Here is a 54,295-nt window from a genome sequence, read left to right on the forward strand (position 1 = left end):
GGCGGACGACTTTTCGCTCTCGCTGCGCACGCTGCATCGTCAGCTCAAGCAGCATACCGGGCTCACGCCGCAGCGTTACCTTAACCGTCTGCGCCTGATCAAAGCGCGTCACCTTTTACGGCATACCGACGAAAGTGTTACAGAAATTGCTTATCGCTGCGGTTTCGGCGACAGTAATCACTTTTCGACGCTATTTCGCCGGGAATTTAGCTGGTCGCCGCGCGATATTCGTCAGGGGAAAGACGCGTTGCTTCAGTAACGCGAGGGCAGTCACCGTTTTCAGGCCGCAAAAAAGCTAATAATGCCCGGTTATTCGCCGTAGAGGTTGTGGTGTGGCCGCTCAGTTAATTCTTCGCAAAGATGATTTTTTTGCCTCCGCGAGTCAGGCCGTCGCGGTGGCTGACCGTTACCCGCAAAATGTCTTTGCCGAGCACACCCATGAGTTCTGCGAGCTAGTGCTGGTGTGGCGCGGCAACGGCCTGCACGTCCTCAACGACCGGCCCTACCGCATCACGCGCGGGGATCTGTTTTACATTCGCGCCGAAGACAAACACGCCTACGCCTCGGTTAACGATCTGGTGTTGCAGAACGTCATCTACTGCCCTGACAGGCTTAAACTGAATGTCGACTGGGCGAGCAACATTCCGGGCATTCTGAATGCCGGAGGCGAACCGCACTGGCGCTTAAGCAGCAGCGGCATGGCTCAGGTGCGCCAGACGATTTCCCAGCTGGAGCAGGAGAGCCAGAAGAGCGACCCGGTGGCAAACCAGATGTCGGAGCTGCTTTTCGCCCAGCTGGTGATGACCCTGAAGCGTCATCGTTACGCCACGGATAATCCCTCCGCCACCACGCAGGAAGCGCTGCTGGATAAGCTGATCGCCCGGCTTGCGGGCAGTCTGAACAAGAGTTTCGTACTGGAAAAATTCTGCGAGCAGGAGCAGTGCAGCGAGCGCGCGCTGCGCCAGCAGTTCCGCACCCAGACGGGGATGACGATAAACCATTACCTGCGCCAGCTGCGCATCTGCCACGCCCAGTATCTGTTACAGCATACGGAGCTGATGGTCAGTGAAGTGGCGATGCGCTGCGGCTTTGAGGACAGTAACTACTTTTCGGTGGTGTTTAACCGTGAGGTGGGGATGACGCCGGTTCAGTGGCGTCATCGCAGTCGAAAAGCAGCGTAATCAGTTCGCCATGCCGAGGCCGACGATATTGGCCGCAATGATAATCACCACGCAGCCCAGGCTCAGTACGCCAACCGGACGACGTCCGGCGTTGTTCCACTCCTTCAGCACCAGCCCAACCAGACCGCCGCACAGCACGTAGAAGCTCATGTGCAGCATCCAGCTTATGTAGTCGTACTGCGGCGGAATGCTGGCGTGGCCCCTGGCGTAGAAGAAGAATTGCAGATACCACATCAGGCCGCCGAGTGCAGAGAGCAGAACGTTGGTAAGGATCAGCGGTTTTGCCAGCGAGAAGTCGGCTTTTAACGACAGGTTCTTCACTTTTGCCAGACGGATAAAGCAGAAGCCGAGGTTTACCAGCGCGCCGCCGCCCATGATCACCACGTAGCTTGGCAGGGCAACATACAGCGGGTCAACGCCCAGCGCCGCAGCGGCGTCGTGCATCGGTTTGGCGGCGTTCATGGCGAACGACATGCCCGCCGAGAAGACCCCGCACATCACCGCCAGCAGCAGCCCTTTCTTCAGGTTGAACTCTTCGGCCCTGATGCCCATCTTGCGTTCTTTTAGCTGGCCTGCGCGGGTGACGATCCCCACGCCGATCACCGCCACCAGCACGCCCAGCAGCGTCATTCGCCCGCCCTGGGTGTTGATCAGCACGTCGAAATGGCCGTTAAGAATGGGCGTCATCAGGGTGCCGACGATCAGCGTAATGCCAATCGCGATGCCGATACCCATCGACATCCCGAGGTAGCGCATGGTCAGGCCGTAGTTGATGTTGCCGATGCCCCACATCGCGCCGAACAGGAATACCGGTAGCAGGGTGGAGGCGTTGAAAGAGGAGAAGTAGCCCCAGAAATCGGGCAGCAGCATGGCGCTGATTGTCCACGGCAAAATCAGCCAGGACACGGTACCGCCAACGGACCACATGGTTTCCCACGACCAGCCTTTCACCTTTTTGAACGGGGCATAGAAACAGGCTGCACTGGCTGCGCCTATTAAATGCCAGAAGATACCCATCGTAATCGCATGATTCATTTTTACGTCCTCATCGTTTTTATAGCCGGAGGCTTCCCCCCGACTTGATGAGTGTAAAAATTAGGCTGTTCAGGAACCTTCAGAAGGTTGCCGCACTTTTGTTTTGAATGGCAATCAGCACGTTAAGCGCGTGAGCAGACTCACAATTCTTTTATTTCTCAAAAACCGAATAACCTTATAAAAACTACGGCATTGATAATCATTTTCAATATCATTTAATTAACTATAATGAACCAACTGCTTACGCGGCATTAACAGCTGTGCCGCCCGACAATAATGGAGAGGATTATGAGTTATACACTGCCATCCCTGCCGTATGCCTACGACGCACTGGAACCGCATTTCGACAAGCAGACGATGGAAATCCATCACACTAAACACCACCAGACCTACGTGAACAACGCGAATGCTGCGCTGGAAAGCCTGCCAGAGTTCGCTAATCTGCCTGTTGAAGAGCTGATCACCAAGCTGGACCAGCTGCCAGCAGACAAGAAAACCGTACTGCGTAACAACGCGGGCGGTCACGCTAACCACAGCCTGTTCTGGAAAGGCCTGAAAACTGGCACCACCCTGCAGGGCGACCTGAAAGCGGCTATCGAGCGCGACTTCGGTTCCGTAGACAACTTCAAAGCGGAATTCGAAAAAGCCGCTGCAACCCGCTTCGGCTCTGGCTGGGCGTGGCTGGTTCTGAAAGGCGACAAGCTGGCAGTGGTTTCTACTGCTAACCAGGACTCCCCGCTGATGGGTGAAGCGATCTCTGGCGCATCCGGTTTCCCAATCCTGGGTCTGGACGTGTGGGAACACGCTTACTACCTGAAGTTCCAGAACCGTCGCCCTGACTACATCAAAGCGTTCTGGGATGTCGTGAACTGGGACGAAGCAGCAGCGCGTTTCGCCGCTAAAAAATAAGGTTGCATTGACGCCTGTGAGAAGCGAGTCTGATGACTCGCTTTTTTTGTATCTGCGTAATGGAGGCAGCGATGCATTACCCGGTGAACGTGTTTACAGGCAAGGTAAGGGAGTACGACGGCAGCCGCCCGAGCGCCATCGCCAAAGTGCAGGTCGACGGTGAGCTTTCGCTGACCGAGCTCGGGCTTGTGGGCGACCAGCAGGCCGAAAAGAAAATCCACGGCGGGCCCGATCGCGCGCTGTGCCACTATCCGCGCGAGCACTATCAGCACTGGAAAACCGAATTTCCTGAGCAGGCGGACCTCTTCGTCGCGCCCGCGTTTGGCGAAAATCTCTCAACGGAAGGGCTGACGGAAAAGAACGTCTTTATTGGCGATATTTACCGCTGGGGCGATGCTCTGATTCAGGTGACGCAGCCACGCTCACCGTGCTTTAAGCTCAACTACCATTTCGGTATTCAGGATATGTCGGCCCAGCTGCAAAACGCGGGCAAAACCGGCTGGCTGTACCGCGTGGTGCTTGCAGGACAAGTATTTGCGGATGCCCCGCTTGAGCTCGCGTCGCGTTTGAGCGACGTGTCCGTTTACGACGCCTGCGCGATTGCCTGGCATATGCCTTTTGACGATGAACAGTATCATCGCCTGCTGTCGGCGGCGGGGTTGTCTACCAGCTGGACGAGAACGATGCAGAAGCGGCGTATAAGCGGGAAGATCGAGAGTAGTTCGCGGAGATTGTGGGGGAAATAGGTTCCGTAGAAAGTAGGCCGGGTAAGGCGAAGCCGCCACCCGGCACATACCGTTACGAACGCTTATACAGCGGTAGCCACAGCGTTAACCGCAGCCCGCCCAGCGGGCTGTCGTCGGCTTTCACCCAGCCGCGGTGCTGCTGCATGGCGGTTTCTACAATCGCCAGCCCCAGCCCCGTGCCGCCGGACTCACGGTCTCGCGCTTCGTCGGTGCGGTAGAACGGACGGAAAATCTGCTCGCGATCTTCCGGGCTGACGCCTGGACCATCGTCATCGACAATGACGGTGATCCCGTCTTTATCCACCGAAAACGCCACTTCAATCTTCGTGTGCGAGTAGCGCAGGGCGTTACGCACGATATTCTCCAGCGCGCTTTCCAGCGCGTTGGGGTTACCGTACAGCGGCCACGGGCCCGGCGGGAAGTTGACGGTGAACGATTTCCCCATCTGCTCCGCTTCGAACGCCGCGTTGTCCAGCACCTCGTGCCACAGGTGATTGGCTTTCACCGTTTCGCTCACCAGCGCGTTTTTCTGCTGGTTGCGCGACATCACCAGCAGATCGTTAATCATGCTGTCCAGACGGTGCGCTTCCGTTTCAATACGCTCCAGCTCTTTGCTTTCCCCGCTGCGGCGACGCAGCAGGGCGGTGCCCAGCTGTAAGCGCGTGAGCGGCGTACGCAGCTCGTGTGAGATGTCCGACAGCAGGCGTTGCTGGGCCGTCATCATCCGATCAAGCGCGCTGACCATCTGGTTAAAACTGGTGCCGGCGGCCAGAAACTCCTGCGGCCCGGATTCCAGCTCCGGATGCTGTCTGAGATTGCCTTGTGCCACTTCGTCCGCCGCATTTTTCAGCTTACGCGCCGGTTTCGCCAGGCTCCACGCCAGCCATAACAGCAGCGGGGAACTGACCAGCATCGTGACGATCAGCAGCAGAAGCGGACGGTCAAACAGCAGGTTGATGAAGTCGGACTGGGAACTGCTCGCAGGGCGAATCAGGTAGAGCTGGTAGTTATCTTCCCCATCCCGTACCGAGAAAGGGCCGACCATCTCTACCCGACCATATTTCTTTTTCTGTGGGTGATCGGCGTTATCCGCCTGGCCAATAAAGTTGCGGATGATCTGCATTTCATTGCGATCGGCGCCAATCACGCGGCCTTCGCTGGTAACCAGCAAAAGACGTTGTCCTGGCGGCGCCCACTTGTCGATAGCGCGAAACAGCCTGCGCCACCACATTAAATCGTTCGGCGGATCGTTTGCCAGCTCCGCTTCCACGTGCTGCTCGATCATCACGCCCTGACGTTGCTCGCTGTCGAGAAGCTCCGTCATCTGGCGTGAGTCGAGTTTTGGCAACATCAAAACGAGCATTAAAACCAGTGCCAGCGTCAGCCAGAAGATGGCGAAGATGCGGGCGGTTAAGCTGCCTATCATGAAGCAGAAACCATCAGATAACCGCGACCACGCAGGGTTTTAAACCATGGGTGACCGTCTTTACGCTCCGGCAGCTTGCGGCGCAGGTTAGAGATGTGCATGTCGATGGCGCGGTCAAACGGCGTGAGGCGTTTGCCCAGCACTTCCTGGCTTAAATGTTCACGCGATACCACCTGGCCAAGATGTTGCGCCAGTAGATACAGCAGGGTGAACTCGGTGCCAGTAAGCTCGAGCGTCTGGCCGTCGAAGCTTGCTTCCTGACGTCCCGGGTTCAGGCTCAGGGAGTCCACTTCCAGCGTTGGCGAGCTGTTGTCGGTATTCTGCTGCTGCTCGCTCCAGTGGGAACGGCGCAGGATCGCGCGAATACGGGCCACCAGTTCACGGTCGTTGAACGGCTTCGGTAAATAGTCATCCGCACCCAGCTCAAGGCCGAGAACGCGGTCAAGCTCGCTGCCGCGGGCGGTCAGCATGATAACGGGGGTCTGGTGTGTCTGGCGAAGCTCTTTCAGCGTATCAATACCGTTTTTCTTTGGCATCATTACGTCGAGCAAAAGTAGATCGATGCTGTCGTCAAGGAGACTCAGCGCCTGCTCGCCATCATGGGCAACCAGGACGTTGAAACCTTCCATGTCGAGCAACTCCTTTAAAAGGGATGTGAGCTCTCGGTCATCGTCAACTAACAGGATTTTATTCATTGTTTAAATACCTCCGAGGCAGAAATTACGACATCAAGGCTATCTAATCCATGACTTTACGTTGTTTTACACCCCCTGACGCATGTTTGCAGCCTGAATCGTAGACTGTCTCTCGTTGAATCGCGACACGAAAGATTTTGGGAGCAAGTGATGCGCAAAGTTACCGCTGCCGTCATGGCCTCAACGCTGGCGTTCAGTGCGTTTAGCCAGGCTGCTGTAGCTATCATCGGCGATAACGGTTCCTCGCAAGAGGGCGCAACGCAGCACAGCAGCCAAAGCCATATGTTTGACGGCATAAGTTTAACCGAACATCAGCGTCAACAGATGCGAGATCTGATGCAGAGGGCACGACACGACCAGCCCCCTGTTAATGTTAGCGAAATGGAGACAATGCATCGCCTTGTCACCGCAGAAAATTTTGATGAAAGCGCTGTTCGCGCTCAGGCCGAAAAAATGGCACAGGAACAGGTTGCCCGCCAGGTAGAAATGGCGAAGGTCCGCAACCAGATGTTCCACCTGCTAACGCCCGAGCAGCAAGCGGTTTTGAATGCCAAACATCAGCAGCGTATGGACCAGCTGCGTGAGGTTGCACGGATGCAGCGAAGCTCAGAAGCGACGTTTTTCAGTAGCAATAGCAGTACCCGTAGTAACCAGTAAACCCTGTTTTCCTTGCCATAGACACCATCCCTGTCTTCCCCCACATGATGTGGGGGTTTTTTTTGCCCCGCATTCTGATTTGTTAACCGTTTATTCATCCTTTGCCTCCCCATGCTTCCGTTATACTAGCGGCATGACATGACAGGAGCGTTTATGAATCAATCCTATGGAAGGCTGGTAAGCCGGGCTGCCATTGCGGCGACCGTCATGGCCTCTGGCCTGCTGCTGATCAAAATCTTTGCCTGGTGGTATACCGGCTCGGTCAGTATTCTGGCGGCGCTGGTGGATTCACTGGTCGATATCGCCGCCTCGCTGACCAATCTTCTGGTGGTGCGCTACTCGCTGCAGCCGGCGGATGAAGAGCACACGTTTGGGCACGGTAAGGCGGAATCGCTCGCGGCGCTGGCGCAAAGTATGTTCATTTCTGGCTCAGCACTGTTCCTGTTTTTGACCGGTATTCAGCATTTGGTTTCACCTTCACCGATGAACAATCCCGGTGTCGGCGTGGTCGTCACGGTAATTGCACTTATAAGCACACTTGTTCTGGTAACGTTCCAGCGCTGGGTCGTTCGCAAAACGCAAAGTCAGGCCGTACGGGCGGATATGCTTCATTATCAATCTGATGTTATGATGAATGGGGCTATTCTTATTGCACTCGGTCTGGCCTGGTATGGCTGGCATCGGGCCGATGCGTTGTTTGCGTTAGGGATTGGTATCTATATTTTATATAGCGCCCTGCGGATGGGGTATGACGCGGTGCAATCACTGCTCGATCGCGCTCTTCCGGACTCAGAACGTAACGAAATTTTTTCTATCGTGACCTCCTGGCCCGGCGTCAGCGGTGCACACGATCTTCGAACGCGGCAGTCAGGGCCGACCCGCTTTATTCAGATTCATATTGAAATGGAAGACAACCTGCCACTGGTACAGGCTCACGTTATTGCTGAGCAGGTCGAGCAGGCGATTTTGCAGCGTTTTCCTGGTTCAGACGTCATCATTCACCAGGATCCCTGCTCGGTTGTACCCGGACATGTTGGGCTTTCGTAATTCGTTGTAAAAAAGTGAGCCAGGCCAGCATTTTGTGTATAAATTACCGCCATTTGGTCTGACCTGAATCAATTCAGCCAGAAGGGATTGATATACTATTTGCAGTATTCGTTGGTCGATAAGTTTCTTCCGGCAACAGATTTCAATTTTGCATTCCTAAGTTCAGAGGTAGTCATGATTAAGAAAATCGGTGTGTTGACAAGCGGCGGTGATGCGCCGGGCATGAACGCGGCAATTCGTGGGGTTGTCCGTGCAGCGCTGACGGAAGGTCTGGAAGTTTTTGGTATCTATGATGGTTACCTGGGTCTGTATGAAGACCGTATGGTTCAGCTCGACCGCTACAGCGTGTCTGACATGATCAACCGTGGCGGTACCTTCCTTGGGTCTGCGCGCTTCCCGGAATTCCGTGACGAACACATCCGTGAAGTGGCTATCGAGAATATGAAAAAGCGTGGTCTGGACGCGCTGGTCGTTATCGGCGGTGACGGCTCGTACATGGGTGCAAAACGTCTGACCGAAATGGGCTTCCCGTGCATCGGCCTGCCGGGCACCATCGACAACGACATCAAAGGCACTGACTACACCATCGGTTACTTCACCGCGCTGGGCACCGTTGTGGAAGCCATTGACCGCCTGCGTGACACCTCTTCTTCTCACCAGCGTATCTCTATCGTTGAAGTGATGGGCCGTTACTGCGGTGACCTGACCCTGGCAGCGGCTATCGCCGGTGGTTGTGAGTTTGTGGTGGTTCCGGAAGTAGAATTCAGCCGCGAAGATCTGGTTGCTGAGATCAAAGCCGGTATCGCGAAAGGTAAGAAACACGCGATTGTGGCTATCACCGAGCACATCTGTGACGTTGACGAGCTGGCGAAGTACATCGAAACCGAAACCAAACGCGAAACCCGCGCGACCGTTCTGGGCCACATCCAGCGCGGCGGTTCCCCTGGCCCGTACGACCGTATTCTGGCGTCCCGCATGGGCGCGTACGCTATCGAGCTGCTGCTGCAGGGCCACGGTGGCCGCTGCGTCGGTATTCAGAACGAACAGCTGGTTCACCATGACATCATCGACGCCATTGAAAACATGAAGCGTCCGTTCAAAGGTGACTGGCTGGACTGCGCGAAAAAACTGTACTGATCCTTCGAGCCCTCTTCTTTCTGAAGAGGGCTTTTATTCCTCCACGTTATAGCCAATCTTTTTTTATTCTTTAATCATCGATTCGCTTTCTGGCACGCTGCATTCATCAAAACACTACACAAGAGAGCTGGGCGATGAATAAATGGGGCGTGGGGTTAACATTATTGCTGGCATCGACCAGCGTGCTGGCAAAGGACATTCAACTTCTCAACGTGTCGTACGACCCGACGCGTGAGCTGTACGATCAATACAACAAAGCCTTCGCGGCGCACTGGAAGCAGGAAACCGGCGATAACGTGGTGGTTCGTCAGTCGCACGGTGGCTCCGGTAAGCAGGCGACATCGGTAATTAACGGTATTGAAGCCGACGTGGTTACCCTGGCGCTGGCCTATGATGTCGACGCTATCGCCGAGCGTGGCCGTATCGACAAAAACTGGATCAAACGCCTGCCGGACAACTCCGCGCCATACACCTCGACCATCGTCTTCCTGGTGCGTAAAGGCAACCCGAAACAGATTAAGGACTGGAACGATCTGATCAAACCGGGCGTTTCTGTGATTACCCCGAACCCGAAAAGCTCCGGCGGGGCACGTTGGAACTACCTGGCGGCCTGGGGCTACGCGCTGCACCACAACAACGGTGACCAGGCTAAAGCACAGGAGTTCGTCAAATCCCTGTACAAAAACGTTGAAGTGCTGGACTCCGGCGCGCGCGGTGCCACTAACACCTTCGTCGAGCGCGGAATTGGCGACGTGCTTATTGCCTGGGAAAACGAAGCCCTGCTGGCGACCCACGAACTGGGTAAAGACAAGTTTGAGATCGTGACTCCGAGCGAATCCATCCTCGCCGAGCCGACCGTTTCCGTGGTCGATAAGGTCGTTGATAAGAAAGGCACCAAAGCGGTGGCGGAAGCCTACCTGAAGTATCTTTACTCGCCGGAAGGCCAGGAAATCGCGGCGAAGAACTTCTATCGTCCACGTGATGCGGCTGTCGCGAAGAAATACGACAGCGAATTCCCGAAACTGAAGCTCTTCACCATTGATGATGTGTTCGGCGGCTGGACGAAAGCGCAGAAAGAGCACTTCTCTAATGGCGGCACCTTCGACCAGATTAGCCAGCGCTAACGGTTAGCAAACGACACGGCGACCCGGTGTGAGAAATCCACCGGGTTTTTTATTTGGTCATCATTTTGCGTTACTCTTTTGCCTCTATTGAAAACAGGGAACGCGTTGTGAAAAAAATTATCTTACTGATCCTGATTGTCATCGCCCTTGCCGCAGGCGGCGTGTACTGGATAAAAGCGGGTAATCCGAATGCGTTGCGCCATATCGTCCTCGACCAGTGTCTGCCTAATCAGCTGCAGCACCGTAACCCGGCACCCTGCGCGCAGGTGAAGCCTGATGCGGGCTATGTGGTATTTAAGGACCGCAACGGGCCGCTGCAGTATCTGCTGATGCCAACGTACCGCATCAACGGCACCGAAAGCCCGCTCCTGACCGAGCCTCATACGCCAAACTTCTTCTGGCTGGCGTGGCAGTCGCGCAGCTTTATGACCCTGAAGCGTGGCTCTGAAGTGCCGGACAGCGCTATTTCGCTGACGATTAACTCACCGACCGGACGCACGCAAAACCATTTCCATATCCATATCTCCTGCCTGCGCCCGGACGTGCGCGAGAAGCTCAACGCGGCGCAGGGGGACATCAGCACCCAGTGGCTACCGTTCCCGGGTGGGCTGGAAGGGCATGAGTACCTCGCACGCCGGGTGACGGAGAATGAACTGGTCCAGCGCAGTCCGTTTATGATGCTGGCGGAAGAGCTGCCGGAGGCGCGCGACCATATGGGACGCTTCGCGCTGGCGATGGCGCAGCAGTCGGATGGTTCGTTTGTTTTGCTGGCGACCGAGCGTAACCTGCTCATGCTTAACCGCGCGTCGGCAGAGGAATTGCAGGATCATCAATGCGCTATCCTGAAGTAACCCCACTATAAATCGCGTTTACTCAGGCTGCCTGTCACCGTAGACTTGCTGAAAAAATCTACAGGAGACAGGTATGTCGCTCTGGTTAACGCATCCTCTGCTGCTGCCCTCGCTGATCGTCGGCGTCACCATCGTGCTGTGGGCGACGTCGCTGTTGCCGGAATTTATCACCGCGCTGCTGTTTTTCACGGCGGCGATGGCCGCCAGAATCGCCCCGCCGGAGGTGATTTTTGGCGGTTTTGCCTCGTCGGCTTTCTGGCTGGTCTTCAGCGGCTTTGTGCTCGGCGTGGCGATCCGTAAAACCGGCCTGGCGGACAGGGCCGCCCGGGCGCTGTCGGCAAAGCTCACTGACTCCTGGATGCTGATGGTGGCGAGCGTGGTATTGCTCAGCTACGCGCTGGCGTTTGTTATGCCGTCAAACATGGGGCGTATTGCGCTGCTGATGCCCATTGTCGCGGCGATGGCGAAACGCGCCGGTATCGCCGACGGCTCCCGCGCCTGGTTCGGCCTTGCGCTGGCAGTCGGCTTCGGTACCTTCCAGCTCTCGGCCACCATTCTGCCCGCCAACGTGCCTAACCTGGTCATGAGCGGCGCGGCGGAAGGCTCGTACGGCATTCACCTGAACTATGTCCCGTATCTGCTGCTGCACACGCCGGTGCTCGGTATTCTCAAAGGCCTGATTCTGATTGGCCTCATCTGCTGGCTGTTCCCCGGCAGCCCGAAACCGGCGAAGGATTTCACGCTGTCTGAACCGATGGGGCGTGACGAAACACGACTCGCCTGGCTGCTGGTGGTGGTGCTGATGATGTGGGTGACGGAGAGCTGGCACGGCGTGGGGCCGGCGTGGACGGGGCTGGCGGCCTCGATTATCGTTATGCTGCCGCGCATTGGTTTTATCACCGGCGAGGAGTTCTCGGCGGGGGTAAATATGCGCACCTGCATTTACGTTGCGGGTATTCTCGGGCTGGCGATCGTCGTGACGCAAACGGGTATCGGAGCGGCCGTAGGCGAGGCGCTGCTGCGCATAATGCCGCTGGATGCGGACAAACCATTCACCAGCTTCCTGGCGCTAACCGGAATTACTACGGCACTCAACTTCATTATGACTGCCAACGGCGTTCCGGCGCTGTACACCACGCTGGCGCAGAGCTTCTCGGACGCGACCGGTTTCCCGCTGCTGTCGGTAATCATGATTCAGGTACTGGGCTATTCCACGCCGCTGCTGCCGTATCAGGCGTCGCCGATTGTGGTGGCGATGGGGCTAGGAAAGGTGCCTGCAAGGGCGGGGATGGTGCTCTGCCTGGCGCTGGCGATTGCGACGTATCTGGTGCTGCTGCCGCTGGATTATCTGTGGTTTAGCGTGTTAGGGCGTTTGTAGCGGCGGGTAAGCGCAAGCGCCACCCGCCACAAAGGCCATTACGCCTGTTTAGCCGCTTCTGCCGCTTTAACGATCACCGCGAAAGCGTCCGCTTTCAGGGATGCACCGCCAACCAGCGCGCCATCAATATCTGGCTGGGTGAACAGCTCAGCAGCGTTGGAGGCGTTTACGGAGCCGCCGTACTGGATGATCACTTGCTCAGCCACTTTCGCGTCGGCTTTCGCAATGTGGTCACGGATGAATTTGTGAACTGCCTGAGCCTGCGCAGGGGTAGCAGATTTGCCGGTACCGATCGCCCAGACTGGCTCGTAAGCGATAACCGCGCCTTCGAACGCTGCCGCGCCCTGCGTTTTCAGCACGGCGTCGATCTGACGTGCACACACTTCTTCGGTTTTGCCCGCTTCGTTTTCCGCTTCGGTTTCACCGATGCACAGAACCGGGATCAGACCCTGCTCTTTCAGCACGGCAAATTTCTTCGCGATGAACTCGTCAGATTCTTTGTGGTAGGTGCGACGCTCGGAGTGGCCGATGATGATGTATTTCGCGCCGATATCTTTCAGCATTTCAGCGGAAGTTTCACCGGTGAACGCGCCAGACAGGTTAACGTCAACGTTCTGCGCGCCCAGCACGATGTGGCTGCCGTCAGCGGCACGTTTAGCCAGATCCAGGTACATATCCGGCGGAGCGATAGCAACCGCGCAGCCGGTCACGCCAGCCAGCTCTTTACGCAGGTTTGCAACCAGTTCGTTTACCATGTGGCGGCTGCCGTTCAGTTTCCAGTTACCCATCACTAAAGGATGTCGCATTTCAATTCTCCACGCTAAATAAGCGAATTAAGGAATATGGCCGCCCTGTCGGGCAGCATGGTCTGTGAATCAGTATAGAGATTTTCCCTCGAAAGGCTTTGCTTTTTGTCATTAATTGGCCCCGCCAAGGGTGTCAGATAGCGCCAGCTTAATCGGTTCAACGGCGAAGGTCAGTCCTTTTTCGCCGTTATCCGCCACTACATAGCGAATCGCGCCTTCGGTTGTGGCGTAGTACCGCTTGTTTTTACCGGCGGTCAGCAGCTTTTGCAGCTTTTGCTGGCTCTGCTTTTTCGTCAGCGCAGGCGTAAACGCCTGCAGCACCGCGCTCATGTAATCAAGCGCCTTCGATTTAGCCGCTTTCTGCTCTGGCCCCTGAATCGGCAGCCAGGTGATTTGCATGCTTTTGATTTTTAACGTACCGCGCTCCAGCGCCGTGGAAGCATACAAATTCTCGTTAATCTTGCTCGCTGCACGGGTCAGTGTAGGGGTATCGCGCGAGCTATCAATGGCGCGAAACTCATCCAGCGGCAGCCCTGGGTTGGCCTGATTGAAAGCTTCGCGAAACTGGCTGATGGACTGATCGAAAGACGGTGCGCCCGCCAGCAAATACGGCGCAGTGGTGGGAGCCGCGGTGTTGGCGGCGTGCAGCGGAAAACCCGCGCCGAGCATCGCTAAACACAGGAAAAGAGAATGTGCCGAATTTTTCATCAACATTGCACCTGGCCGTAAGTGCTCATGATTAAAACGATATCTGGTCGGCTTGTCAAAAGGTCACAACTCCAGGGTAAAATGCGGGCTAAACGATAATAAGGAACCTTACATGACCATACAGCAGTGGCTGTTTTCATTCAAAGGGCGTATTGGACGCCGTGATTTCTGGGTCTGGATGGTGACGTGGGTCGTCGCCATGCTGCTTCTTTTTTTCGTTGCTTATAACGCCTGGCTGAGCACGCAAACGGCGGCATTTGCACTGGTCTGCCTGCTATGGCCAACGGCGGCCGTCGTGGTGAAACGCCTGCACGATCGCGGCCGCTCCGGCGCGTGGGCATTTTTGATCATACTGGCGTGGATGCTGGTGGCAGGGAACTGGGCGATGCTGCCTTCCATCCTGCCGTGGGTCGTGGGCAGGCTGCTGCCGTCGGTCATCTTCGTGATGATGATTGTCGATCTGGGAGCGTTTATCGGCACCCAGAGCGAAAATAAATACGGTAAAGATACCGTCGAGGTGAAATACCGCTGATCACCAGTAGTGTTCGGCGGTCATATGGCCCGGCCGGCGGCGAAGATGTTTCGTCATCTGCCGGGTATCCTTCAGAAGCTGCTGCGTGTCCCGGACCATCTGCGGGTTACCGCACAGCATGACGTGGCTGGTTTCGGCCGTCATCGGTAAACCCACTGCGTCTTCCAGTGCGCCGCTCTCAATTAACGCCGGTACGCGACCGGTAAGCGCTCCTGCTACGGTTTCGCGGCTGACTACCGTCTGAATCTTTAACTTTCCGCCGTACTGCTGTTCCAGCGCCTGCATCTGCGGGAGATAGCTTAAATCTGCGGCATAGCGCGCGGCGTGCACCAGCACGATGTTTTTGAAGCGCTCCAGATCCTTACCGTACTGCAAGATAGAGAGATACGGACCGATGGCCGTGCCGGTTGCTAGCATCCAGAGCGTGTCACAGTCAGGGATCTCTTCGAGCACAAAGAAGCCTGCCGCTTCGCTCACAATCTGCACATCGTCGCCGGGCTGAAGGGCGGCAAGGCGCGGGCTGAGCTTACCGTCAGGAACGGTGACCAGATAGAACTCGAGATCCGGGTTATCCGGCGCGTTAACGTAAGAGTAGGCGCGCTGCACGCGCTCGCCGTCGACATCCAGACCCAGCTTGGCAAATTGCCCGGCCTTAAACGGATGAACGGGAGCATGCAGGGTGAGACTAAATAGCGCATCGGTCCAGAATTCTATCTTTGTGACTTTACCTGTTACCCAGTCCGCCATGATCTTCTCCTGTGCTGTTTCTCTGTTCTATCTTCCGTACTTGTGGGAAACATTTCCAGCCCCTTCGGGCCGGAAAGCTCTATCGATCAAACGGTTTTACAGAATGTGCGTCTGCACGTCCGGGTCTTTACGGTCGAGATAGTGAATGGACTGAATGCGTCGGATGGTGCGCGATTTACCGCGGATCAGCAGCGTTTCGGTGGTTGCCATGTTGCCCTTGCGGGTGATGCCGTCCAGCAGATCGCCTTTGGTGATGCCGGTTGCAGAGAAGACGACGTTATCGCTGCGCGCCATGTCGTTCAGCGCCAGTACTTTATTGGCTTCGATGCCCATCGCTGCGCAGCGCGCCAGCTCGTCCTCACCGATACGACGGTTTTCGTCGCTGTCGCCTTTCACCTCATGGCGCGGCAGAAGGCGCGCCTGCATATCGCCGTCCAGCGCGCGGATCACCGCCGCAGAGACCACGCCTTCCGGCGCGCCGCCGATGCCGTAAAGCACGTCCACTTCGCTGTCCGGCATGCAGGTCAGAATAGAGGCGGCAACGTCGCCATCCGGAATGGCAAACACGCGCACGCCGAGTGCCTGCAGATAAGAGATGGTGGTGTCGTGGCGCGGTTTCGCCAGAATAGTCACGGTAAGTTCGCTAAGGGGTTTGCCCAGGGCTTTGGCGATGTTGCGCAGGTTCTCTTCCAGCGGCAGGCTGAGATCGATTGCACCTTTCGCACCAGGGCCGACAATCAGCTTTTCCATGTACATGTCCGGCGCGTTGAGGAAGCAGCCTTTATCGCCCACGGCCAGCACCGCCAGGGCGTTGGCCTGGCCCATCGCCGTCATGCGCGTGCCTTCGATCGGGTCCACCGCGATATCCACCGCATCGCCTTTGCCGGTCCCGACCTTTTCACCGATGTAGAGCATCGGCGCTTCGTCGATCTCGCCTTCACCGATGACAATAGTGCCGTCGATGTTGACCTGGTTAAGCACAATGCGCATGGCGTGGACGGCCGCGCCGTCTGCGGTATTTTTGTCGCCACGACCCAGCCATTTATAGCCTGCAAGGGCGGCTGCTTCGGTGACGCGGGAAAACTCGATAGCAAGTTCACGTTTCATGAGGGACTCGTACAATCAAAAGGAATTGCACGAAGTTTATCACAGAGTGGGGAGGGGTGAGGGGACCGGTGCGGTTGGAGCCCCTCACCCTAACCCTCTCCCCAGGGGAGAGGGAATATAGGCTTACTCTTCGTGCTCTTCCCACGCCAGGGCGCGTTTCACCGCTTTCTTCCAGCCGCTGTAGCGGTAGTTGCGCTCGGTGGTTTCGATGCCAGGGCGGAATTCGCGTTCGATGACCGCTTTCTCCTGCAGCTCGTCCAGGTTCTGCCAGAAGCCTACCGCGAGACCCGCAAGATACGCCGCGCCCAGAGCCGTCACTTCACGTACTTCAGGGCGCTCAACGCGGGTGCCCAGAATGTCGGACTGGAACTGCATCAGGAAGTTGTTGGCCACCGCGCCGCCGTCTACGCGCAGGGCGTGCAGACGAATGCCGGAGTCTGCCTGCATCGCTTCCAGCACGTCACGCGTCTGGTAGGCGATGGATTCCAGGGTCGCACGAATGATGTGGTTTGAGTTCACACCGCGCGTCAGGCCGAAAATTGCGCCGCGGGCATACGGGTCCCAGTACGGTGCGCCCAGACCGGTGAACGCTGGCACCACGTACACGCCGTTGGTGTCTTTCACTTTGGTCGCGAAGTACTCGGAGTCAAACGCATCGCTGATCAGCTTCATCTCGTCGCGCAGCCACTGAATAGATGCGCCCGCCATAAACACCGCACCTTCCAGGGCATAGTTCACCTCGCCGCGTGGGCCGCAGGCGATGGTGGTCAGCAGGCCGTTTTCTGATTTCACCGCTTTCTCGCCGGTGTTCATCAGCATAAAGCAGCCGGTGCCGTAGGTGTTCTTCGCCATCCCTTCCTTGACGCACAGCTGGCCGAACAGCGCCGCCTGCTGGTCACCGGCGATACCGGCGATAGGAATACGGGTGCCGCCTTTACCGCCGATGTTGGTCTGGCCGTAGACTTCAGACGACTTACGCACTTCAGGCAGCATCGCGCGCGGAATATCCAGCGCGTCCAGCATCTTGTCATCCCACTCCAGGGTGTTGATGTTGAACAGCATGGTGCGCGAGGCGTTAGTGTAGTCAGTAACGTGGACACGTCCCTGAGTCATCTTCCAGATAAGCCAGGTATCGACGGTACCGAACAGCAGCTCGCCGCGTTTTGCACGCTCGCGTGAACCTTCCACGTGGTCGAGGATCCACTTCACTTTGGTGCCGGAGAAGTACGGGTCAACCACCAGACCGGTGGCGCTACGCACGTACTCTTCCATCCCGTCACGTTTAAGCTGTTCGCAGATCTCTGACGTACGGCGGCACTGCCAGACGATGGCGTTGTAAATCGGCTTACCGGTTTCGCGTTCCCACACCACGGTGGTTTCACGCTGGTTGGTGATACCAATCGCGGCGATTTCGTCGGAACTGATGTCGGCTTTCGCCAGCACTTCCACCAGCGTGGAGCTTTGTGACGCCCAGATCTCCATCGGGTCATGTTCTACCCAGCCTGGACGAGGATAAATTTGCTCAAATTCGCGCTGTGACACGCTGACGATATTCGCGTCATGATCCATTACGACAGCGCGGGAGCTGGTAGTGCCCTGGTCGAGCGCAACGATATATTTTTTTTCGGTCATGGTATGTGTCCCGTAGTCAGATTACAGCGAAGCTTTTTGTTGTGCGGTAGAAGTCGTTTCCTTCTCCTCTTCCACACAGGTGTCGCACGGTAAGTGGCGACCAATTAATTTGCGATAGCCAAATGCACCCAGTGCCGCCCCTACAACTGGCCCGAACAGCGGTACCAGGAAGTAAGGAATATCTTTGCCGCCGGTGAAAGCCACGTCGCCCCATCCTGCAAAGAAGGCGAAGGTTTTTGGACCCAGGTCACGCGCCGGGTTCATCGCAAACCCTGTTAACGGCCCCATGGACGCACCGATGACGGCGATCAGCAGGCCAATCAGCAATGGCGCCAGCGGGCCACGTGGAATGCCGTTACCATCATCGCCCAAAGCCATAATGACGCCCATCAGAATAGCGGTAATCACCATTTCAACTGCGAACGCCTGCACAAAATTGATATGCGGGTTAGGGTAGGTTGAGAAGATGCCTGCCAGATCCAGACTTTCGACGCTGCCGCGCACCATATGATGCGTCTGTTCGAAGTCGATGAAAAGATTGTAATAAAGCCCGTAAACTAACGCCGCTGCGCAAAACGCGCCGGCAAATTGAGAAATAATGAAGGGAACAACTTTGCGTCCGTCGAAGCACGCGAACAGCCACAGTGCGATAGTCACCGCCGGGTTAAGATGTGCGCCAGAGACCCCTGCAGTCAGGTAGATGGCCATCGCCACGCCCAGACCCCAGATGATACTGATTTCCCACTGACCAAAACTGGCACCCGCCACTTTCAGTGCAGCGACACAGCCCACTCCGAAGAATATCAACAACCCGGTACCAAGGAACTCGGCAATGCACTGGCCTTTTAAGGTTGATGTCTGACTCATAATCGGAATCCTGAAGAAATTGATGTTTATTGTTAGCGTGGCCGCCCGTGACAGCCACGATGCCCTGTAGACATAGTGTTAATTTATCGTTAACGAGCAAAAACGAGAAATATCGAAATTAAAATGTGTGGTCTGTGTCAATAAAATGAGCGTTTTCGCGCCATAAAGCGCGTTTTTGCATCAGTCGCGCACGGTGAGCTGAATCATTTTTTTAACGAATGGGTTAACAACTTAGAGGTATATGCCGCGAACGCACCAGGACGAGGCCGAAAAGTGTTGCAAACCGCGATCTGCGTGGCATGCCGCTGGACAGGGGCGACTGCGCTCCATACAATCGGAACATATGTTGTGCGCGTTTACGTTAAAGCGTCGCCTTGCAATTCAGGAGAGGTAGGATCATGTCTTTAGAAGTGTTTGAGAAACTGGAAGCGAAAGTACAGCAGGCGATTGACACCATCACGCTGCTGCAGATGGAGATTGAAGAGCTGAAAGAAAAGAACAACAGCCTGGCGCAGGAAGTTCAGAACGCTCAGCACGGCCGCGAAGAACTGGAGCGCGAAAACAACCAGCTGCGTGAACAGCAGAACGGCTGGCAGGATCGCCTGCAGGCGCTGCTGGGACGTATGGAAGAAGTCTGATTCCCACTGGGGATGAACTGAACAGGCCGGGTAAGGCGACGCCGCCACCCGGCTTTTTTTATGGTTCTCGCTGACTGACATCCAACCATAAAAAAGGCCGCCCAAGGCGGCCTTAACGCTACTTATCCTGCGCTGTCGTGGTAAACGCAACAAACCCGATCGGTTCATCACTTTTTACAACGAGTACGCTGGCGACAATGAACGCGATACATAAATAGCGTTTCATTATGCGGTCCCTGCGGCTAACCGCTCCACCGTTCACCACCGGTGATAAGTCGGTGGACACAAGCTTGGTTAAAGGCTGCTTTACGGTTGTGGTTACACCTTTCCCTGGACCGATGCCCATGTGCGAAATGGCGGAAAGGGACGCTGCATCATAATGAGCAATAGCAGCGTAGTTAAGGTTTTCATAGATAATTAGGAATTTATAAAGGGTCGATGGGGTTACCTGAGGTTTGAACCAGGGTAAGATAAAAATCCTGGTTAAAGGTTGCAAAACTTCCCAACGGACCGCGAATCCCGAGGGACAAAAAAACCGCCACATTGCTGTTGGCGGTTTTTTTATGGTTCACGCTTATGGTTTTATTACTCGATATCCAGCGGATCTTCAGAAAGGATAATGCCGGTATTATCGGCGTAGAGATGATCGCCTGAGAAGAAGGTCACGCCGCCGAAGTTAACGCGCACGTCGCTTTCGCCGATACCGTCACCCGCGGCCCCTACCGGTATGGCCGCGATGGCCTGAATCCCGATATCCAGGTCTTCGAGATCGTCCACCTGACGCACGGAACCGTACACCACAAGGCCTTCCCACTCGTTCTGGACGGCAATGCCGGCCAGTTCAGCATCAATCAGTGCGCGACGCACGGACCCGCCGCCGTCGACCACCAGTACGCGGCCACGGCCGTTCTGTTCGAGCAGATCGTACAGCAACCCGTTGTCCTCGAAACATTTCACCGTGACGATTTGCCCGCCAAACGATGACCGCCCACCAAAGTTGGAGAACAGCGGTTCAACGACGTTGACATCTTCCTGGTAGATGTCACAAAGCTCGGAGGTATCGTATTTCATAGGTTTAACGCTCAGTTGCTGCGAATGTGTTCAGTATATCGTGCGAAATGCGTTGTTGGCAAAATCATCAATTGTTAATTGATATTTGTCAGCTAACTGAGCGTCTGGCTTAACACAATCCCAATGACGAACAACAGGTTAGTCAGCAGCGCGCCTTTTACCGTTCGCTCCAGCATCGGCGGCATGGCTGCCGGGCTGAGTTCACGCATCACAAAGCGGGCCTGCTTAACCAGCAGCGGCGCGGCAAGCACAAACAGCCAGCCCCACAGACTGTGCAGGGAAATCAGGTTAAACAGCGCCAGGCAAACCAGCGCGCCAATAAGCAGGCAGGCATGATAGCGGCGCGCATTCACCGGCCCCAGACGCACCGCCAGCGTGTTCTTGCCGTTCTCACGATCGCTGTCGATATCGCGCAGATTATTGATATTGAGCACCGCCGTCGCCAGCAGGCCGCAGGCGGTCGCCGGGAGGAACAGGGCAGGGATCACCGTATGCGCCTGTAAGTACCAGCTCCCCATTACGCTCAGCCAGCCGAAGAACACCAGCACAGAGATATCCCCAAGGCCAATATAGCCGTAAGGGCGCGTGCCGACGGTGTAGGTGATGGCCGCGATAATGGCGAGCAGGCCCAGCACCAGGAAGCCAATGAAGTCGCTGGTAGTTTTCGAGGCGACCGTCACCAGCGCCAGGCCAGATAAGCAAATCAGCACCACGGTGATAATCAGCGCACGCTTCATCTGTGCCTGGGTGATCACCCCTTTTTGCATCCCGCGCAGCGGCCCGATACGGTCAGGCTTGTCGCTGCCTTTTACCGCATCGCCATAATCGTTCGCGAGGTTAGAGAGGATTTGCAGCAGCCCGGCGGTAATGAGCGCCAGACCTGCCACCAGCGGATCGAAATGCCCTTGCCACCAGGCAAGCGCGGTGCCGACAATAATGGCGGCAAAAGCCAGAGGAAGCGTTTTAGGGCGCAGACTTTCGAGCCACGCCTGAGTACGGCTGATATCAGTCATAGTAATTTAGCCAATAAAAATGGGGGCCTTAGCCCCCATTAACAGTGATGAGAATGCAGTAACCGCGATTATAGGATAAAACGGCTCAGATCTTCATCTGCCACTAACGCATCCAGATGTTTGCTCACATAGTCTGCGTCGATGGTAATGGTTTGACCGTTGAGGTCGCTCGCGTCATATGAGATGTCTTCAACCAGACGTTCCAGCACGGTGTGCAGACGACGCGCACCGATGTTCTCGGTGGTTTCGTTGACCTGCCATGCGGCCTGGGCGATACGCTTGATACCGTCTTCGGTGAATTCGAGGTTCACGCCTTCGGTCGCCATCAGCGCCTTGTACTGCACGGTAGCAGAGGCGTTTGGCTCCGTCAGGATGCGCTCGAAATCTTCGGTGGTCAGCGCCTGCAGCTCAACGCGGATCGGCAGACGACCTTGCAGTTCGGGGATCAGATCCGACGGGCTGGCTACCTGGAATGCACCGGAAGCGATAAACAGAATGTGGTCCGTTTTCACCATGCCGTGCTTGGTAGAGACGGTGCAGCCTTCAACCAGCGGCAGCAGATCGCGCTGTACGCCTTCGCGGGATACGTCCGGACCGGAGCTGTTGCCGCCGCGCTTACAAATTTTGTCGATTTCGTCGATAAACACGATACCGTGCTGCTCAACCGCGTCGATAGCGTCCTGCTTCAGCTCTTCCGGATTCACCAGCTTCGCCGCTTCTTCTTCAATCAGCAGCTTCATCGCGTCTTTGATTTTCAGCTTACGCGCTTTCTGCTTTTGGCCGCCCAGGTTCTGGAACATGGACTGCAGCTGGCTGGTCATTTCTTCCATGCCCGGAGGCGCCATGATTTCCACGCCCATCGGCGCGGCCGCGAGGTCGATCTCAATCTCTTTGTCGTCCAGCTGGCCTTCACGCAGTTTTTTGCGGAATGCCTGACGCGCGGCTGAAGGCTCAGCCTGCTGTTCAGCCTGGCCCCAGTTGTTTTTCGCCGGTGGGATCAGCACGTCGAGAATACGCTCTTCGGCCATCTCTTCCGCGCGGTAGCGGTTTTTCTCAATCGCCTGGACGCGCACCATCTTAATTGCAGAATCGGTCAGGTCGCGGATGATGGAGTCCACTTCTTTACCCACATAGCCCACCTCGGTGAACTTGGTGGCTTCAACTTTGATGAACGGCGCGTTCGCCAGCTTCGCCAGACGACGGGCGATTTCGGTTTTACCGACGCCGGTCGGGCCGATCATCAGAATGTTTTTCGGGGTGACTTCGTGACGCAGCTCTTCATCAAGCTGCATACGACGCCAGCGGTTACGCAGCGCGATAGCCACGGAGCGCTTAGCGTTATCCTGGCCGATAATGTGTTTGTTCAGTTCGCTGACAATTTCGCGTGGGGTCATTTCAGACATGGGAGATCCTTACGCTTTGGAGGTCAATTCTTCGATGGTGTGGTTGTGGTTGGTATAGATGCAGATATCACCTGCAATATCCAACGCCTTCACCGCGATATCACGCGCGTTCATGTCGGTATTTTCCAACAGCGCGCGGGCTGCAGCCTGGGCATAAGGGCCGCCAGAGCCGATGGCAATCAGGTCGTTTTCCGGCTGAATCACGTCACCGTTACCGGTGATGATAAGCGAAGCGGTTTCATCCGCGACCGCCAGCAGCGCTTCGAGCTTGCGCAGCATACGGTCGGTACGCCAGTCCTTTGCCAGCTCAACGGCAGCTTTCACCAGATGACCCTGGTGCATTTCCAGCTTGCGTTCAAACAGTTCAAACAGCGTGAAGGCATCCGCCGTGCCGCCTGCAAAACCGGCGATCACTTTGTCGTTGTAGAGACGACGGACTTTCTTCACGTTGCCTTTCATGACGGTATTACCCAGCGTGGCCTGGCCATCACCGGCGATTACCACATGGCCGTTACGGCGTACACTTACTATTGTTGTCACGAGCAGACCCCCTGGTTACAGATTCGGGAAACAGAAGCCCTGAGCCTGTGCTCAGGGCTGAATTAAATGATAGATGGGGGGGATTTTGGGGGTTTCAACCCCCGGAGGCGAGTCGAATGCAGTTTGTGTGGCCAGCCACTTTCAAACGGGAAATGGTGCCGTCTGCGTTTTCTTTGCCTTTAACCGGGCCGATCACCACGCGGTTCCAGCCGTTATTGGTGGTAATGCGTGAATCAAATCCTTCAAATGCCAGTTGAGCACGTACCGTTTCCGCCTGCTCGGCACCTTTAAACGAACCGCACTGCACCATCCAGCGGCGCTCGTCTTTTTTCTCTGCCGTCTGCTTCGGCGCTTCGGTCTCTTTGGTCACCGGCGCGGCCTGCTGCGTTTTCGGCTGCTGCGCGGTGGTATGCGCTGGCGTCTGGAGCAGATCCTGATACGGCTGCGCCGCTTGCTTTGGCGGCTGCGCTTTTGGCTGTTGAACAGGCTGCGACTGCACCGTACGCGTCTGCTGCTGCGGTTGCTGGTATGGCTGGGCCTTCGGCTGCTGTACCGGCTGAGTTTGCGTCCACTGCTGCTGTTGCTGCTGTTGCTGCTGTTGAATTTGTGCCTGGCGCTGACGCTGCAGCTGCAACGTTTGCTGACGCTGCGCTGGCGTTTGTTCATTCCACGGCACTTCATTCAGCTGCGTCGGCTGCTGGCGCATATCGGCCTGCATCTGTGCCAGCAGCTGGCGCTGCTCGTCCGTCAGCTGATCGGCATTCTTCACTTCGCCACCGGCTGAGGGCTCAGTAGGCGCACGCACGCCGGGCTGACGACTTTCCAGCTCTTTAATATAGCGCCAGCGCTCTTCAGGTTTCGGCGGCAGACCATTTCCCACCACTTTGTTGCCCTGAAGGGCCTCGGACTCTTCTTTTTTATGGTGCGTGATGAAGTACAGGCCGCCAATAAAGGCCACCAGCACGGCCGCAGCAATAGCGACCATTGCTGGCGAGACCGCAGGCAGACTACGCTGCTTGCTTTTTGAACTGCTCTTTTTGCGTCGCGAAGGTGCCGGCTGGCCGCGACGTACATAATCTCGTTGTGCCACTATCGTTTCGCTGTATTTATTCGTTCGTCAGCCCGCCATGTTACTTAAGCGGCGGGGCTTTGACCAGATAAGGGTGTCCGAAAGGCGTTTACTTTAAGTCAATGCCTGGGTAGAGCCGCGAATAATCAGCTCGCAGTCCAGCAAACGCGAGCCGCTGCTAACCGTTTGACCCTGCAGCTGATCCAGCAGAAGCAGCATCGCTTCGCGGCCAATCTGATAGCGCGGTTGTGAAACGGTGGAGAGCGGTGGATCGCAAAACTCTGAAAGTGAAATGTTATCGAATCCGATAATCGACAAATCTTTCGGCACGCGTAAGCCACGACGCTTGGCGTGTGAAAGCGCACCCAGCGCCATCACGTCGCTGTGGCAGAACACCGCCGTTGGCGATTCCGGCAGCGCCAGCAGTTTCTCCAGCGCCTGTCCGCCCGCTTCAAAGGTAAAATCACCGCGCGCAATATAGTGCGGATCGACAATCGCACCGGTACGGCGCAGCGCCTGAACATAGCCCTGCAGGCGGTAGTGGCACAGCGGCATCTCTTCCGGCCCGGCAATGCAGCCAATCCGCTTATGTCCCAGCTCCTGGAGATAGTTTACGGCGTTGAACGCGGCGGTGAGGTTATCAATGTGGACCGTCGGCAGCTCAAGCTCAGGCGCAAATTCGTTGGCCATTACCATCGGCGGTAAATTGCGCTGTTCTTCGATGCTGGCATCAAACGGCAGGCGCGAGCCAAGCAGCAGCATGCCGTCAATCTGCTTGGTGATAATGAGGTCGATAAAGGTTTTTTCCTGCTGGTTCTGGTGAGCGCAGTCGCCAATCAGCACCAGATAGCCCTGCTCCGCCGCCGTCACTTCGATACCGCGAATGATCTCGCTGAAGAAGGGATCGCAGATATCCGGCACTATTACCAGGATGGTCCGCGATTCATTGCGCTTGACGTTCCGCCCCATCGCCTGCGGGAAATACCCCACTTCCAGCGCCGCCTGTTCAACCTTGTTACGGGTCGCCTGGGAGACTTTATCCGGGTTCATTAATGCGCGGGACACGGTTGCCGTTGAGACTTGTGCTTTCTCGGCAACGTCTTTCATGGTCGCCGTGGCAACCTCTTTCCTGGACTTCAACGTCTTCTCCTCGCCTGAACACCGAACTGCGGACATCACCATTTTTACAGATAGTTAATGGAATCGGTTACAGAATTTTCATAAAAAGTGTGAGGCGCGTTAAATTTTTCGATCCGTCTTCAGCCTTCGATGGGATCGACGTCCAGTACCCACTTCACTTTACGCGCTTCCGGCAGGGTATTGATGAGCGCCAGCGTGCCGCTGACGATGTGCTGCAGGCGAATACGCGAGGGGTGCTGAAGCAAAATTTGCCAGCGGAAACGTCCACCGCGTTTTGGCGCCAGCGCCGGCACCGGGCCCAGGATCCACAGCTGGTTATCCACCAGCGGGCTGGCCTGCAGGAGATTCCTCAGCTGTTGCAGGAAAAGCGGCGCCTGCTGGTTGTTATGATCCTCCGCGCGGATGATGACGTGGCTGGTCCACGGCGGCAGCTGCATGGTCTGGCGTTCGGCCAGCGCCTGCTCGGCAAAGGCGTCATAGCCTTTGTGCAGCAGAGTCTGTAGCAGCGGGTGCTCAGGGTGATGCGTTTGCAGTACTACCTCGCCCTGTTTACCCGCGCGTCCGGCACGCCCGGCAACCTGGGTATAAAGCTGGGCGAAGCGCTCGGCGGAGCGGAAATCTGCCGAGAACAGCGCGCCGTCGACGTCGAGCAGGGCGACCAGCGTCACGTCCGGGAAGTGGTGCCCTTTGGCCAGCATCTGGGTGCCAATCAGGATGCGCGCGCCGCCGCGATGCACTTCCGCCAGCTGCTGCTCCAGCGCCCCCTTGCGGCTGGTGGTGTCCCGGTCGATTCGGGAAATAGGCACGTCCGGGAAGAAAGGGCCAAGCGCCTGTTCCAGCTGTTCCGTTCCCAGCCCCACCGGCACGATATGCGTGGAACCACATGACGGGCACTGGCGAGGCACGGGACGCTGGCTGTCGCAGTGGTGGCAGCGCAAGTGTCGCTGGGCCTGATGGAAGGTGTAGTAGTGGTCGCAGCGCGGGCACTCGGCAATCCAGCCGCAGTCGTGGCACAGCAGGGCGGGGGCGAATCCGCGACGGTTCAGGAACAGGATGACCTGGTTCCCCGCCTGCAAATGCTGGCGCATGCGGGAAATCAAGGCGGGCGCTAAGCCGGCCTGCACCTGCTGGCCTTTGAGATCCAGCACGTGCTGAATGGCCGGGCGGGCATTCCCCGCGCGGCGCGTCAGGCGCAGCATGTGGTATTTACGCTGGCGCACGTTGTGCAGCGTTTCGAGCGCAGGCGTGGCGGATCCGAGAATAATGGGAATTTGCTCGCTGTGTGCACGGTAGACCGCCAGATCGCGGGCGTGATAGCGCCAGCCTTCCTGCTGTTTATAGGAGCTGTCGTGCTCTTCGTCGATGACGATGACACCGAGGTTTTTAAACGGCGTAAACAGCGACGAGCGGGTGCCGATCACAATCGCCGCTTCGCCGTTTTTCGCTTTCAGCCAGGCGCTGAGGCGCTCGCTGTCGTTCAGCCCGGAGTGCAGAACCTCAACGGGCGCGTTAAAGCGCTCGCGGAAGCGGGCGATGGTTTGCGGCGTCAGGCCGATTTCCGGCACCATCACCAGCGCCTGTTTGCCCTGCGCGAGCACGTTTTCCAGCACGCTCAGATAGACTTCGGTCTTGCCGGAGCCCGTCACGCCCGCCAGCAGCCAGGCGGAAAAGTGGTCCGAGGCGCTATGAATGGCGCCTACCGCGGTAGCCTGTTCGGTATTCAGGCGCAGGCGATCGCCCGAGACGGAGAAGCCGTCGCGCCAGTCGTGAAGGGCGGGCGCTTCGCTGGCCAGCTCGCTCAACCCTTTCTTTCTTAATGCCTGTAGCGCCGTTTCGCTGACCTCAAGCTCGTCGACCTGGTGCCGCCAGATTTTTCCCTGACGCAGCGCCGCCAGCGCCTGCTGCTGTTTCTGCGAACGCTTCAGGCTGTTGATGTCTACGGCCTGCCCCTGTTCGGTGGCAAACCAGTACCACATCGGGGCGTGGCTGGCGCTTTTGCCCTGGCGCAGCAGGATCGGCAGGGCGTGGAACAGAACGTCGCCAATCGGGTGATGATAATAATCTGCCGCCCACAGCAGCAGTCGCCAGGTGCTGGTGGAGTAAACCGGCTCGCTGTCCAGCACCTCAACCACCGATTTCAGTTCATTGAGGGGTAATTCGCTTGTATCGCTGACGGAGACGACGATCCCCACGCGCTGCTGTTTGCCAAACGGCACGGTCACGCGACAGCCCGCTTTGGCGCTCATGCTGTCGGGCAGCAGGTAGTCAAAGGTGCGGGGAAGCGGAACGGGCAGGGCAACGTGAGCGACGGGCATCGAATCTTCCTGACTTGAAAAGTGGCGCGTTAGTATACACATTAGTAAAAGCGGCGTGCGGATCAGTTTGCATACGTTGGTTAAATTCTGTATGATTCGCCGCCTTTGGTGTACTTTACGCCAAAGAACTTACATTCAACATCGCGTGGTGTCTGGCGTTAGGGCTGGAAGAGCGACGCGGCCTTAACTGAGGTTCTCCCATGAAAAAAGATATTCACCCGAAATACGAAATGATTACTGCAAACTGCTCTTGCGGTAACTCTATCCAGATCCGCTCTACCGTGGGTCACGATCTGAACCTGGACGTGTGCGGCAAATGCCACCCGTTTTACACTGGTAAGCAGCGTGATGTTGCAACCGGTGGCCGTGTTGACCGCTTCAACAAGCGTTTCAGCATCCCGGGCGCTAAATAAGTTTCCCGAAAAAAAGGCACCGCAAGGTGCCTTTTTTGTATCCGCTTCTCAGTATTCCCACGTCTCCGGGTCAATACCCAGTTCACGCATGATCACCTTCGCCTCTTCCGGAATTTCGTCGCTACGCTCTTTGCGCAGATCGTCATCGTTCGGCAACGGTTGGCCGGTAAACGCATGCAGGAACGCTTCGCACAGCAGTTCGCTGTTGGTCGCGTGACGCAGGTTGTTCACCTGACGACGCGTACGTTCATCGGTGAGGATCTTCAACACCTTCAGAGGAATGGAAACCGTAATTTTCTTTACTTGCTCACTCTTCTTACCGTGCTCAGCGTATGGGCTGATATATTCGCCGCTCCATTCAGCCATGAGATACCTTTAATCCTCTCAGTCATTAATCTAAAGGTGCAAACCGGTCACTGCCCGTTTTGAACCGTAATCTTGCGTAGTTTACCGTAGAGACGATACCGTGGCACGGATATTGCCGCTGCAGCGTGCACTAAAGCATATAATTTTAACGGCTATTTGCGCATTGCTCAATCTATACGCAAAGAAGTTTAGATGTCCAGATGTATTGACGTCCATACTTTCAATGTTTACTCTGGTGGCTGACTTTTCACCTTATTCGCCAGGAAGCCCTCACCATGACGCGTAAACAGGCCACGATCGCAGTGCGTAGCGGATTAAATGATGACGAGCAGTACGGCTGCGTTGTCCCGCCCATTCATCTTTCCAGCACCTACAATTTCACCGGATTTAATGAACCGCGGGCGCATGACTACTCGCGTCGCGGCAACCCTACGCGTGATGTAACCCAGCGCGCGCTGGCGGAACTGGAAGGCGGCGCGGGTGCGGTATTAACCAATACCGGTATGTCTGCCATTCACCTGGTGACCACGGTGTTCCTGAAGCCTGGCGATCTGCTGGTTGCGCCGCACGACTGTTACGGCGGCAGCTATCGTCTGTTTGACAGCCTGGCAAAGCGCGGCTGCTACCGCGTTCTGTTTGTCGATCAAAACGACGAACAGGCGCTGAAACAGGCGCTGGCAGAGAAGCCGAAGCTGGTTCTGGTGGAAAGTCCAAGCAACCCATTGTTGCGCGTTGTCGACATTGCGAAAATTTGTCAGCTCGCAAGGGATGCGGGAGCGATAAGTGTAGTGGATAATACCTTCCTCAGTCCGGCCCTTCAGAACCCGTTAGCACTGGGTGCGGATCTGGTATTGCATTCATGCACTAAATATCTGAACGGCCATTCTGACGTGGTGGCGGGCGTGGTGATTGCAAAAGATCCCGACGTTGTCACGGAACTGGCATGGTGGGCTAATAATATCGGCGTCACCGCGGGCGCGTTCGACAGCTACCTGCTGTTGCGCGGCATCCGCACGCTGTCGCCGCGCATGGACGTGGCGCAGCGTAATGCCCAGGCGATTGTCGATTTCCTGAAAACCCAGCCGCTGGTGAAGAAGCTTTATCACCCGTCGCTGCCGGAAAACCAGGGGCATGAGATTGCCGCGCGCCAGCAGAAGGGATTTGGCGCGATGTTAAGTTTTGAACTGGACGGTGACGAGCAAACGCTGCGTCGCTTCCTGAGCGGGCTGTCATTGTTTACGCTGGCGGAATCCTTAGGTGGGGTTGAAAGCTTGATCTCCCACGCCGCGACCATGACACACGCAGGTATGGCACCGGAAGCACGTGCCGCCGCCGGGATTTCCGAGACGCTGCTGCGTATCTCGACCGGTATTGAAGATTCTGAAGATTTAATTGCCGATCTGGAAAATGGCTTCCGGGTCGCAGCCAAGGGGTAATCATGAGTGTGATAGCGCAGGCAGGGGCGAAGGGTCGTCAGCTGCACAAGTTTGGTGGTAGTAGTCTTGCTGATGTGAAATGTTATCTGCGCGTCGCAGGGATCATGACCGAATATTCACAGCCGGGTGACATGATGGTTGTCTCGGCGGCGGGCAGCACCACCAACCAGTTGATTAGCTGGCTGAAACTGAGCCAGACCGATCGCCTTTCTGCGCATCAGGTGCAACAGTCCTTACGTCGTTACCAGAGCGAGTTGATTGCCGGCCTGCTGCCTGCGGACGTGGCGGACGGGCTGATCAGCGCCTTCACGCATGACCTTGAGCGTCTGGCTGCTCTGCTGGACAGCGGGATTACCGACGCGGTGTATGCCGAAGTGGTGGGCCACGGTGAAGTGTGGTCCGCGCGCCTGATGGCCGCCGTACTGCAACACCTGGGCCTAGACGCGGCCTGGCTCGACGCGCGTGATTTCCTGCGTGCGGAACGCGCCGCGCAGCCGCAGGTGGACGAAGGGTTGTCCTATCCGCTGCTGCAACAGCTGCTGGTGCAGCATCCGGGCAAACGTATTGTCGTCACCGGCTTTATCAGCCGCAGCAACGCCGGTGAAACCGTGCTGCTGGGCCGTAACGGCTCGGACTACTCGGCAACGCAGATCGGTGCCCTGGCGGGCGTGTCCCGCGTCACCATCTGGAGCGACGTGGCCGGTGTCTACAGCGCGGACCCGCGTAAAGTGAAAGATGCCTGCCTGCTTCCGCTGCTGCGTCTCGACGAAGCGAGCGAGCTGGCGCGTCTGGCGGCACCGGTTCTGCACGCCCGTACGCTGCAGCCGGTTTCCGGCAGCGATATTGACCTGCAGCTGCGCTGTAGCTATACGCCGGATCAGGGGTCTACCCGCATTGAGCGCGTGCTGGCGTCCGGCACGGGCGCGCGCATTGTCACCAGCCACGACGACATCTGCCTGATTGAGTTCCAGGTGCCTGCGGGTCAGGACTTCAGGCTGGCGCATAAAGATATCGACACGATCCTGAAACGCGCCCAGGTGCGTCCGCTGGCCGTTGGCGTGCATAACGATCGTCAACTGCTGCAGTTCTGCTATACCGCCGAAGTGGCGGACAGCGCGCTGAAAATTCTCGACGAAGCGGGCCTGCCGGGCGAGCTTCGCCTGCGTCAGGGGCTGGCGCTGGTGGCGATGGTCGGCGCGGGCGTCACCCGTAACCCGCTGCACTGCCACCGTTTCTGGCAGCAACTGAAGGGCCAGCCGGTGGAGTTCACCTGGCAGTCGGAAGAGGGCATCAGCCTGGTCGCCGTGCTGCGTAAAGGCCCAACCGAAAGCCTGATTCAGGGTCTGCACACCTCGCTGTTCCGCGCGGAAAAACGCATCGGCCTGGTGCTGTTTGGTAAGGGTAACATCGGTTCCCGCTGGCTGGAGCTGTTCGCCCGCGAACAGGTCACGCTTTCGGCGCGTACCGGGTTTGAATTTATTCTTGCGGGCGTGGTGGATAGCCGCCGCAGCCTGCTGAACTATCAAGGGCTGGACGCCAGCCGGGCGCTTGCCTTCTTTAACGATGAAGCGGTTGAGCAGGATGAAGAGTCGCTGTTCCTGTGGATGCGCGCGCACCCGTATGACGATCTGGTGGTGCTGGACGTCACCGCCAGCGAACAGCTTGCCGATCAGTATCTGGATTTCGCCAGCCACGGTTTCCACGTCATCAGCGCCAACAAGCTGGCGGGGGCGAGCAGCACCGATAAATACCGTCAGATCCACGACGCGTTTGAAAAAACGGGCCGCCACTGGCTCTATAATGCCACCGTTGGCGCGGGCCTGCCGGTTAACCATACCGTGCGTGACCTGATTGAAAGCGGCGACAGCATTCTGGCGCTGAGCGGGATCTTCTCCGGCACGCTCTCCTGGCTGTTCCTGCAGTTTGACGGCACCGTACCGTTCACCGACCTGGTGGATCAGGCGTGGCAGCAGGGCTTAACCGAGCCCGATCCGCGCGTTGACCTCTCCGGTAAAGACGTGATGCGCAAGCTGGTGATCCTGGCTCGTGAAGCCGGTTATGACATCGAGCCGGATTCCGTACGCGTCGAGTCGCTGGTGCCTGCGGGCTGCGAAGAAGGTTCTGTTGATCACTTCTTCGAAAACGGCGACGAGCTGAATGACCAGATGGTGCAGCGTCTGGAAGCGGCAAACGAGATGGGGCTGGTGCTGCGCTACGTGGCGCGTTTCGAGGCGAACGGTAAGGCGCGTGTGGGTGTCGAGGCGGTGCGTCCTGACCATCCGCTGGCGGCCCTGCTGCCGTGCGATAACGTCTTCGCCATTGAAAGCCGCTGGTACCGCGATAACCCGCTGGTGATCCGCGGCCCGGGCGCGGGGCGCGATGTCACCGCTGGGGCTATCCAGTCCGATATTAACCGTCTGGCTAAGCTGCTGTAAAAAGTGAATTTCCCTCTCCCTGTGGGAGAGGGTTAGGGTGAGGGCATCAGACCGCGCTCACCCTCATCATGAACTCCCTTCACCTTCCCTGAGCAAACCTCACCGTTATTGTGATTATTTCTGTTGACGTCACGCCGCTTTTCCGTCATTTTTACATCTGGACGTCTAAACGTATAGAAGTTCACAACACAACAGACAATGACACGCGAAAGATAGAGGTAAGGTATGAGCTTTTTTCACGCCAACCAGCGGGAAGCACTGAATCAGAGCCTGGCCGAAGTAAACGGCCAGATTAACGTCTCTTTTGAATTTTTCCCGCCGCGCACCAGTGAAATGGAGCAAACCCTGTGGAGCTCTATCGATCGCCTGAGCAGCCTGAAGCCGAAGTTTGTCTCCGTGACCTACGGCGCCAACTCCGGCGAGCGTGACCGTACGCACAGCATTATTAAAGGCATCAAAGATCGTACCGGTCTGGAAGCAGCGCCGCATCTGACCTGTATTGACGCCACCCGCGATGAGCTGCGCGCCATTGCCCAGGACTACTGGAACAACGGGATTCGCCATATCGTTGCCCTGCGTGGCGATCTGCCGCCGGGAAGCGGCAAGCCGGACATGTACGCTACCGATCTGGTCGCGCTGCTGAAAGACGTTGCTGATTTTGATATCTCCGTGGCCGCCTACCCTGAAGTCCACCCGGAAGCGAAAAGCGCCCAGGCGGATTTGCTTAACCTGAAGCGTAAGGTGGAGGCCGGTGCCAACCGCGCCATCACCCAGTTCTTCTTTGACGTGGAAAGCTATCTGCGCTTCCGCGACCGCTGCGTCTCGGCAGGTATCGACGTCGAAATTATCCCGGGCATTCTGCCAGTCTCTAACTTCAAACAGGCGAAGAAGTTCGCCGATATGACCAACGTTCGCATTCCGCTGTGGATGTCCAAAATGTACGAAGGGCTGGACGATGATGCGGAAACCCGCAAGCTGGTGGGGGCCAATATCGCGATGGACATGGTGAAGATCTTAAGCCGCGAAGGGGTGAAAGACTTCCACTTCTACACGCTTAACCGCGCGGAGATGAGCTACGCCATTTGTCATACGCTGGGCGTTCGTCCAGCGTAATCAGCAAAAAGCCCTCATAAAGTGAGGGCTTTTTAATCAGATAAAAAGTTAAAAGGTATTAACTATCGAATCTGTGGATTAATTCAACTATATCTTATTGCTAGTGGTGTATATCGTAACGGTATCACTGTAAAGGGAGCATAGCGATGAGCACGTCAGACGAGACCAATAACGCGGCATCCGCCGGCAAATGTCCGTTCCATCAGGGCGGCGTCGATCACAGCGCGGGCGCAGGTACCGGCAGCAAAGAGTGGTGGCCTAAACAACTCCGCATCGATCTTCTCAACCAACATTCCAACCGTTCGAACCCTCTGGGTGAAGACTTCGACTACCGCAAAGAATTCAGCAAGCTCGACTATTCCGCCCTCAAGGGCGATCTCAAAGCCCTGTTAACCGATTCTCAACCGTGGTGGCCTGCCGACTGGGGCAGCTACGCGGGTCTGTTTATTCGTATGGCCTGGCACGGTGCCGGTACTTACCGCTCCGTTGACGGACGCGGCGGCGCCGGACGCGGCCAACAGCGCTTTGCGCCGCTGAACTCCTGGCCTGATAACGTCAGCCTGGATAAAGCGCGCCGCCTGCTGTGGCCAATCAAGCAAAAATACGGACAAAAAATCTCTTGGGCCGACCTGTTTATTCTCGCGGGTAACGTGGCGCTGGAGAACTCCGGCTTCCGCACCTTTGGTTTTGGCGCCGGTCGTGAAGACGTCTGGGAACCGGATCTGGACGTGAACTGGGGTGATGAAAAAGCCTGGCTGACCCACCGTGACCCGGAAGCACTGGCGAAGCGCCCGCTGGCGGCCACCGAAATGGGGCTGATTTACGTGAACCCGGAAGGGCCAAACGCCAGCGGTGAACCGCTGTCTGCTGCGGCGGCGATCCGCGCCACCTTTGGCAACATGGGTATGAACGACGAAGAGACCGTCGCGCTGATTGCCGGCGGCCATACGCTCGGTAAAACCCACGGCGCGGGTGAAGCCACGCACGTAGGTACCGATCCGGAAGCCTCGCCGATTGAAGCGCAGGGCTTAGGCTGGGCCAGCACGCACGGCACCGGTATTGGCGCTGATGCCATCACCTCCGGGCTGGAGGTCATCTGGTCGCAAACTCCGACCCAGTGGAGCAACTACTTCTTCGAGAACCTGTTCAAATACGAATGGGTGCAGACCCGCAGCCCGGCAGGCGCGATTCAGTTTGAAGCCGTGGATGCGCCGGAAATCATGCCAGACCCGTTTGACCCGTCGAAAAAACGTAAGCCAACCATGCTGGTCACCGACCTGACGCTGCGTTTCGACCCGGAATTCGAGAAAATTTCCCGTCGCTTCCTGAACGATCCGCAGGCCTTTAACGAAGCCTTCGCGCGCGCGTGGTTCAAACTGACCCACCGTGATATGGGGCCAAAAGCGCGGTACATCGGCCCGGAAGTGCCGAAAGAAGATCTGATTTGGCAGGATCCGCTGCCTCAGCCGGTGTTCCATCCAACGCAGGAAGACATTGAAAGCCTGAAAGCGGAAATCGCGGCCTCTGGTCTCTCCGTGAGCGAGCTGGTTTCCGTGGCATGGGCGTCTGCATCGACCTTCCGCGGTGGCGACAAGCGCGGCGGCGCCAACGGCGCGCGTGTGGCGCTGGCGCCTCAGCGCGACTGGGACGTGAACGCTGCGGCGGTACGTGCGTTACCGGCTCTGGAAGCTATTCAGCGCACCACCAATAAAGCCTCGCTGGCGGATATCATCGTGCTGGCGGGCGTTGTGGGCGTTGAGCAGGCGGCGAAAGCCGCGGGCGTTTACGTCAACGTGCCGTTCACGCCGGGCCGTGTGGATGCACGTCAGGATCAGACGGATATCGAGATGTTTAACCTGCTCGAACCGATTGCCGACGGCTTCCGCAACTACCGTGCGCAGGTGGATGTGTCTACCACCGAGTCGCTGCTGATCGACAAAGCCCAGCAACTGACCCTGACCGCACCTGAGCTGACGGTGCTGATCGGCGGCCTGCGCGTGCTGGGCACGAACTTTGATGGCAGCAAGAATGGCGTATTCACCAGCCGCGAGGGCGTGCTGAGCAACGACTTCTTCGTGAACCTGCTGGATATGAATACCCAGTGGAAAGCGACCGACGATTCAAACGAGCTGTTTGCCGGTAGCGATCGCGCCAGCGGTGAAGTGAAATACACCGCGACCCGCGCCGACCTGGTCTTCGGTTCGAACGCCGTCCTGCGCGCGCTGGCCGAGGTTTACGCCAGCAGCGATGCGCACGAGAAGTTTGTCCGTGACTTCGTTGCCGCATGGGCGAAGGTGATGGATTTGGATCGGTTTGACGTGAAGTAGCCATTGTGCCGGGTGGCGGCTACGCCTTACCCGGCCTACAAATTAAAGTGCCATGTAGGCCGGGTAAGCGCAGCGCCACCCGGCTTTTTTATTACTCCCACTCCTGCAGGAATCGCTGTCCATACTGGTCTGCCACCAGCAGCGCCGCATACACCTGATCCGGCGTGACGCCCCCCGGCATGTTGTGGATCGTTTCTCCTTCCGCACAAGAGGCTTCGGCAATCAGACGCATTTTGGCCGGAATATCCTCTTTGATGTTCAGCTGTGCCAGGGTGATCGGCAGCCCTACGCTGTGGCAAAGCGCCGCGACGGTCTCAATTTCTTCTACCGGCGCGTTTTCCAGCACCAGCTGCGTCAGCGTACCAAACGCCACTTTTTCCCCATGATAGAAGTGATGCGCGTCAGGCACCGCCGTCATGCCGTTATGAATAGCGTGTGCAGCCGCCAGCCCGCCACTTTCAAAGCCGACGCCGCTGAGATAGGTGTTGGCTTCGATAATGCGTTCCAGCGCAGGCGTTACCACATGCTGTTCCGCCGCCAGCATCGCTTTTTCACCCTCTTCAACCAGCGTGTTGTAGCACAGCTCGGCGAGCGCTAATGCCGCCTGTGTGCATTTACCCCCGGCCATGGTGGTCGCGCCGCTGCGCGAGCAGGCGCGTGCTTCAAACCAGGTCGCCAGCGCGTCGCCAATCCCGGCGGCCAGCAGACGTGCAGGCGCACCTGCTACCACTTTCGTATCCACAATGACCATGTTCGGGTTGTGCGGCAGCATCAGGTAGCGATCGAACTCGCCGCTGTCGGTGTAAATAACGGAAAGGGCGCTGCACGGCGCGTCGGTGGAAGCGATAGTCGGCGCAATGGCGACCGGCACGTCCATAAAGTGAGCCAGCGCTTTCGCGGTATCAAGCGTTTTACCGCCACCAATCCCCAGTACTGCCAGGCAGTCGGCGCTGTCGGCCAACTTTTTCAGGCGATCGATTTCATTTTGCGAACATTCGCCGCCAAACGGCGCGATTTCGGCATGCAGTTCGGCTTTTTTAAAACTCTGGCGCAGGGTGTCTTCGGCAAAACTCAGCACAAACTTATCGCCGACGATCAGCCAGCGGTTTGCCAGGGGTTTCAGATAGTCGCCGAGACGGGTCAGCACATCCGCGCCCTGGATATATTTCCCCGGCGATTGAATGATACGGTCCATAACAGTTCTCCCTTAGAGATTGAGATTACCAAACGCGTTTTTCCAGTCCTGCTCGAACTTTTCTATGGCCGACTCTACCGCTGGGGTACCGAGCATTTGTTGCGCTACGTCTAAGGGGAGCGTGATTGCCTCGCATCCGGCCAGCAGGCAGTCCAGCGCCTGACGCGGTGTTTTAAAGCTGGCAGCCAGCACCATGCTTTCCGGCGCATGCAATTCCAGCAGGGACTGCAGCTCCTGTACCATGCCAATACCGTCGCCGCCCTGTGCGTCGACACGGTTGACGTACGGCGCAACGTATTTCGCGCCTGCCAGCGCGGCCAGTAAACCCTGAGCGGCGCTGTAAACGGCGGTGCCCAGCGTGGTAATACCCTCTCTTTTCAGCTCTTTAATGGCGATAAGCCCCTGCGCGGTGACCGGAATTTTCACCACAATACCCGTGATGGCGTTACTCAGGCGTTTGGCCTCCGCCACCATGCCTTCGGCGTCGCGGCTCATGGTTTGAGCAAACAGCGTGCCCTCCGGCCCGATGGCTTGTTGCAGCCGCGGCAGCACGTCCCAGATGGATTCACGGCTGGCGGCAATGATGCTTGGGTTGGTGGTGACGCCCGCGATGGGGAAGATGCGGGCAAGGCGTTCCACTTCCGCCACGTTCGCGGTATCCAGATACAGTTCCATTATTTTTCCTTAAGTCAGAAAGGTTGAATAAAGGATAAGGCCCGGCTGAGTGCGGCGGATACAGGTCAATTTTGCCAAATACTGGACAAATGTAATGTCCTTAGCGAAGTGCGATAGCGATCACAGTGCTATTTTTTGGCGATAAGCTGGCTGTGATACTGGCGACGATATTCGGAAGGGGAACGCTCGGTGTGCTTGCGAAAGAGGCGACAAAAGTAGTTGCTGTCAGGAAATCCGCAGCGTGCGGCAATATCTTTAATTTTGAGATCGTAGCCTTTCAGCAGCTGGCGCGCATGTTCCAGCCGCGTTTGTGTCAGATACTCGTTGAACCCCACGTGGCCGATCTTCTGAAAGAGATGGGAAAGGTAATTCGGCGAGATGTAGAACGCCTGTGCCACGGATTCGCGCGTTAACGAAGAGGCGTAATTTTCTTCGATATAGCTACGAACGGCTTCGAATAGCGCCCGGCTGCGGTTAGCGGTGTGGATGTCACTGCCAAGCAGATCCCGGCAGTGGCTGAGCAAGCTTAATACCACCAGCATGGCTGTGTCTTGCTCGTCTGGCTGCATCTGTAATTCGGTGAGCGCTTGCAGAAGAAAAGCACCCGTTCGCGGGCCACGCCGGGGAACCTGCAGCTGCTGCAAAAGCGCGTTGTCACGCTGTAAATCGAGAGTCAGCTGCTGCTTACCGAAATGTATGCTCAGGGCGTTAGGCGGTGGAAGGGTGATGTGTCCAAAGGATGAAAATATCGCCTCACAGGGGGGAGCAAGGGTAATGACGAGGCAGGGAGATGTTCGGGGATGCTGTTCAGCCAGCGCTGTGAAATGAATCTGGCCCAGCGGTAACGTACGGTTCACCAGGTCAGTCAAAATTTGGGTGATATCGGAATACATGAGAAGACTACCGAAACGTGCCGGGCGGCGCTAAAAACGCCTGCCCGGCATAAAGCATTACCCAGTGTTACGCATACCCGCCGCAACGCCCGCAATCGTCACCATCAGCGCCTGTTCAACGCGAGGATCCGGCTCTTTACCTTCCTCTTCCGCCAGACGGGAACGGTGCAGCAGTTCAGCCTGTAAAACGTTCAGCGGGTCGGTGTAGATGTTACGCAGCTGGATTGATTCGGCGATCCACGGCAGGTCCGCCATCAGGTGCGAGTCGTTGGCGATGTCCAGCACCACTTTGATGTCGCCTTCCAGCAGTTCGCGCAGTTCTTTACCCAACGCCCACAGCTCTGGTTTCACCAGCCGCTGGTCGTAGTATTCCGCCAGCCACAGGTCGGCCTTCGAGAAGACCATCTCCAGCATGCCAAGACGGGTAGAGAAGAAGGGCCAGTCGCGGCACATGGTTTCCAGTTCGTTCTGTTTGCCGTCTTCCACCACTTTTTGCAGCGCGGCACCGGCACCCAGCCAGGCGGGCAGCATCAGGCGGTTCTGCGTCCAGGCGAAGATCCATGGAATGGCGCGCAGTGATTCAACGCCACCGGTCGGGCGACGCTTTGCAGGACGCGAGCCCAGCGGCAGTTTACCCAGCTCCTGTTCAGGCGTGGCCGAGCGGAAGTAAGGGACAAAATCTTTGTTTTCACGCACGTAGCCGCGGTACAGATCGCAGGAGATGTCTGACAGCTCGTCCATGATGCGGCACCAGGATTCTTTTGGCTCCGGCGGTGGCAGCAGGTTCGCTTCCAGGATCGCGCTGGTATAGAGCGACAGGCTGCTGATGGTCACTTCCGGCAGGCCATACTTGAAGCGGATCATCTCGCCCTGCTCGGTCACGCGCAGGCCGCCTTTCAGGCTTCCCGGCGGTTGAGAGAGCAGCGCCGCGTGAGCAGGCGCGCCACCGCGGCCAATGGAGCCGCCGCGACCGTGGAACAGGGTCAGCTCGATACCGGCTTTCTCGCAGGTTTTGATCAGCGCATCCTGAGCCTGATACTGCGCCCAGGACGCCGCCATCACGCCCGCATCTTTCGCGGAGTCGGAATAGCCAATCATCACCATCTGCTTGCCCTGAATAAAGCCGCGATACCAGTCGATGTTCAGCAGCTGGGTCATGACGTCGTTGGCGTTGTTCAGGTCGTCGAGGGTCTCAAACAGCGGGGCGACTGGCAGGGCGTAGTCGATGCCCGCTTCTTTCAGCAGAAGATGAACACCCAGCACGTCGGACGGGGTTTTCGCCATGGAGATCACGTAGGCGGCCACCGATCCTTTCGGCGCATCGACGATCGCTTTACAGGTGTTGAGCACCTCGCGGGTGTCGTTGCTTGGCTCCCAGTTGCGCGGCAGCAGAGGGCGCTTGGAGTTCAATTCGCGGATCAGGAACGCCTGCTTGTCGGCTTCTGACCAGCTTTCATAGTCGCCGATGCCGAGATAGCGGGTCAGCTCGCCCAGGGCTTCAGTATGGCGGGTACTTTCCTGACGCACGTCGATACGCACCAGCGGTACGCCGAAACACTTCACGCGGCGCAGGGTATCAAGCAGTTCGCCGTTGGCGATGATGCCCATGCCACAGGCCTGGAGTGATTTATAGCAGGCGTACAGCGGCTCCCAGAGCTGTTCGTTCTGGCTCAGCAGACCTTCCGGCTTCGGCAGGCGCTGGCCTTTAAGGCGCGCTTCCAGCCACGCCTGGGTGGCCATCAGCTGACCGCGTAGCTTTTTCATCAGGAAGCGGTACGGCTCGCTGGCACCTTCTTCACCGGCCAGCGCGCGCAGTTCCGGCGTCGCTTCAACCATCGACAGCTCGGAGATCAGCACCTGAATATCCTTCAGGAACAGGTCGGTCGCTTTCCAGCGGCTCAGCAACAGGACGTGACGGGTGATTTCCGCGGTCACGTTCGGGTTGCCGTCGCGGTCACCGCCCATCCAGGAGGTGAAGCGCACCGGCACAAAGTCTACCGGCAGACGATAGCCCAGGTTTTCTTCCAGCTGTTCGTTCAGCTCGCGCAGGTAGTTTGGTACCCCTTCCCACAGGCTGTTTTCCACCACCGCAAAGCCCCATTTGGCTTCGTCGACCGGGCTTGGGCGATGCTTACGAATTTCATCGGTATGCCAGGACTGGGCAATCAGCTGGCGCAGACGGCGCATCAGCTGGTTGCGCTCGTAGTCGGCAATGTCTTTGTTATCCAGCTGCTTCAGGCAGCTGTTTACTTCCACCATCTTGTGGATCAGCGTACGACGGGTGATTTCGGTTGGGTGTGCGGTCAGCACCAGCTCCAGCGAAAGGGACTCCACCGCTTTTTTGATGGTGGCTTCGTTGAGGTCTGGCTGGTCTTTCAGTTTACGAAGGGTGCGGGCAATGACTTCCGGGTTGCTGGCCGCTTCGCCGTTTGGCGAAATGCTGTGGTATTGCTCAGCGGTGTTTGCCAGGTTCAGGAACTGGCTGAAGGCGCGGGCAACGGGCAGCAGCTCATCGTTAGAGAGGTTCTGCAAGGTGGTGAGCAGCTCCTGACGACTGGCCTCGTTACCGGCACGGGAAGATTTGGACAGCTTGCGGATGGTTTCAACGCGGTCGAGGATGTTCTCCCCTAATGCGTCTTTGATGGTATCTCCAAGCACTTTGCCGAGCATGCTGACATTACTACGCAACGCGGAATATTGTTCGTTCATAAAAACCCAGTCACCCCATCATTTTTGTTTATGCCCAGGCGAAAATCTTCTGGACATTATTTTGTCATCTCCCTTTATAAAGCCACGTAAAACCCCCGTCGTCAATTGCTGCGAAAACGGTTCAGCAAACGAATAAATGCGGGCAATTTACGAAATTTAATTCGCATTGCGTCAGATAAGAGATGCTTATGGAAATGTGACGGTGATCATGCGATTTGTTGCCCTCACCCTAACCCTCTCCCACAGGGAGAGGGGACTTTTCGGTGCGGTTTTAATGCCAGCAGAAGTGATGCACAACCTGGGTAATCAGCTCGCGGGTGGGCTTGATGAAGCGGGTTTCCAGATATTCATCCGGCTGGTGGGCCTGGTTAATGGAGCCAGGGCCGAGGACCAGCGTCGGGCAAAGCGTTTGAATAAAAGGCGCTTCGGTGCAGTAGTTCACCACGTCGGTTTTCTCGCCGAGCAGTTTTTCCACCACCTGAACCAGCTGATGGTCTGGCGGGCATTCGTAGCCCGGTATTGGCGGATGCAGTTCGGAGACCGTCAGGCGTCCCGGCCAGCGCTCGCTCACCGGGGCCAGCGCTTCATTCAGCAGGCCATCCAGATCGCTCAGCGTCATGCCCGGCAGCGGACGGATATCCATATGTAGTTCGCAGCAGGCGCAGATGCGGTTGGACGCATCGCCGCCGTGCAGGCTACCGAGGTTCAGCGTCGGATACGGCACGGTGAATGCCTCGTAGTGATACCGCTCTTTCAGATCGTCGCGCAGGGTCATAATGCGGCCAATGGCGTCGTGCATCAGCTCAATGGCGTTCACGCCGCGCGCCGGATCGCTGGAGTGACCGGACTGGCCCAGCACGCGCACCGCGGTAGAAATATGGCCTTTGTGCGCACGAATCGGCTGCAGAGAGGTCGGTTCACCGATGATCGCGCAGTCCGGACGAATCGACGTGTTTTCAGAGAAATAACGTGCGCCCGCCATGCTGGTCTCTTCATCGGCGGTTGCCAGAATGTAGAGCGGTTTTTTCAGCTTCGTCACGTCCACGTCACGCAGCGCGTCGAGGATAAAGGCGAAGAAGCCTTTCATGTCGGCGGTGCCCAGACCGTAGAGCTTGTTGTCATGCTCGGTCAGGGTGAACGGATCGCGCGTCCAGCGGCCATCGTCAAACGGTACGGTGTCGGTATGGCCGGCCAGCAGCAGGCCGCCCGCGCCGGTTCCGGTGCTGGCGAGCAGGTTAAATTTGTGGCGTGTTCCGGGGACGGGCTGAACCTCAACGTTAAACCCAAGATCGCTAAACCAACCCGCCAGCAGATTGATTAAAGACTCATTGCTCTGATCCAGCGCTTCTTCGGTCGCACTGATGGACGGTGTGGCAATCAGGGCGCGGTAGATCTCGATAAATGGCGGTAAGTTCATTTTCATTGTTGACACACCTTAGGTCGTGATAGTATCAATATTCATGCAATAAATGTGAATAAAAATACATTAACGTTGAGCATAAAGGAACCCGATGTTGAATACGCTGATTGTAGGCGCTAGCGGTTATGCGGGCGCAGAGCTTGTAAGCTACGTAAATCGCCACCCTCATATGACCATAACCGCTTTGACCGTGTCAGCGCAAAGCAATGATGCAGGAAAGTTAATTTCCGATTTGCATCCGCAGCTTAAGGGCATGGTCGATCTGCCGCTGCAGCCGATGTCTGACATCAGCGAGTTTACCGACGGCGTCGACGTGGTGTTTTTAGCCACCGCGCACGAGGTCAGCCACGACCTGGCGCCGCAGTTCCTGGCGGCCGGCTGCGTGGTGTTTGACCTCTCCGGCGCGTTCCGCGTTAACGACGGCGCGTTCTACGAAAAATATTACGGCTTCACTCATCAGCATCCGGATCTGCTTGAAAAAGCGGTGTACGGCCTGGCGGAGTGGAGTGCGGATAAACTGAAAGAAGCGGACCTGATTGCCGTTCCGGGCTGCTACCCGACGGCGGCGCAGCTCTCCCTGAAGCCGCTGATCGACGCCGGTCTGCTGGATCTGAGCCAGTGGCCGGTGATCAACGCCACCAGCGGCGTGAGCGGTGCGGGGCGCAAGGCCGCTATCTCCAACAGCTTCTGCGAAGTGAGCCTTCAGCCGTATGGCGTGTTTAATCACCGCCATCACCCTGAAATCACCACCCATCTGGGCGCGGAGGTGATTTTTACCCCGCACCTGGGCAGCTTCCCGCGCGGGATCCTCGAAACCATCACCTGCCGCCTGAAGTCGGGCGTGACCAAAGAGCAGGTGAGCGAGGCCTTCACGCAAGCGTATGCGGATAAACCGCTGGTGCGTCTGTACGACAAAGGCGTGCCGGCGCTCAAAAACGTGGTTGGCCTGCCGTTCTGCGATATCGGCTTTGCCGTACAGGGCGAGCATCTGATTGTGGTCGCCGCAGAAGATAACTTACTCAAAGGCGCTGCCGCACAGGCAATGCAGTGTGCAAATATTCGTTTCGGCTTCCCTGAAACGCAGGCTCTTATTTAAGGTGTGATGATGAACCCATTAATTATCAAACTCGGTGGTGTACTGCTGGACAGCGAAGAAGCGCTGGAGCGCCTGTTTACCGCGCTGGTGAACTATCGCGAATCGCACCAGCGTCCGCTGGTGATTGTGCACGGCGGCGGCTGCGTGGTGGATGAGCTGATGAAAGCGCTGAATCTGCCGGTAAAAAAGAAAAATGGCCTGCGCGTCACGCCTGCTGACCAGATTGACATCATTACCGGCGCGCTGGCGGGCACGGCGAACAAAACGCTGCTGGCATGGGCGAAGAAACACCATATTGCGTCCGTTGGCCTCTACCTGGGCGACGGTGACAGCGTAAAAGTGACCCAGCTCGACGAAGAGCTCGGCCATGTTGGACTGGCGCAGCCAGGTTCGCCTAAGCTGATTAACACCCTGCTGGAAGGCGGTTTCCTGCCGGTGGTGAGCTCTATAGGCGTGACCGAAGAGGGCGAGCTGATGAACGTTAACGCGGACCAGGCGGCAACCGCGCTGGCGGCCACGCTGGGCGCAGACCTGATCCTGCTCTCCGACGTGAGCGGCATTCTTGACGGTAAAGGCCAGCGCATAGCGGAAATGACCGCCGCCAAAGCCGAGCAGCTGATCGCTCAGGGCATTATTACCGACGGCATGATCGTCAAAGTGAACGCCGCGCTGGATGCAGCGCGCACGCTGGGCCGCCCGGTGGATATCGCCTCCTGGCGTCACGCGGAGCAGCTCCCGGCGCTGTTTAACGGCACGCCGATTGGCACGCGTATTCTGGCGTAAGTTTTTTATTGAATGACCGTAGGCCGGGGTAAGCGAAGCGCACCCGGCGGAACTAACGAATAAAGGAACGATGTTATGGCACTTTGGGGTGGGCGTTTTACACAGGCAGCGGATCAGCGGTTCAAACAGTTCAACGACTCTTTGCGCTTCGACTACCGCCTGGCCGAACAGGATATTGTCGGCTCTGTGGCCTGGTCCAAAGCGCTGGTGACCGTTGGCGTACTGACCGCAGACGAACAGCAGCAGCTGGAAGAGGCGCTGAACAACCTGCTGGAAGAGGTGCGTCTGGATCCGCAGCAAATCCTGCAGAGCGATGCCGAAGATATTCACAGCTGGGTGGAAGGCAAGCTGATCGACAAAGTCGGCCAGCTGGGTAAAAAGCTGCACACCGGCCGTAGCCGTAACGACCAGGTCGCCACCGACCTGAAGCTGTGGTGTAAAGAGACCGTTGGCGAACTGCTGGCGGCCAACCGTCAGCTTCAAAGTGCGCTGGTAGAGACCGCGCAGAACAATCAGGACGCGGTGATGCCGGGTTATACCCACCTGCAGCGCGCGCAGCCGGTGACCTTTGCGCACTGGTGTCTGGCCTACGTTGAGATGCTGGCGCGTGACGAAAGCCGTCTGCAAGATACCCTGAAGCGTCTGGACGTCAGCCCGCTGGGCAGCGGCGCGCTGGCCGGTACGGCGTATGAAATCGACCGCGAGCAGCTGGCAGGATGGCTGGGCTTTGCTTCCGCCACCCGCAACAGCCTGGACAGCGTCTCTGACCGTGACCACGTGCTGGAGCTGCTCTCCAATGCCTCTATCGGGATGGTGCATCTTTCGCGCTTTGCCGAAGACCTGATCTTCTTTAACTCCGGTGAAGCGGGCTTCGTTGAGCTGTCCGACCGCGTGACCTCAGGCTCATCCCTGATGCCGCAGAAGAAAAACCCGGACGCGCTGGAGCTGATCCGCGGCAAGTGCGGTCGCGTGCAGGGCGCGCTGACCGGCATGATGATGACCCTGAAAGGGCTGCCGCTGGCGTACAACAAAGATATGCAGGAAGACAAAGAAGGGCTGTTCGACGCGCTCGACACCTGGCTGGACTGTCTGCACATGGGCGCGCTGGTGCTGGACGGTATTCAGGTGAAACGTCCGCGCTGCCAGGAAGCGGCGCAGCAGGGCTATGCCAACTCTACTGAACTGGCGGACTACCTTGTCGCGAAGGGTGTACCGTTCCGCGAGGCGCACCATATTGTGGGCGAAGCGGTAGTGGAAGCGATTCGTCAGGGTAAACCGCTGGAAGATCTGGCGCTTGCCGACCTGCAAAAATTCAGCGCGGCGATCGGGGAGGATGTGTACCCGATTCTGGCGCTGCAGTCCTGCCTGGATAAACGTGCGGCGAAAGGCGGCGTGTCGCCGAAGCAGGTGGCGCAGGCGATTGCGGATGCGAAAAACCGCCTGATTTGAACCGTGCGGGCTGGTGCCCTCACCCCGGCCCTCTCCTGCCGGGAGAGGGAGAAAAACGGAGCCTGGCTTAGCGCCAGGCTTTTTTACGCAAAAAAAAAGCGGACCACGGGGTCCGCAAAAGTTCACGTTGGCTTTAGTTGTTCGAGTTTTGAGAGAAACTCGCTGACGGTGCGGGGACGTCAAGGGTCAAACACGGCCGCCTCGTCTATGTGGCGTATTATTCAACAGAATGCTTGATAGGGATAATCGTTCATTGCTATGCTATCTATCGCCATGAACTATCGTGGCGACGGAGGATGAATAATGAATATTCGTGATCTTGAATACCTGGTAGCGTTAGCCGAGCATCGTCACTTTCGCCGCGCGGCAGATTCCTGCCACGTCAGCCAGCCGACGCTGAGCGGGCAGATCCGCAAGCTGGAAGACGAGCTGGGCGTGATGCTGCTGGAGCGCACCAGCCGTAAGGTGCTGTTCACCCAGGCCGGTCTTCTGCTGGTGGATCAGGCGCGCACCGTGCTGCGCGAGGTCAAAGTGCTCAAGGAAATGGCAAGCCAGCAGGGAGAGGCCATGTCCGGCCCGCTGCATATTGGCCTGATCCCAACCGTTGGCCCGTACCTGTTACCGCACATCATTCCGATGCTGCACCAGACGTTCCCGAAACTCGAAATGTACCTGCACGAAGCGCAAACCCATCAGCTGCTGGCGCAGCTGGACAGCGGCAAGCTCGACTGCGCCATTCTGGCGCTGGTAAAAGAGAGCGAAGCGTTTATTGAAGTACCGCTGTTCGATGAGCCGATGATGCTGGCGATCTATGAAGATCACCCGTGGGCGAACCGCGATCGCGTGCCGATGGCCGATCTGGCCGGTGAAAAGCTGCTGATGCTGGAAGACGGTCACTGCCTGCGCGATCAGGCGATGGGTTTCTGCTTCGAAGCGGGCGCTGACGAAGATACCCACTTCCGCGCAACCAGTCTGGAAACGCTGCGTAATATGGTGGCGGCGGGAAGCGGTATTACGTTGCTGCCTGCGCTGGCCGTGCCACGCGAGCGTAAGCGTGATGGCGTGGTGTACCTGCCGTGCATTAAGCCGGAGCCGCGTCGCACCATTGGCCTGGTGTATCGCCCAGGGTCACCGCTGCGCAGCCGCTATGAGCAGCTGGCAGAGGCCATCCGCGGTGCGATGGATGGCCATTTCGACAGCGCGTTAAAACAGGCGGTTTAAGCCGTTCAGCGCGGCTACCCGATAGGCTTCTGCCATGGTCGGGTAGTTAAAGGTGGTGTTAACGAAGTACTCAATGGTGTTACCACCGCCTTTCTGCTCCATGATTGCCTGACCGATATGAATGATTTCCGCCGCGCGTTCACCGAAGCAGTGAATCCCGAGGATCTCTTTCGTCTCGCGATGGAACAGAATTTTCAGCGTACCTACGCTCATCCCCACGATCTGCGCCCGCGCCAGATGTTTAAACTGGGCACGACCTACCTCGTAAGGCACCTTCATTGACGTCAGCTGCTGCTCGGTTTTTCCCACGGAACTGATTTCTGGAATGGTGTAGATCCCCGTCGGGATATCTTCGATCAGATGCGCCGTTGCTTCACCCTTCACCAGCGCCTGAGCGGCAATGCGGCCCTGATCGTAAGCGGCGGAGGCCAGGCTCGGGTAGCCAATTACGTCGCCCACCGCGTATACGTGCGGCAGCGCGGTCTGATACATGCTGTTGACCTTCAGCTGACCGCGGCTGTCTGTTTCAAGCCCGATATTTTCCAGCCGCAATGAATCGGTATTGCCGGTACGGCCGTTGGCGTACAGCAGGCAGTCGGCTTTCAGCTTCTTACCGGACTTCAGGTGCATGATCACACCGTCATCGCAGCCTTCTATTTTCTCGTACTCTTCGTTGTGGCGAATCACCACGCCGCTGTTCCAGAAGTGGTAGGAGAGGGAGTCTGACATTTCCTGATCGAGGAACGCCAGCAGGCGATCGCGGGTGTTAATCAGGTCAACTTTGACATCCATTCCGCGGAAGATCGACGCGTATTCGCAGCCGATGACCCCTGCGCCATAGATAATGACGTGGCGGGGTTCATGGTGCAGGCTCAGAATGGAGTCGCTGTCGTAGACGCGCGGGTGTGAGAAGTCGACGTCGGCCGGATGGTAAGGGCGTGAACCGCAGGCAATCACAAATTTTTCAGCGGTGATCGTCTCAATCGAACCGTCGTGGCATTCGAGTGCCAGGGTGTGTTCATCCACAAAATGCGCGTTGCCCTGCAGGATTTCACAATGGTTACGCTCATAAAAGCCCTGACGCATGCGCGTCTGCTGGTTAATGACGGTATCCGCGTGATTCAGGATGTCGGCAAAGGAGGAACGAAGAAGTCGGGAGTGGTCGCTGTAAAGAGGGTTCTGGTTAAATTCGATAATGCGGCTAACGGCGTGGCGGAGGGCTTTCGATGGGATGGTGCCCCAGTGGGTGCAACCGCCGCCGACATTATGGTAGCGCTCGATGACCGCTACTCTGGCTCCCTGTTTCACCAGACCCATAGCAGCACCTTCGCCGCCGGGGCCGGAACCAATAACTATTGCGTCGTAATCGTAGGAATGTGGCATGGCAAGGCTTACCTGTTCTTATACATAAAAGCAACAGAATCATAACATCATTGCCAGGGTAACCCAATTATCGTTGTGCTTTTTTCCGGCAGTGGAGCACAAACCGCACGTAAACAATCATTCACAAAGCTGAGCAAACAGATTAATTTTATTCTCTGGTATAGTGCCATCAGGCCTTTGGAAGGATTCAACTATCGTGATGGGCGTAAGAGCACAACAAAAAGAGAAAACCCGGCGTTCGCTGGTGGAAGCCGCATTCAGTCAACTGAGTGCTGAGCGGAGTTTTGCCAGTTTGAGCCTGCGCGAAGTCGCACGCGAGGCCGGGATTGCGCCAACGTCCTTCTATCGTCACTTCCGTGATGTGGATGAACTGGGCCTGACCATGGTCGACGAGAGCGGTTTGATGCTGCGCCAGCTGATGCGCCAGGCGCGTCAGCGTATCGCAAAAGGGGGCAGCGTGATCCGCACCTCCGTGTCGACGTTTATGGAATTTATCGGCAATAACCCCAACGCGTTTCGTCTGCTTCTGCGCGAGCGTTCGGGCACATCGGCAGCGTTTCGTGCCGCCGTCGCGCGGGAAATTCAGCACTTCATCGCGGAACTTGCCGACTATCTTGAACTCGAAAACCATATGCCGCGTGCCTTTACTGAAGCACAGGCCGAGGCGATGGTGACGATTGTGTTCAGCGCGGGTGCCGAAGCGCTGGACGTCAGCATTGAACAACGCAAGCAGCTTGAAGAGCGACTGGTATTGCAGCTCAGGATGATCTCCAAAGGCGCGTACTACTGGTATCGCCGTGAACAAGAGAAACTGGCACATCAAACCGAAGAGTGAAGGTGAGTAATGAAACAGTCAGGTCAGGATAAAGGGACGCTGTTGCTGGCATTGATCGCTGGCTTATCCATTAATGGCACGTTTGCCGCTATTTTTAGCTCCATCGTGCCATTTTCGATTTTCCCGCTTATTGCGCTGGTGCTGACGGTCTACTGCCTGCATCAGCGTTACCTGAACCGTACGATGCCGGTTGGGTTACCGGGGCTGGCCGCTGCCTGTTTTATTCTGGGCGTATTGCTGTATAGCACCGTGGTGCGCGCGGAGTATCCGGATATCGGCTCTAACTTCTTCCCTGCGGTACTGTCCGTGGCGCTGGTGTTCTGGATTGGCTCGCGCATGCGTAGCCGCAAGAGTCAACTGCCAGAGTAATGAGGTCTGAGTAGGGCAGGTAAGCGAAGCGCCACCTGCCAAAAACGCCGGCTAGTTACTTCGCCGTGAGCAGTACACCGCACTCCATATGGTGCGTATACGGGAACTGATCGAACAGCGCCAGACGTTCAACCTTGTGCGTCTGGCTTAATGTTTCCAGATTCTTGCACAGCGTCTCCGGGTTACAGGAGATGTACAAAATACGCGGGTACGCCTGCACCATCTTCTCGGTTTCGCTGTCCAGGCCGCTACGCGGCGGGTCGACAAAAATCGTCTCACACTGATAGCTCTTCAAATCGATCCCTTCCAGGCGGTTAAACTGGCGTACACCGTTCATGGCCCGGGTGAACTCTTCTGCCGCCATGCGAATGATCTGCACGTTATCGATATGGTTAGCGGCGATGTTGTACTGCGCGGCCGCTACCGACGGCTTGGCGATTTCCGTTGCCAGCACGCGTTCGAAGTTACGCGCCAGCGCCAGCGAGAAGTTGCCGTTACCGCAGTACAGCTCAAGCAGATCGCCCTTAGACCCTTCCGTCGCCTTCAGCGCCCACTCCAGCATCTGCACGTTCATCGCGGCATTCGGCTGGGTGAAGCTGTTCTCCACCTGACGGTAAACCATCTCTTTACCCGCCACCGGCAGACGCTCGTCGACGTAATCCTGATCCAGCATGATTTTGGTTTTGGTCGCGCGGCCAATCAGGTGCACGTTGATGTTCTGCGCACGCAGCGCATCGCGCAGGGCTTCGGCCTGCTCGCGCCATTCGTCGGTCAGCGCTTTGTGGTACAGCAGAGAGACAATCGCCTGATTGCTTTGCGTGGTCAGATAGTCAATCTGGAACAGCTTGTGGCGCAGCACCGGATTGTTGCGCACGCCTTCAATGATCAGCGTCATCAGCTGGTTGATAAGCTCGCTCGCTGCCGGGAAGCTGTCCACGCGAATGCGTGATTTGGTCTGCTGATCGAAAATGATGTGGTACAGGTCGTCGCCGTCATGCCAGATGCGGAACTCGGCGCGCATGCGGTAGTGGCTGACAGGGGAGCGGAACACCTCGGGAACGGGCGCGTTGAAAGGCGTCATCATACTTTGCAGGCGGACAACTTTCTCGGCCAGCTGCGCGTCGTACTGTTCTGTCGGGAGGTGTTCTGGGGTCATGATGCGTCCTGAGTGATAAAGAATTACGCGGGGATTGTAGGGATTGTTCAGGGGATGTCCAGATTTAATGGCCAATAGCTGTCTGGACATCTATACGTGTCTAATTGTAGCATTCTGTTTCCGGTCTCCTGAGAGTGAAAAGGGAATCCAGTGAAAATCTGGAGCTGACGCGCAGCGGTAAAGACTGGCGGGATGAGAGCTGTAGACACTGTGAAAATGGGAAGTCTTCATCCGTATAACGCCACCTAGCCCGAAGACCTGCCGGGATCACGTCGCATTTGGTTTCATCATCGCGTGCTATAGATGAGGCCTGCGGCATCCTTCTTATATTGTGGATGCTTTAACAATGATTAAAAAAGTATCGCTGTTGACGGCGCTGTCCGTCACGGCATTTTCGGGCTGGGCGCAGGATAGCGCTGACTCGTTGGTGGTGACGGCAAATCGTTTTGAACAACCTGAAAAAACTATTCTGGCAGCAACGTCGGTGGTTACGCGTGCCGATATTGACCGCTGGCAGTCAACCTCGGTGCTGGACGTTATGCGTCGCTTGCCCGGCGTGGACACGGCGCAAAATGGCGGGATGGGGCAACTCTCTTCTCTCTTTATCCGTGGCACCAACTCCAGCCACGTCATGATTCTCGTTGACGGCATTCGCCTTAACCAGGCGGGCGTCACGGGGTCGTCCGATCTCAGCCAGTTCCCGATCTCCCTGGTGCAGCGAATCGAATATGTTCGTGGACCGCGTTCGGCGGTCTACGGCTCGGATGCGATTGGCGGTGTAGTCAACATTATTACCACTCGCGCGAAGGACGATACGACGCTGAATGCCGGCGTAGGGTCGCACGGTTACCAGAATTATGGCGGCAGTACCCAGCAAACGCTGGGCGACAGCACGCGCGTCACGCTGGCGGGGGATTACACCTATACCAAAGGTTTCGATGTGGTTGCGGACGGCAACAATGGTGGCCTTGCCCAGACCGATCGCGACGGATTTATGAATAAAACGCTCTACGGCGCACTGGATCACGCATTTTCAGACCAGTGGAGCGGATTTGTTCGCGGCTTTGGCTACAGCAACCGTACGGCCTATGACGGTTATTACAGCTCATTTACCCCTGACGTTCTGGTCGATACCCGCCAGCTCTATAGCCAGACCTGGGACGCAGGATTACGCTTCAACGAGGATATATTCCATTCACAGCTGCTCACCAGCTATAGCCACAGCAAAGACTATAACTACGACCCTAATTTGGGCCGTTACGATTCGACTGCCACGCTGGATGAAATCAAACAGTACAACGTTCAGTGGCTCAACTCCGTTGATGTGGGGCACGGGAACATTGGTGCGGGCGTTGACTGGCAGAAGCAGAGCACCGAGCCGGGTACAAACTACGTGACCAACGGCTACGACCTGCGTAACACCGGCGTCTACCTGACCGGGCTGCAGCAGCTGGGCGATTTCACTCTGGAAGGGGCGGTTCGCAGCGATGACAACTCTCAGTTTGGTCGCCGTGGCACCTGGCAAAGCAGTGCAGCGTGGGAGTTCGTGGACGGTTACCGCTTCATTGCTTCTTATGGTACGGCCTATAAGGCCCCGAATCTGGGTCAACTCTATGGCTTCTATGGCAATGACCATCTTGATCCTGAAGAGAGCAAGCAGTGGGAAGGGGCGTTTGAAGGCCTGACGGCAGGCGTGAGCTGGCGCGTGTCCGGCTATCGTAATGACGTTGATAATCTCATCGACTTCAATAATAACCTTCAGGAATATTACAACGTCGGTAAAGCACGCATTAAGGGTGTGGAAGCGACGGCGTCGTTTGATACAGGTCCGTTGACGCATACCGTTGGCTACGACTATGTGGATGCCCGCAATGCGGCGACCAACGAACTTCTGGACCGTCGTGCTAAGCAGCAGGTGAAATATCAGCTCGATACGCAGATCTATGATTTCGACTGGAGCCTGACGTATCACTATCTCGGCACGCGTTACGACACTGATTTTGGTTCTTATCCGTCAGAAAAAGTGAAAATGGGCGGTGTGAGCCTGTGGGATGTCGCAGTTTCATATCCGGTCACCTCACACCTCACAGTTCGTGGTAAAATAGCCAACCTGTTCGATAAAGATTACGAGACAGTTTATGGCTACCAAACTGCAGGACGGGAATACACCTTGTCTGGCAGCTACACCTTCTAATCCGCGCCCTACCGTGCTGGTGTTTGATTCCGGCGTCGGTGGGCTTTCGGTCTACGATGAGATTCGGCATCTCCTGCCGGATCTCCATTACATCTACGCCTTCGATAACGTCGCTTTTCCGTATGGGGAGAAGAGTGAGGACTTTATCGTTGAGCGCGTGGTTGAAATCGTCACCGCGGTACAAAAGCGCTATCCCCTTGCGCTGGCGGTCATTGCCTGTAATACGGCGAGCACCGTTTCTCTTCCCGCCCTGCGTGAGAAATTCCAGTTCCCGGTTGTGGGCGTTGTTCCTGCCATAAAGCCTGCCGCGCGCCTGACGGCGAACGGTATCGTGGGCTTGCTGGCCACGCGTGGCACGGTGAAGCGTCCTTATACCCGCGAGCTGATCGACCGTTTTGCTAACGAATGCCAGATTGCAATGCTTGGCTCCGCAGAGCTGGTGGAGATGGCGGAAGCGAAACTGCACGGCGAGACGGTATCGCTCGAAGAGCTGCGTCGTATTCTTCGTCCGTGGCTGCGGATGCCCGAACCACCGGATACGGTTGTGCTGGGCTGCACCCACTTCCCTCTCTTGCAGGAAGAGCTATTAGAAGTGCTTCCGGAGGGGACGCGGCTGGTGGATTCTGGTGCGGCGATCGCCCGTCGTACGGCCTGGCTGCTGGAGCATGAAGCGCCGGATGCGAAATCTACCGATGCAAATATCGCATTTTGCATGGCTATCACGAAAGAGACTGAGCAACTTTTACCCGTTTTACGCCGTTATGGCTTTGAAACGCTCGAAAAACTGGCGCTGTAGCACGGTTTTGAGCAAAAAAGAGACGGTTGAAAGTTTTTTTTAAAAGAGGGGTTGTCAACGTCTGAGAACTCCCTATAATGCGCCTCCACTGACACGGAACAACGGCTTACAGGCCGCCGGGTTAGCGGGGTTCAGAGATGAACGCCAACAGAGAAAAGTGAAAATAATCGCTTGACTCTGAATGAGGAAAACGTAATATACGGGACCTCGCAACGGTGAGCTGAAAGCCGCGTTGCAACTGCTCTTTAACAATTTAT

49 protein-coding genes and 1 riboswitch (1 of these 50 running past the window's edge) are annotated in these 54,295 nt (G+C 57.0%); of the genes, 25 read left to right on the forward strand and 24 right to left on the reverse strand.

Annotation, left to right across the window (positions count from 1 at the left end):
* Together rhaS and rhaR are read left to right on the forward strand one after the other, a co-directional pair.
* On the forward strand, positions 1 to 259 hold the final stretch of the coding sequence (gene rhaS, locus IM265_RS12020) for an HTH-type transcriptional activator RhaS (RefSeq protein ID WP_192979113.1). The gene continues 578 nt to the left of window position 1, outside the view; the window shows 259 of its 837 coding nt (coding positions 579-837); the start codon falls outside the window, past its left edge; it ends in the stop codon at positions 257 to 259.
* Positions 260 to 332: 73 nt separating this feature from the next.
* Positions 333 to 1,181 carry an HTH-type transcriptional activator RhaR gene (rhaR, locus tag IM265_RS12025; protein WP_028014857.1) on the forward strand — a complete coding sequence of 283 codons (849 nt, stop codon included), beginning with the start codon at positions 333 to 335 and terminating at the stop codon, positions 1,179 to 1,181.
* Here rhaR and rhaT read toward each other — a convergent pair whose 3' ends face one another.
* Positions 1,182 to 2,216, reverse strand: coding sequence for an L-rhamnose/proton symporter RhaT (gene rhaT, locus IM265_RS12030; protein WP_193031905.1), 1,035 nt, complete (start codon positions 2,214 to 2,216; stop codon positions 1,182 to 1,184).
* A 288-nt stretch (positions 2,217 to 2,504) separates the two neighbouring features.
* On the opposite strand from rhaT, the gene sodA reads away from it, so the two are divergent.
* Together sodA and yiiM are read left to right on the forward strand one after the other, a co-directional pair.
* Complete coding sequence (gene sodA, locus IM265_RS12035) at positions 2,505 to 3,125, forward strand: superoxide dismutase [Mn] (RefSeq protein ID WP_003861999.1); 621 nt, start codon at positions 2,505 to 2,507, stop codon at positions 3,123 to 3,125.
* Positions 3,126 to 3,196: 71 nt separating this feature from the next.
* The gene (gene yiiM, locus IM265_RS12040) at positions 3,197 to 3,871 is read left to right on the forward strand and encodes a 6-hydroxyaminopurine reductase (protein WP_193031939.1); all 675 of its coding nucleotides are present in this window, start codon (positions 3,197 to 3,199) and stop codon (positions 3,869 to 3,871) included.
* Between the two features lie 52 nt (positions 3,872 to 3,923).
* On the opposite strand, the gene cpxA is transcribed toward yiiM, so the two are convergent.
* Together cpxA and cpxR are read right to left on the reverse strand one after the other, a co-directional pair.
* Positions 3,924 to 5,297, reverse strand: a complete 1,374-nt coding sequence (cpxA, locus tag IM265_RS12045; protein WP_003862003.1) for an envelope stress sensor histidine kinase CpxA — start codon at positions 5,295 to 5,297, stop codon at positions 3,924 to 3,926.
* The gene (gene cpxR, locus IM265_RS12050; RefSeq protein WP_006179159.1) at positions 5,294 to 5,992 is read right to left on the reverse strand and encodes an envelope stress response regulator transcription factor CpxR; all 699 of its coding nucleotides are present in this window, start codon (positions 5,990 to 5,992) and stop codon (positions 5,294 to 5,296) included. The genes cpxA and cpxR overlap by 4 nt, the downstream gene beginning before the upstream one ends.
* 150 nt (positions 5,993 to 6,142) lie before the next feature.
* Here cpxR and cpxP point away from each other — a divergent pair, with 150 nt between their 5' ends.
* The 6 genes from cpxP to IM265_RS12080 all read left to right on the forward strand — a co-directional run bounded on the left by cpxP (position 6,143) and on the right by IM265_RS12080 (position 12,186).
* Positions 6,143 to 6,649 carry a cell-envelope stress modulator CpxP gene (gene cpxP / locus IM265_RS12055; protein ID WP_028014854.1) on the forward strand — a complete coding sequence of 169 codons (507 nt, stop codon included), beginning with the start codon at positions 6,143 to 6,145 and terminating at the stop codon, positions 6,647 to 6,649.
* 153 nt (positions 6,650 to 6,802) lie between these two features.
* Positions 6,803 to 7,696: a CDF family cation-efflux transporter FieF gene (gene fieF, locus IM265_RS12060; protein WP_028014853.1), complete on the forward strand. Its 894-nt coding sequence runs from the start codon at positions 6,803 to 6,805 to the stop codon at positions 7,694 to 7,696.
* A gap of 174 nt (positions 7,697 to 7,870) precedes the next feature.
* Positions 7,871 to 8,833 (forward strand): 6-phosphofructokinase, encoded by a 963-nt coding sequence (gene pfkA / locus IM265_RS12065; protein ID WP_028014852.1) that lies wholly within the window; start codon positions 7,871 to 7,873, stop codon positions 8,831 to 8,833.
* A gap of 134 nt (positions 8,834 to 8,967) precedes the next feature.
* A complete protein-coding gene (locus IM265_RS12070) occupies positions 8,968 to 9,957 on the forward strand; it encodes a sulfate ABC transporter substrate-binding protein (protein WP_028014851.1) in 990 nt (329 codons plus the stop codon).
* A gap of 107 nt (positions 9,958 to 10,064) precedes the next feature.
* On the forward strand, positions 10,065 to 10,808 hold the full coding sequence (locus IM265_RS12075; RefSeq protein WP_028014850.1) for a CDP-diacylglycerol diphosphatase: 744 nt from the start codon (positions 10,065 to 10,067) through the stop codon (positions 10,806 to 10,808).
* 73 nt (positions 10,809 to 10,881) lie between these two features.
* Positions 10,882 to 12,186, forward strand: coding sequence for an SLC13 family permease (locus IM265_RS12080; RefSeq protein ID WP_193031903.1), 1,305 nt, complete (start codon positions 10,882 to 10,884; stop codon positions 12,184 to 12,186).
* A 38-nt stretch (positions 12,187 to 12,224) separates the two neighbouring features.
* Here IM265_RS12080 and tpiA read toward each other — a convergent pair whose 3' ends face one another.
* Together tpiA and IM265_RS12090 are read right to left on the reverse strand one after the other, a co-directional pair.
* The gene (tpiA, locus tag IM265_RS12085) at positions 12,225 to 12,992 is read right to left on the reverse strand and encodes a triose-phosphate isomerase (protein ID WP_006808674.1); all 768 of its coding nucleotides are present in this window, start codon (positions 12,990 to 12,992) and stop codon (positions 12,225 to 12,227) included.
* Between the two features lie 111 nt (positions 12,993 to 13,103).
* Complete coding sequence (locus IM265_RS12090; RefSeq protein WP_028014848.1) at positions 13,104 to 13,700, reverse strand: DUF1454 family protein; 597 nt, start codon at positions 13,698 to 13,700, stop codon at positions 13,104 to 13,106.
* A gap of 112 nt (positions 13,701 to 13,812) precedes the next feature.
* Between IM265_RS12090 and IM265_RS12095 the strand changes: the two genes are divergently transcribed.
* A complete protein-coding gene (locus IM265_RS12095; protein ID WP_028014847.1) occupies positions 13,813 to 14,232 on the forward strand; it encodes a DUF805 domain-containing protein in 420 nt (139 codons plus the stop codon).
* Here IM265_RS12095 and fpr read toward each other — a convergent pair whose 3' ends face one another.
* The 4 genes from fpr to IM265_RS12115 all read right to left on the reverse strand — a co-directional run bounded on the left by fpr (position 14,233) and on the right by IM265_RS12115 (position 18,585).
* Positions 14,233 to 14,979, reverse strand: a complete 747-nt coding sequence (gene fpr, locus IM265_RS12100; RefSeq protein WP_045260252.1) for a ferredoxin--NADP(+) reductase — start codon at positions 14,977 to 14,979, stop codon at positions 14,233 to 14,235. It lies immediately after the preceding gene.
* Positions 14,980 to 15,075: 96 nt separating this feature from the next.
* Positions 15,076 to 16,086 carry a class II fructose-bisphosphatase gene (glpX, locus tag IM265_RS12105; protein WP_193031901.1) on the reverse strand — a complete coding sequence of 337 codons (1,011 nt, stop codon included), beginning with the start codon at positions 16,084 to 16,086 and terminating at the stop codon, positions 15,076 to 15,078.
* Positions 16,087 to 16,209: 123 nt separating this feature from the next.
* Positions 16,210 to 17,718, reverse strand: a complete 1,509-nt coding sequence (glpK, locus tag IM265_RS12110; RefSeq protein ID WP_028014844.1) for a glycerol kinase GlpK — start codon at positions 17,716 to 17,718, stop codon at positions 16,210 to 16,212.
* Positions 17,719 to 17,739: 21 nt separating this feature from the next.
* The gene (locus IM265_RS12115; protein ID WP_028014843.1) at positions 17,740 to 18,585 is read right to left on the reverse strand and encodes an MIP/aquaporin family protein; all 846 of its coding nucleotides are present in this window, start codon (positions 18,583 to 18,585) and stop codon (positions 17,740 to 17,742) included.
* Positions 18,586 to 18,983: 398 nt separating this feature from the next.
* On the opposite strand from IM265_RS12115, the gene zapB reads away from it, so the two are divergent.
* Positions 18,984 to 19,223 carry a septal ring assembly protein ZapB gene (gene zapB / locus IM265_RS12120; RefSeq protein WP_028014842.1) on the forward strand — a complete coding sequence of 80 codons (240 nt, stop codon included), beginning with the start codon at positions 18,984 to 18,986 and terminating at the stop codon, positions 19,221 to 19,223.
* A 585-nt stretch (positions 19,224 to 19,808) separates the two neighbouring features.
* Here zapB and rraA read toward each other — a convergent pair.
* The 7 genes from rraA to priA all read right to left on the reverse strand — a co-directional run bounded on the left by rraA (position 19,809) and on the right by priA (position 27,774).
* A complete protein-coding gene (gene rraA, locus IM265_RS12125; RefSeq protein WP_023309687.1) occupies positions 19,809 to 20,294 on the reverse strand; it encodes a ribonuclease E activity regulator RraA in 486 nt (161 codons plus the stop codon).
* A 92-nt stretch (positions 20,295 to 20,386) separates the two neighbouring features.
* Positions 20,387 to 21,313: a 1,4-dihydroxy-2-naphthoate polyprenyltransferase gene (gene menA / locus IM265_RS12130; protein ID WP_100171285.1), complete on the reverse strand. Its 927-nt coding sequence runs from the start codon at positions 21,311 to 21,313 to the stop codon at positions 20,387 to 20,389.
* Positions 21,314 to 21,375: 62 nt separating this feature from the next.
* Complete coding sequence (gene hslU, locus IM265_RS12135) at positions 21,376 to 22,710, reverse strand: HslU--HslV peptidase ATPase subunit (protein WP_028014840.1); 1,335 nt, start codon at positions 22,708 to 22,710, stop codon at positions 21,376 to 21,378.
* Between the two features lie 9 nt (positions 22,711 to 22,719).
* Positions 22,720 to 23,250 carry an ATP-dependent protease subunit HslV gene (gene hslV / locus IM265_RS12140; RefSeq protein WP_008501802.1) on the reverse strand — a complete coding sequence of 177 codons (531 nt, stop codon included), beginning with the start codon at positions 23,248 to 23,250 and terminating at the stop codon, positions 22,720 to 22,722.
* Between the two features lie 94 nt (positions 23,251 to 23,344).
* The gene (gene ftsN / locus IM265_RS12145) at positions 23,345 to 24,340 is read right to left on the reverse strand and encodes a cell division protein FtsN (protein WP_193031899.1); all 996 of its coding nucleotides are present in this window, start codon (positions 24,338 to 24,340) and stop codon (positions 23,345 to 23,347) included.
* A 93-nt stretch (positions 24,341 to 24,433) separates the two neighbouring features.
* Positions 24,434 to 25,459 (reverse strand): DNA-binding transcriptional regulator CytR, encoded by a 1,026-nt coding sequence (gene cytR / locus IM265_RS12150; RefSeq protein WP_193031897.1) that lies wholly within the window; start codon positions 25,457 to 25,459, stop codon positions 24,434 to 24,436.
* A 119-nt stretch (positions 25,460 to 25,578) separates the two neighbouring features.
* A complete protein-coding gene (gene priA, locus IM265_RS12155) occupies positions 25,579 to 27,774 on the reverse strand; it encodes a primosomal protein N' (RefSeq protein WP_047362498.1) in 2,196 nt (731 codons plus the stop codon).
* A 200-nt stretch (positions 27,775 to 27,974) separates the two neighbouring features.
* On the opposite strand from priA, the gene rpmE reads away from it, so the two are divergent.
* Positions 27,975 to 28,187: a 50S ribosomal protein L31 gene (gene rpmE, locus IM265_RS12160; protein WP_003862040.1), complete on the forward strand. Its 213-nt coding sequence runs from the start codon at positions 27,975 to 27,977 to the stop codon at positions 28,185 to 28,187.
* Between the two features lie 48 nt (positions 28,188 to 28,235).
* On the opposite strand, the gene metJ is transcribed toward rpmE, so the two are convergent.
* Positions 28,236 to 28,553, reverse strand: a complete 318-nt coding sequence (metJ, locus tag IM265_RS12165; RefSeq protein ID WP_003862042.1) for a met regulon transcriptional regulator MetJ — start codon at positions 28,551 to 28,553, stop codon at positions 28,236 to 28,238.
* 275 nt (positions 28,554 to 28,828) lie between these two features.
* On the opposite strand from metJ, the gene metB reads away from it, so the two are divergent.
* The 4 genes from metB (at position 28,829) to katG (ending at position 35,864) form a co-directional block, all read left to right on the forward strand.
* Complete coding sequence (gene metB / locus IM265_RS12170) at positions 28,829 to 29,989, forward strand: cystathionine gamma-synthase (protein ID WP_021242813.1); 1,161 nt, start codon at positions 28,829 to 28,831, stop codon at positions 29,987 to 29,989.
* Between the two features lie 2 nt (positions 29,990 to 29,991).
* Entirely contained in the window at positions 29,992 to 32,424 is a 2,433-nt protein-coding gene (locus tag IM265_RS12175; protein WP_193031895.1) for a bifunctional aspartate kinase/homoserine dehydrogenase II, read from the forward strand.
* Between the two features lie 225 nt (positions 32,425 to 32,649).
* Entirely contained in the window at positions 32,650 to 33,537 is an 888-nt protein-coding gene (gene metF / locus IM265_RS12180; RefSeq protein WP_041911801.1) for a methylenetetrahydrofolate reductase, read from the forward strand.
* A gap of 146 nt (positions 33,538 to 33,683) precedes the next feature.
* Positions 33,684 to 35,864, forward strand: coding sequence for a catalase/peroxidase HPI (gene katG, locus IM265_RS12185; RefSeq protein WP_193031893.1), 2,181 nt, complete (start codon positions 33,684 to 33,686; stop codon positions 35,862 to 35,864).
* A 91-nt stretch (positions 35,865 to 35,955) separates the two neighbouring features.
* Here katG and IM265_RS12190 read toward each other — a convergent pair whose 3' ends face one another.
* The 5 genes from IM265_RS12190 to argE all read right to left on the reverse strand — a co-directional run bounded on the left by IM265_RS12190 (position 35,956) and on the right by argE (position 42,759).
* Positions 35,956 to 37,059 carry a glycerol dehydrogenase gene (locus IM265_RS12190; protein WP_193031891.1) on the reverse strand — a complete coding sequence of 368 codons (1,104 nt, stop codon included), beginning with the start codon at positions 37,057 to 37,059 and terminating at the stop codon, positions 35,956 to 35,958.
* A 12-nt stretch (positions 37,060 to 37,071) separates the two neighbouring features.
* Entirely contained in the window at positions 37,072 to 37,734 is a 663-nt protein-coding gene (gene fsa, locus IM265_RS12195) for a fructose-6-phosphate aldolase (RefSeq protein ID WP_193031889.1), read from the reverse strand.
* A gap of 128 nt (positions 37,735 to 37,862) precedes the next feature.
* A complete protein-coding gene (locus tag IM265_RS12200; protein ID WP_100171290.1) occupies positions 37,863 to 38,627 on the reverse strand; it encodes an AraC family transcriptional regulator in 765 nt (254 codons plus the stop codon).
* A gap of 57 nt (positions 38,628 to 38,684) precedes the next feature.
* Positions 38,685 to 41,336 (reverse strand): phosphoenolpyruvate carboxylase, encoded by a 2,652-nt coding sequence (gene ppc, locus IM265_RS12205; RefSeq protein WP_041911805.1) that lies wholly within the window; start codon positions 41,334 to 41,336, stop codon positions 38,685 to 38,687.
* A gap of 271 nt (positions 41,337 to 41,607) precedes the next feature.
* On the reverse strand, positions 41,608 to 42,759 hold the full coding sequence (gene argE, locus IM265_RS12210) for an acetylornithine deacetylase (RefSeq protein ID WP_028014830.1): 1,152 nt from the start codon (positions 42,757 to 42,759) through the stop codon (positions 41,608 to 41,610).
* 88 nt (positions 42,760 to 42,847) lie between these two features.
* Here argE and argC point away from each other — a divergent pair, with 88 nt between their 5' ends.
* From argC to oxyR, 4 genes are all read left to right on the forward strand, one after another.
* The gene (gene argC / locus IM265_RS12215) at positions 42,848 to 43,852 is read left to right on the forward strand and encodes an N-acetyl-gamma-glutamyl-phosphate reductase (protein WP_041911806.1); all 1,005 of its coding nucleotides are present in this window, start codon (positions 42,848 to 42,850) and stop codon (positions 43,850 to 43,852) included.
* A gap of 6 nt (positions 43,853 to 43,858) precedes the next feature.
* Complete coding sequence (gene argB / locus IM265_RS12220; RefSeq protein WP_126346086.1) at positions 43,859 to 44,635, forward strand: acetylglutamate kinase; 777 nt, start codon at positions 43,859 to 43,861, stop codon at positions 44,633 to 44,635.
* Between the two features lie 75 nt (positions 44,636 to 44,710).
* Positions 44,711 to 46,084: an argininosuccinate lyase gene (argH, locus tag IM265_RS12225; RefSeq protein WP_045260261.1), complete on the forward strand. Its 1,374-nt coding sequence runs from the start codon at positions 44,711 to 44,713 to the stop codon at positions 46,082 to 46,084.
* Positions 46,085 to 46,387: 303 nt separating this feature from the next.
* A complete protein-coding gene (oxyR, locus tag IM265_RS12230) occupies positions 46,388 to 47,305 on the forward strand; it encodes a DNA-binding transcriptional regulator OxyR (RefSeq protein WP_025758848.1) in 918 nt (305 codons plus the stop codon).
* Here oxyR and sthA read toward each other — a convergent pair.
* Positions 47,288 to 48,688, reverse strand: coding sequence for a Si-specific NAD(P)(+) transhydrogenase (gene sthA / locus IM265_RS12235; protein ID WP_045260262.1), 1,401 nt, complete (start codon positions 48,686 to 48,688; stop codon positions 47,288 to 47,290). The genes oxyR and sthA overlap by 18 nt on opposite strands.
* Positions 48,689 to 48,884: 196 nt before the next feature.
* Here sthA and fabR point away from each other — a divergent pair, with 196 nt between their 5' ends.
* Positions 48,885 to 49,523 (forward strand): HTH-type transcriptional repressor FabR, encoded by a 639-nt coding sequence (gene fabR / locus IM265_RS12240; RefSeq protein WP_008501784.1) that lies wholly within the window; start codon positions 48,885 to 48,887, stop codon positions 49,521 to 49,523.
* A gap of 9 nt (positions 49,524 to 49,532) precedes the next feature.
* On the forward strand, positions 49,533 to 49,892 hold the full coding sequence (locus tag IM265_RS12245) for a YijD family membrane protein (RefSeq protein WP_008501783.1): 360 nt from the start codon (positions 49,533 to 49,535) through the stop codon (positions 49,890 to 49,892).
* Between the two features lie 55 nt (positions 49,893 to 49,947).
* On the opposite strand, the gene trmA is transcribed toward IM265_RS12245, so the two are convergent.
* The gene (trmA, locus tag IM265_RS12250) at positions 49,948 to 51,048 is read right to left on the reverse strand and encodes a tRNA (uridine(54)-C5)-methyltransferase TrmA (protein ID WP_193031887.1); all 1,101 of its coding nucleotides are present in this window, start codon (positions 51,046 to 51,048) and stop codon (positions 49,948 to 49,950) included.
* Positions 51,049 to 51,152: 104 nt separating this feature from the next.
* A riboswitch (cobalamin riboswitch) is annotated at positions 51,153 to 51,329 on the forward strand.
* Between the two features lie 65 nt (positions 51,330 to 51,394).
* Between trmA and btuB the strand changes: the two genes are divergently transcribed.
* Positions 51,395 to 53,242, forward strand: coding sequence for a TonB-dependent vitamin B12 receptor BtuB (btuB, locus tag IM265_RS12255; protein ID WP_193031885.1), 1,848 nt, complete (start codon positions 51,395 to 51,397; stop codon positions 53,240 to 53,242).
* Entirely contained in the window at positions 53,187 to 54,038 is an 852-nt protein-coding gene (gene murI / locus IM265_RS12260; RefSeq protein ID WP_028014824.1) for a glutamate racemase, read from the forward strand. Before btuB ends, murI begins: the two co-directional genes overlap by 56 nt.
* Positions 54,039 to 54,295: the final 257 nt, after the last annotated feature.

This window comes from Enterobacter cloacae complex sp. P17RS, from assembly GCF_014895885.1.
In the GTDB taxonomy this organism is placed as follows: Bacteria; Pseudomonadota; Gammaproteobacteria; order Enterobacterales; family Enterobacteriaceae; genus Enterobacter; species Enterobacter bugandensis.

Excerpts from the sequence above, each read along its gene's own strand:
- IM265_RS12200 (WP_100171290.1), bottom strand. The coding sequence starts at position 38,627 with ATGTATTCCGATATCACCCAAATTTTGACTGACCTGGTGAACCGTACG.
- rhaT (WP_193031905.1), bottom strand. The coding sequence starts at position 2,216 with ATGAATCATGCGATTACGATGGGTATCTTCTGGCATTTAATAGGCGCA.
- argE (WP_028014830.1), bottom strand. The coding sequence starts at position 42,759 with ATGAAAATGAACTTACCGCCATTTATCGAGATCTACCGCGCCCTGATT.
- metB (WP_021242813.1), top strand. The coding sequence starts at position 28,829 with ATGACGCGTAAACAGGCCACGATCGCAGTGCGTAGCGGATTAAATGAT.
- tpiA (WP_006808674.1), bottom strand. The coding sequence starts at position 12,992 with ATGCGACATCCTTTAGTGATGGGTAACTGGAAACTGAACGGCAGCCGC.
- IM265_RS12175 (WP_193031895.1), top strand. The coding sequence starts at position 29,992 with ATGAGTGTGATAGCGCAGGCAGGGGCGAAGGGTCGTCAGCTGCACAAG.
- IM265_RS12095 (WP_028014847.1), top strand. The coding sequence starts at position 13,813 with ATGACCATACAGCAGTGGCTGTTTTCATTCAAAGGGCGTATTGGACGC.
- metF (WP_041911801.1), top strand. The coding sequence starts at position 32,650 with ATGAGCTTTTTTCACGCCAACCAGCGGGAAGCACTGAATCAGAGCCTG.
- ppc (WP_041911805.1), bottom strand. The coding sequence starts at position 41,336 with ATGAACGAACAATATTCCGCGTTGCGTAGTAATGTCAGCATGCTCGGC.
- fsa (WP_193031889.1), bottom strand. The coding sequence starts at position 37,734 with ATGGAACTGTATCTGGATACCGCGAACGTGGCGGAAGTGGAACGCCTT.
- fieF (WP_028014853.1), top strand. The coding sequence starts at position 6,803 with ATGAATCAATCCTATGGAAGGCTGGTAAGCCGGGCTGCCATTGCGGCG.
- sthA (WP_045260262.1), bottom strand. The coding sequence starts at position 48,688 with ATGCCACATTCCTACGATTACGACGCAATAGTTATTGGTTCCGGCCCC.
- btuB (WP_193031885.1), top strand. The coding sequence starts at position 51,395 with ATGATTAAAAAAGTATCGCTGTTGACGGCGCTGTCCGTCACGGCATTT.
- argH (WP_045260261.1), top strand. The coding sequence starts at position 44,711 with ATGGCACTTTGGGGTGGGCGTTTTACACAGGCAGCGGATCAGCGGTTC.
- IM265_RS12190 (WP_193031891.1), bottom strand. The coding sequence starts at position 37,059 with ATGGACCGTATCATTCAATCGCCGGGGAAATATATCCAGGGCGCGGAT.
- zapB (WP_028014842.1), top strand. The coding sequence starts at position 18,984 with ATGTCTTTAGAAGTGTTTGAGAAACTGGAAGCGAAAGTACAGCAGGCG.
- argC (WP_041911806.1), top strand. The coding sequence starts at position 42,848 with ATGTTGAATACGCTGATTGTAGGCGCTAGCGGTTATGCGGGCGCAGAG.
- oxyR (WP_025758848.1), top strand. The coding sequence starts at position 46,388 with ATGAATATTCGTGATCTTGAATACCTGGTAGCGTTAGCCGAGCATCGT.
- priA (WP_047362498.1), bottom strand. The coding sequence starts at position 27,774 with ATGCCCGTCGCTCACGTTGCCCTGCCCGTTCCGCTTCCCCGCACCTTT.
- metJ (WP_003862042.1), bottom strand. The coding sequence starts at position 28,553 with ATGGCTGAATGGAGCGGCGAATATATCAGCCCATACGCTGAGCACGGT.
- IM265_RS12070 (WP_028014851.1), top strand. The coding sequence starts at position 8,968 with ATGAATAAATGGGGCGTGGGGTTAACATTATTGCTGGCATCGACCAGC.
- cpxP (WP_028014854.1), top strand. The coding sequence starts at position 6,143 with ATGCGCAAAGTTACCGCTGCCGTCATGGCCTCAACGCTGGCGTTCAGT.
- rraA (WP_023309687.1), bottom strand. The coding sequence starts at position 20,294 with ATGAAATACGATACCTCCGAGCTTTGTGACATCTACCAGGAAGATGTC.
- IM265_RS12245 (WP_008501783.1), top strand. The coding sequence starts at position 49,533 with ATGAAACAGTCAGGTCAGGATAAAGGGACGCTGTTGCTGGCATTGATC.
- hslU (WP_028014840.1), bottom strand. The coding sequence starts at position 22,710 with ATGTCTGAAATGACCCCACGCGAAATTGTCAGCGAACTGAACAAACAC.
- pfkA (WP_028014852.1), top strand. The coding sequence starts at position 7,871 with ATGATTAAGAAAATCGGTGTGTTGACAAGCGGCGGTGATGCGCCGGGC.
- fpr (WP_045260252.1), bottom strand. The coding sequence starts at position 14,979 with ATGGCGGACTGGGTAACAGGTAAAGTCACAAAGATAGAATTCTGGACC.
- cpxR (WP_006179159.1), bottom strand. The coding sequence starts at position 5,992 with ATGAATAAAATCCTGTTAGTTGACGATGACCGAGAGCTCACATCCCTT.
- IM265_RS12115 (WP_028014843.1), bottom strand. The coding sequence starts at position 18,585 with ATGAGTCAGACATCAACCTTAAAAGGCCAGTGCATTGCCGAGTTCCTT.
- trmA (WP_193031887.1), bottom strand. The coding sequence starts at position 51,048 with ATGACCCCAGAACACCTCCCGACAGAACAGTACGACGCGCAGCTGGCC.
- sodA (WP_003861999.1), top strand. The coding sequence starts at position 2,505 with ATGAGTTATACACTGCCATCCCTGCCGTATGCCTACGACGCACTGGAA.
- murI (WP_028014824.1), top strand. The coding sequence starts at position 53,187 with ATGGCTACCAAACTGCAGGACGGGAATACACCTTGTCTGGCAGCTACA.
- katG (WP_193031893.1), top strand. The coding sequence starts at position 33,684 with ATGAGCACGTCAGACGAGACCAATAACGCGGCATCCGCCGGCAAATGT.
- yiiM (WP_193031939.1), top strand. The coding sequence starts at position 3,197 with ATGCATTACCCGGTGAACGTGTTTACAGGCAAGGTAAGGGAGTACGAC.
- argB (WP_126346086.1), top strand. The coding sequence starts at position 43,859 with ATGATGAACCCATTAATTATCAAACTCGGTGGTGTACTGCTGGACAGC.
- glpK (WP_028014844.1), bottom strand. The coding sequence starts at position 17,718 with ATGACCGAAAAAAAATATATCGTTGCGCTCGACCAGGGCACTACCAGC.
- rpmE (WP_003862040.1), top strand. The coding sequence starts at position 27,975 with ATGAAAAAAGATATTCACCCGAAATACGAAATGATTACTGCAAACTGC.
- IM265_RS12080 (WP_193031903.1), top strand. The coding sequence starts at position 10,882 with ATGTCGCTCTGGTTAACGCATCCTCTGCTGCTGCCCTCGCTGATCGTC.
- cpxA (WP_003862003.1), bottom strand. The coding sequence starts at position 5,297 with ATGATAGGCAGCTTAACCGCCCGCATCTTCGCCATCTTCTGGCTGACG.
- glpX (WP_193031901.1), bottom strand. The coding sequence starts at position 16,086 with ATGAAACGTGAACTTGCTATCGAGTTTTCCCGCGTCACCGAAGCAGCC.
- IM265_RS12090 (WP_028014848.1), bottom strand. The coding sequence starts at position 13,700 with ATGAAAAATTCGGCACATTCTCTTTTCCTGTGTTTAGCGATGCTCGGC.